This window comes from Vibrio sp. SNU_ST1, from assembly GCF_030563405.1.
In the GTDB taxonomy this organism is placed as follows: domain Bacteria; phylum Pseudomonadota; class Gammaproteobacteria; order Enterobacterales; family Vibrionaceae; genus Vibrio.
Genome location: NZ_CP130748.1, coordinates 1384117 through 1441787, shown reverse-complemented (window position 1 = coordinate 1441787; position 57671 = coordinate 1384117). Strand labels below are relative to the sequence as shown.

The 57671-nt window shown below is 42.7% G+C and carries 42 protein-coding genes and 1 riboswitch (1 of these 43 running past the window's edge); of the genes, 31 read left to right on the top strand and 11 right to left on the bottom strand.

The window, feature by feature from the left end; translation table 11 throughout:
* The 19 genes from tssF to Q5H80_RS06170 form a co-directional block, all read left to right on the top strand.
* A protein-coding gene (tssF, locus tag Q5H80_RS06260) for a type VI secretion system baseplate subunit TssF (RefSeq protein WP_304569263.1) crosses the window boundary here: on the top strand, positions 1 to 602 show its final stretch. 1150 nt of this gene lie to the left of the window's left edge; 602 of the gene's 1752 nt are visible here — the last part of the coding sequence; its start codon lies off the left edge, out of view; it ends in the stop codon at positions 600 to 602.
* Positions 603 to 648: 46 nt separating this feature from the next.
* Entirely contained in the window at positions 649 to 1581 is a 933-nt protein-coding gene (locus tag Q5H80_RS06255; RefSeq protein WP_304569262.1) for a type VI secretion system baseplate subunit TssG, read from the top strand.
* Between the two features lie 46 nt (positions 1582 to 1627).
* Complete coding sequence (gene tssH, locus Q5H80_RS06250; RefSeq protein ID WP_304569261.1) at positions 1628 to 4240, top strand: type VI secretion system ATPase TssH; 2613 nt, start codon at positions 1628 to 1630, stop codon at positions 4238 to 4240.
* Positions 4241 to 4250: 10 nt separating this feature from the next.
* Entirely contained in the window at positions 4251 to 6857 is a 2607-nt protein-coding gene (locus Q5H80_RS06245; RefSeq protein ID WP_304569260.1) for an MFS transporter, read from the top strand.
* On the top strand, positions 6854 to 7852 hold the full coding sequence (locus Q5H80_RS06240) for an ABC transporter substrate-binding protein (protein ID WP_304569259.1): 999 nt from the start codon (positions 6854 to 6856) through the stop codon (positions 7850 to 7852). Before Q5H80_RS06245 ends, Q5H80_RS06240 begins: the two co-directional genes overlap by 4 nt.
* Positions 7839 to 8567 carry a transporter substrate-binding domain-containing protein gene (locus tag Q5H80_RS06235; protein ID WP_122047117.1) on the top strand — a complete coding sequence of 243 codons (729 nt, stop codon included), beginning with the start codon at positions 7839 to 7841 and terminating at the stop codon, positions 8565 to 8567. The genes Q5H80_RS06240 and Q5H80_RS06235 overlap by 14 nt, the downstream gene beginning before the upstream one ends.
* 3 nt (positions 8568 to 8570) lie before the next feature.
* Entirely contained in the window at positions 8571 to 9521 is a 951-nt protein-coding gene (locus Q5H80_RS06230; RefSeq protein WP_304569258.1) for a type VI secretion system-associated FHA domain protein, read from the top strand.
* Positions 9518 to 9997, top strand: coding sequence for a type VI secretion system lipoprotein TssJ (tssJ, locus tag Q5H80_RS06225; RefSeq protein ID WP_304569257.1), 480 nt, complete (start codon positions 9518 to 9520; stop codon positions 9995 to 9997). The genes Q5H80_RS06230 and tssJ overlap by 4 nt, the downstream gene beginning before the upstream one ends.
* A gap of 49 nt (positions 9998 to 10046) precedes the next feature.
* Complete coding sequence (tssK, locus tag Q5H80_RS06220) at positions 10047 to 11378, top strand: type VI secretion system baseplate subunit TssK (RefSeq protein ID WP_304569256.1); 1332 nt, start codon at positions 10047 to 10049, stop codon at positions 11376 to 11378.
* Positions 11378 to 12580: a type IVB secretion system protein IcmH/DotU gene (icmH, locus tag Q5H80_RS06215; RefSeq protein WP_304569255.1), complete on the top strand. Its 1203-nt coding sequence runs from the start codon at positions 11378 to 11380 to the stop codon at positions 12578 to 12580. Before tssK ends, icmH begins: the two co-directional genes overlap by 1 nt.
* A gap of 2 nt (positions 12581 to 12582) precedes the next feature.
* Complete coding sequence (gene tssM, locus Q5H80_RS06210; RefSeq protein WP_304569254.1) at positions 12583 to 15975, top strand: type VI secretion system membrane subunit TssM; 3393 nt, start codon at positions 12583 to 12585, stop codon at positions 15973 to 15975.
* Positions 15976 to 16089: 114 nt separating this feature from the next.
* Positions 16090 to 16776 carry an AarF/UbiB family protein gene (locus Q5H80_RS06205; RefSeq protein WP_369809709.1) on the top strand — a complete coding sequence of 229 codons (687 nt, stop codon included), beginning with the start codon at positions 16090 to 16092 and terminating at the stop codon, positions 16774 to 16776.
* A gap of 219 nt (positions 16777 to 16995) precedes the next feature.
* Positions 16996 to 18039 (top strand): two-component system response regulator, encoded by a 1044-nt coding sequence (locus Q5H80_RS06200; RefSeq protein ID WP_304569253.1) that lies wholly within the window; start codon positions 16996 to 16998, stop codon positions 18037 to 18039.
* Between the two features lie 32 nt (positions 18040 to 18071).
* On the top strand, positions 18072 to 21746 hold the full coding sequence (locus Q5H80_RS06195) for a response regulator (RefSeq protein WP_304569252.1): 3675 nt from the start codon (positions 18072 to 18074) through the stop codon (positions 21744 to 21746).
* Between the two features lie 292 nt (positions 21747 to 22038).
* Entirely contained in the window at positions 22039 to 23010 is a 972-nt protein-coding gene (locus tag Q5H80_RS06190; RefSeq protein WP_009846588.1) for a tripartite tricarboxylate transporter substrate binding protein, read from the top strand.
* Between the two features lie 246 nt (positions 23011 to 23256).
* Positions 23257 to 23757 carry a tripartite tricarboxylate transporter TctB family protein gene (locus tag Q5H80_RS06185; protein ID WP_304569251.1) on the top strand — a complete coding sequence of 167 codons (501 nt, stop codon included), beginning with the start codon at positions 23257 to 23259 and terminating at the stop codon, positions 23755 to 23757.
* A 10-nt stretch (positions 23758 to 23767) separates the two neighbouring features.
* On the top strand, positions 23768 to 25288 hold the full coding sequence (locus Q5H80_RS06180) for a tripartite tricarboxylate transporter permease (RefSeq protein ID WP_304569250.1): 1521 nt from the start codon (positions 23768 to 23770) through the stop codon (positions 25286 to 25288).
* A 191-nt stretch (positions 25289 to 25479) separates the two neighbouring features.
* Positions 25480 to 26238, top strand: a complete 759-nt coding sequence (locus tag Q5H80_RS06175) for a sulfite exporter TauE/SafE family protein (RefSeq protein ID WP_304569249.1) — start codon at positions 25480 to 25482, stop codon at positions 26236 to 26238.
* A 305-nt stretch (positions 26239 to 26543) separates the two neighbouring features.
* The gene (locus tag Q5H80_RS06170) at positions 26544 to 26735 is read left to right on the top strand and encodes a hypothetical protein (RefSeq protein WP_012603791.1); all 192 of its coding nucleotides are present in this window, start codon (positions 26544 to 26546) and stop codon (positions 26733 to 26735) included.
* A 134-nt stretch (positions 26736 to 26869) separates the two neighbouring features.
* Here Q5H80_RS06170 and Q5H80_RS06165 read toward each other — a convergent pair whose 3' ends face one another.
* A complete protein-coding gene (locus Q5H80_RS06165) occupies positions 26870 to 27283 on the bottom strand; it encodes a VF530 family DNA-binding protein (protein WP_192890569.1) in 414 nt (137 codons plus the stop codon).
* Between the two features lie 422 nt (positions 27284 to 27705).
* Here Q5H80_RS06165 and Q5H80_RS06160 point away from each other — a divergent pair, with 422 nt between their 5' ends.
* Positions 27706 to 28866, top strand: coding sequence for an HD-GYP domain-containing protein (locus Q5H80_RS06160; RefSeq protein WP_304569248.1), 1161 nt, complete (start codon positions 27706 to 27708; stop codon positions 28864 to 28866).
* Between the two features lie 126 nt (positions 28867 to 28992).
* On the opposite strand, the gene gnd is transcribed toward Q5H80_RS06160, so the two are convergent.
* The 5 genes from gnd to Q5H80_RS06135 all read right to left on the bottom strand — a co-directional run bounded on the left by gnd (position 28993) and on the right by Q5H80_RS06135 (position 35495).
* Positions 28993 to 30441 carry a decarboxylating NADP(+)-dependent phosphogluconate dehydrogenase gene (gnd, locus tag Q5H80_RS06155; RefSeq protein ID WP_004733587.1) on the bottom strand — a complete coding sequence of 483 codons (1449 nt, stop codon included), beginning with the start codon at positions 30439 to 30441 and terminating at the stop codon, positions 28993 to 28995.
* Between the two features lie 28 nt (positions 30442 to 30469).
* Entirely contained in the window at positions 30470 to 31186 is a 717-nt protein-coding gene (pgl, locus tag Q5H80_RS06150) for a 6-phosphogluconolactonase (protein WP_304569247.1), read from the bottom strand.
* Positions 31183 to 32685 carry a glucose-6-phosphate dehydrogenase gene (gene zwf, locus Q5H80_RS06145; RefSeq protein ID WP_304569246.1) on the bottom strand — a complete coding sequence of 501 codons (1503 nt, stop codon included), beginning with the start codon at positions 32683 to 32685 and terminating at the stop codon, positions 31183 to 31185. The genes pgl and zwf overlap by 4 nt, the downstream gene beginning before the upstream one ends.
* Positions 32686 to 33122: 437 nt before the next feature.
* On the bottom strand, positions 33123 to 33818 hold the full coding sequence (locus Q5H80_RS06140; RefSeq protein ID WP_304569245.1) for a response regulator: 696 nt from the start codon (positions 33816 to 33818) through the stop codon (positions 33123 to 33125).
* A gap of 69 nt (positions 33819 to 33887) precedes the next feature.
* Positions 33888 to 35495 (bottom strand): sensor histidine kinase, encoded by a 1608-nt coding sequence (locus Q5H80_RS06135; protein WP_304569387.1) that lies wholly within the window; start codon positions 35493 to 35495, stop codon positions 33888 to 33890.
* A 660-nt stretch (positions 35496 to 36155) separates the two neighbouring features.
* Here Q5H80_RS06135 and Q5H80_RS06130 point away from each other — a divergent pair.
* The 6 genes from Q5H80_RS06130 to Q5H80_RS06105 all read left to right on the top strand — a co-directional run bounded on the left by Q5H80_RS06130 (position 36156) and on the right by Q5H80_RS06105 (position 43647).
* Positions 36156 to 36383: a hypothetical protein gene (locus Q5H80_RS06130; RefSeq protein ID WP_304569244.1), complete on the top strand. Its 228-nt coding sequence runs from the start codon at positions 36156 to 36158 to the stop codon at positions 36381 to 36383.
* A gap of 214 nt (positions 36384 to 36597) precedes the next feature.
* Positions 36598 to 38052, top strand: a complete 1455-nt coding sequence (locus tag Q5H80_RS06125; protein ID WP_304569243.1) for a TolC family protein — start codon at positions 36598 to 36600, stop codon at positions 38050 to 38052.
* Positions 38053 to 38055: 3 nt separating this feature from the next.
* Positions 38056 to 39030, top strand: a complete 975-nt coding sequence (locus tag Q5H80_RS06120; protein WP_304569242.1) for an HlyD family secretion protein — start codon at positions 38056 to 38058, stop codon at positions 39028 to 39030.
* Between the two features lie 7 nt (positions 39031 to 39037).
* The gene (locus tag Q5H80_RS06115) at positions 39038 to 40396 is read left to right on the top strand and encodes an ABC transporter permease (protein ID WP_304569241.1); all 1359 of its coding nucleotides are present in this window, start codon (positions 39038 to 39040) and stop codon (positions 40394 to 40396) included.
* Positions 40393 to 41547 (top strand): ABC transporter permease, encoded by a 1155-nt coding sequence (locus Q5H80_RS06110; RefSeq protein ID WP_304569240.1) that lies wholly within the window; start codon positions 40393 to 40395, stop codon positions 41545 to 41547. Before Q5H80_RS06115 ends, Q5H80_RS06110 begins: the two co-directional genes overlap by 4 nt.
* A 558-nt stretch (positions 41548 to 42105) precedes the next feature.
* Positions 42106 to 43647: a sodium:alanine symporter family protein gene (locus Q5H80_RS06105; RefSeq protein ID WP_009846571.1), complete on the top strand. Its 1542-nt coding sequence runs from the start codon at positions 42106 to 42108 to the stop codon at positions 43645 to 43647.
* Between the two features lie 312 nt (positions 43648 to 43959).
* Here the strand turns inward: Q5H80_RS06105 and Q5H80_RS06100 are convergent, their stop codons facing one another.
* Positions 43960 to 44694: a chromosome partitioning protein ParA gene (locus Q5H80_RS06100; protein ID WP_304569239.1), complete on the bottom strand. Its 735-nt coding sequence runs from the start codon at positions 44692 to 44694 to the stop codon at positions 43960 to 43962.
* 634 nt (positions 44695 to 45328) lie between these two features.
* Positions 45329 to 45463: riboswitch (glycine riboswitch) on the top strand.
* A 128-nt stretch (positions 45464 to 45591) separates the two neighbouring features.
* Here Q5H80_RS06100 and Q5H80_RS06095 point away from each other — a divergent pair.
* From Q5H80_RS06095 to Q5H80_RS06080, 4 genes are all read left to right on the top strand, one after another.
* Positions 45592 to 46962: a sodium:alanine symporter family protein gene (locus Q5H80_RS06095; protein ID WP_304569238.1), complete on the top strand. Its 1371-nt coding sequence runs from the start codon at positions 45592 to 45594 to the stop codon at positions 46960 to 46962.
* 382 nt (positions 46963 to 47344) lie between these two features.
* Positions 47345 to 48151, top strand: a complete 807-nt coding sequence (locus Q5H80_RS06090; RefSeq protein WP_304569237.1) for a winged helix-turn-helix domain-containing protein — start codon at positions 47345 to 47347, stop codon at positions 48149 to 48151.
* A complete protein-coding gene (locus tag Q5H80_RS06085) occupies positions 48148 to 48609 on the top strand; it encodes a hypothetical protein (RefSeq protein ID WP_304569236.1) in 462 nt (153 codons plus the stop codon). The genes Q5H80_RS06090 and Q5H80_RS06085 overlap by 4 nt, the downstream gene beginning before the upstream one ends.
* Before the next feature lie 549 nt (positions 48610 to 49158).
* Positions 49159 to 50634, top strand: coding sequence for an aerolysin family beta-barrel pore-forming toxin (locus Q5H80_RS06080; protein ID WP_304569235.1), 1476 nt, complete (start codon positions 49159 to 49161; stop codon positions 50632 to 50634).
* Positions 50635 to 50738: 104 nt separating this feature from the next.
* Here Q5H80_RS06080 and Q5H80_RS06075 read toward each other — a convergent pair whose 3' ends face one another.
* Positions 50739 to 51374: a LysE family translocator gene (locus tag Q5H80_RS06075; protein WP_304569234.1), complete on the bottom strand. Its 636-nt coding sequence runs from the start codon at positions 51372 to 51374 to the stop codon at positions 50739 to 50741.
* 298 nt (positions 51375 to 51672) lie between these two features.
* On the opposite strand from Q5H80_RS06075, the gene Q5H80_RS06070 reads away from it, so the two are divergent.
* Entirely contained in the window at positions 51673 to 53145 is a 1473-nt protein-coding gene (locus tag Q5H80_RS06070; protein WP_304569233.1) for a carboxypeptidase M32, read from the top strand.
* 247 nt (positions 53146 to 53392) lie between these two features.
* Here the strand turns inward: Q5H80_RS06070 and Q5H80_RS06065 are convergent, their stop codons facing one another.
* From Q5H80_RS06065 to Q5H80_RS06055, 3 genes are all read right to left on the bottom strand, one after another.
* The gene (locus Q5H80_RS06065; RefSeq protein WP_017101948.1) at positions 53393 to 54052 is read right to left on the bottom strand and encodes a bifunctional 2-polyprenyl-6-hydroxyphenol methylase/3-demethylubiquinol 3-O-methyltransferase UbiG; all 660 of its coding nucleotides are present in this window, start codon (positions 54050 to 54052) and stop codon (positions 53393 to 53395) included.
* A gap of 574 nt (positions 54053 to 54626) precedes the next feature.
* Positions 54627 to 56243, bottom strand: a complete 1617-nt coding sequence (locus Q5H80_RS06060) for an endonuclease (RefSeq protein WP_304569232.1) — start codon at positions 56241 to 56243, stop codon at positions 54627 to 54629.
* A gap of 210 nt (positions 56244 to 56453) precedes the next feature.
* The gene (locus tag Q5H80_RS06055; protein WP_304569231.1) at positions 56454 to 57458 is read right to left on the bottom strand and encodes a metal-dependent hydrolase; all 1005 of its coding nucleotides are present in this window, start codon (positions 57456 to 57458) and stop codon (positions 56454 to 56456) included.
* Between the last annotated feature and the right edge of the window lie 213 nt (positions 57459 to 57671).

Genomic DNA, 57671 nt, shown 5'->3' with positions numbered 1-57671 from the left:
ACTTTGGTGAAGTAAGCATAGCGATTTCGTTATCGGACACGACAAATACAGAATTTAGCAAGCTACTTGGTACCAAGTTACTGTGTACTAATGGGAAGCAAGCTTGTGGTGTAATCGGCACTTTGGAATGCTTAGAGAGTATTGATTTACCCGGTGATTTCTCACCTATTTACCCGCCCTCTGCGCCGATTAAAAAAGAAATCGACCAAAACATCCACTGGGAATTTATTAGCTTATTGAACACCAACTTCACATCATTGGTGCAATCTAGCAACCCGGTAGCTGAACTCAAACATATGTTGAGTTTGTGCAGTCGCGACCAGGTATCAAGCACAGAAATTCAGATGATTCACTCAATTACATTCAATTCGCAAGTTTCTGCAATTCGTGTGTTGGGTAAGAACGTGTTCTCGCCCGGAACCGAGATTGAACTTACGCTTGATGCCACCTCACCTTATCTAGCATTTGCCGATGTGTTGAATCGCTTCTTCCAGCAATTTTGCAGTTTTGATAGATACATCCAACTTAAGATTCGTCTCTATGGGCGAGATGGTTTCATAAAAAAATACCCTAAGATTCACGGTAGTCAATTGTGCCTGTAACTCCACAAAATAAGCACAATTGGATCGATCGTTATAGGAAGCCGATATGAAGCATTTCATCGAAGATCTAACGACTCAACCCGAAAAGTACGACTTCTCGCAAGCAATGAGACTATTGGAACGACTCCAGTCTCACAGCTCTACTCAGCTACAAATCCAATTGAAGTCTGAGGCAATGCCAACCGGGAACCCTCAAGAAATTCAGTACTTTTCGCTAAAGGGAAACAAGGCAAAGCTGAGATTGGCAAAAGAAGCGCTTTCTGGTGTAAAAGGGGTAATTCCCAATTATATTTATGAAGAGTTGTTAAGCGCGATACACAACGACGATCATTCACTGCAAGACTTTCTGGATGTGTTTAATCAACGCCACTTTGAAATCACCTATCGAACTAATGTGCAACGTTGGTTACTCGTTGAAAACGAGCAGAATTCCAAAAAAACGGCGTTATTGAATCATTTTTCAGCACTTGGGAAAGAACACAAAGAATACCTGCAATACTCACTATTACTTAGCCAACAAAGCCGTAGCCTTACAACGCTAAAAAAGATACTCAATGATTTTTTTCCTTACTCAATCAATGTCGAATGTAAGGCATTTGAACGTCGCCTATTGCCTACAGATTCATTGACACGACTAGGTACAAATCGGGATTTCAATAGCCGTTTAGGCCAAGGTTTCTTAGTAGGAAAAACCTGCCTCGTTAATTTCAACAACTTGAGTATTTTTGTTACTCCAAAAAGCAGAAGTGAATTCCTAGAAATTCAGCAAGATGACCAATTGGCGAAATCCATGTGGTCTTTGACTCAGCATTACTTAAAAGACAACACGCCTGTTGCCATCTATTTGAACGTTAAGCGTTCATATTTAACCAAACCCCGTTTATCAAGCAACGTTTCTATTGCAGCTCGCCTAGGAGAGATTGATTATCTTGCCCCTCAGCATAGTCCTAATAAAAGTGTAAACATTTTGCTTTTATAGTTCGCAATATGGTTCGTGTAGATTATAGAAATATAAGGAATAAACAATGACACAAGTAACGCTCACTAACTTAGTAGGCAAGCTAGCACCTACCCTAAAGCAGGCGCTCGAAGCATCTGCTGGTTCAGCAATGAACCAAGGTGTTGGAGCTATAGAGGTTGAACACTGGGTTCTTCAACTTATCTCCCAGAAAGACCCAATGCTAATGACATTGTGTGAATCTCAAAAACTTTCAATAGATGCCTTAGTCAATGAATTGACAAAGAAAATATCTATGCTCCCAAAAGGCAATGAAGGTCAACCGACGTTAAGCCACGGGTTAACGGAATTAATCAAAGACGCTTGGATGATTGCATCAGTAAACTACGGGCATGGAGAGATCGTCAGCCTACACCTTATTCAAGCTCTAATGCAGCAAAACGTATTAGGTGTGACGACCTTACAACTTGAATCATTAAGCAATGTTTCACTTGAGTCTCTGCAAGGTCTTATCAAGAAAACCCCTATAGCACGTAACTCTTCAGCACCTTCAGCTAATGGCGCTGTCGATAGTACCCCCGCGGGTAACGACGCTCTAAGCAAATACACAGTAAACCTAACTCAGCAGGCTATTGATGGCAACATCGACCCAATTTCAGGCCGTAATGCAGAAGTAAGAAAAGCGATTGATATCTTGTGTCGTAAGCGCCAAAACAACCCGATTATGGTCGGTGAACCAGGCGTAGGTAAAACCGCTGTTGTTGAAGGATTAGCGTTAAGAATTGCAGCCGATGAAGTCCCTAGTGCTCTACAAGGCGTACAGATCCACTCTTTAGACCTTGGCTTACTGCAAGCCGGTGCTAGCGTTAAAGGTGAGTTTGAGAACCGCTTAAAAGACGTCATCAATGAAGTAAAAAGCTCAGAAGTACCCATCATTGTATTTATCGATGAAGCTCACACCCTTATCGGTGCGGGCGGCGCTGCTGGACAAAACGACGCGGCAAACCTTCTAAAACCAGCCTTGGCGCGTGGTGAGTTCAAAACCATCGCTGCGACAACATGGGCGGAATACAAAAAGTACTTCGAAAAAGATCCGGCTCTAACACGCCGATTCCAAGTTGTGACCATTGAAGAGCCTAACGCAGAAGATGCGATGCAAATGCTTCGTGGTGTGGCTGCTTCATTGCAAGCTCACCATGGCGCTTTTATTGCTGAATCCGCGATTGAAGCAGCGGTCAACTTATCGATCCGTTACCTTCCAAGTCGCCAACTGCCAGACAAAGCCATTAGCCTACTTGATACTGCCAGTGCACGAATCGCACTGACACAAGGCGCGAAGCCAGAAGTATTGGAAACACTAGAGCAGACGATTCGTTATCAAGAAAACGAAAAATCAGCATTAGAAAAAGAAGAGGCACTGTTCTCCAACAGCGCTGAGTTGATTAAAGAGCTCACACTATCGATAGAAGAGAACCAACAAACGTTGGCTGCGTATTACACGCGTTGGGAAAAAGAGATTGAATTAGTAGACCAAATTAAAGTGGTTCAGCAAGAGATAACTGAAGCACAAGAGCTAAATGCGGTTGACTCCAACAAGCAGCAGCGACTCGACGGCCTACGTATCGAGTTAGCAAACGTACAAGGTGAGGAGCCCCTCGTCTATGCCATGGTCGACGATAACACTATTGCTCAGGTGATTGCGAATTGGACTGGTATCCCGGTTGGTAACATGATGAGCGATGAAATCGCTAAGCTGCTGACCTTGGAAGATGAACTTAATACTCGAGTGATAGGACAAGATGTCGCAAAGAACGAACTAGCAAAAGCAATTCGTATTTCCCGAGCGGGTTTAACGGACAATCGTAAACCGATTGGTGTGTTCCTAATGTGTGGCCCAAGTGGTGTCGGTAAAACTGAAACTGCAATGGCACTTGCGGAGCAACTGTACGGAGGAAGCAACGATCTTACCGTTATTAACATGACCGAGTTTAAAGAGGAGCATAAAATTTCCATGCTACTCGGCTCACCAGCAGGTTACGTGGGCTTTGGTGAAGGTGGTGTATTGACGGAAGCGATTCGACGCAACCCTTATTCTGTATTGCTATTGGATGAGATGGAGAAGGCACACCCTGGCGTACATGATCTGTTCTATCAAATCTTCGATAAAGGTCATATCAAAGACAGCGAAGGTCGAACCGTCGATTTCAAGAACACCATCATTATTATGACGTCGAACGCTGCCGACCAAGCTATCTGTGATGTGTGTGCTCAGACTACCGATCGCATCGATAATGACAAGCTACTCGAATCAATACGTCCGGATCTGCAACAATACTTTAAACCTGCATTTTTAGGCCGAACTACCATTGTTCCCTACTACCCACTTAACGATGAAGAATTGGCGAAAATCACAGAAATATCGCTAAATCGAATCAAAAAGAAACTTGCAGAGCAATATAAAGCTTCATTCACTTGGGATACGAATTTCATTCAGTTCGTGGTCGACCGTAATACCGATCCAACCACTGGCGGTCGCGCTGTAGAACAAATTATTAACCGTTCACTGATGCCAAGATTAGCCGAAGAATGTATCGGGCGATTAAGCCGCAGCGAACCCATTACTCAAGTAACAGTTAGCGCAACGAACAACAGTGCTGACTTCGATTTATCTATTAAGTAGGCCTTAACCAATGAACAGCAAGACCAGCCAAACCTCCACCAATCCGACATCATTTAGCCTATCACTTAGGGTCAAATTGATGTTCGCCATCATGGCGGTTTTGCTGTTTTCCATCACGTTAAATGCAACACTAAACTATTTCAATTTCGAGAAAAGGCTGACGGAAACCTCCGACTCTACCTATCGAATCGTTTTAGAAGAAACACATAATGATATCAATCAAGCGATCAGTTTAGGTCTGCCGCTTCCAGCTATATCGAACATACAAGGTATACTGGATCGTAGGCTAAAGTTTGTTGATGGCATTACTGCATTAATGGTGGTGTCTACCTCTGGTGAACAACTATTTGGCACAGGTGTACACAACCAAGCAAACGATCGTCAGCTATCACTTGATATAACCAACTCTTTTGGTTTAGTTGAAGGCCAAATAAAGCTCTATTACTCTACGACACTATTAGACCAACAGAAAGCGTCCTTGCTAAAGGATCAATTCTTGTATTCAGCCTTATGGATAGTGCTGTCTTGTGCATTTGCCTTTATAGCCTTGAAATATCTGTTAGAAGGGATTGTAGACCGTGTTAAAGGTGCAACTGAGATAATTGAAACTTCTGATGGAGCTAGCGATTTACTTCCAACGTTAGCTCAAGCACATAAGGCACTGCAATCTCCCGATTCAATGTCCAAGTTCGAGAAATTGAAAACAAAACACTTTCCCGTGTTTATCATTTCTCTTGCTATCCTGTTAACGATTATTGCTAATTTAGGTGTTTCTTATCAATCTCTGGACAAGTTTTCGCAGATTTATGAAGTTAAGCTCGAGCAGAAATCAACCCTGATTGGTGACTCACTAAATCAGATGATTAAAGGGTTACTCAATAAAGGCGTTCCAGACAACAGACTGCATGGCTTAGAAGACGAATTTGCTTTCTTCGTTGATAACCACAGTGAGATTCTATCTATTACTTTTAACGGGAAGTCTGGTAGCTCTTATCACTATCCTGAGGGAAATGTTAAACACGCATCTATACGCGTATCAACGTTTACACCATTTAATAGCGACAATATCGACAACCACAATAACAGTAATAGCCTAAGTCACACAATGCAGCTGAAGGTGACTACCGACAACAACTTGATCATGAATATGCTGAAAGAAAGCGTCATGGATATGATCACCGTTTTGGTCGCCTCTTGCCTTGTCGTCGCCGAAATAATTCTATTCATGTGTAACTTCATGATTATTTCACCTTGGAACCAATTAAAGAAAGTATTCATGCTTGTGAACCGAGATATCGTCAATCACTTGGCAAAAACCTCTTCTCGAGACGAGTTTGGCAAACTGCTTCATCTAGCTAACCAAGCAATTATTAAGCTAAAGCCAGCTCAACCTTCACAAGATATTGATAAACAAGACTTTCGATTCATTCGCTTACCACTATTTTTATTGGTCCTCTCGGAAGCGTCTTCACTAGCCTTTTTTCCTAGGTTCGTGTCTTCACTGGACAACATAACGGGTTGGATTCCTGACAACCTAGTGACTAGTCTGCCAATTTCACTGTTCATGCTGTGTTGGGCGATCTCACTACCATTTTCGGGATACTGGTCAGACAAAGTAGGCAGAAGACATTCGTTAATGACAGGAGGGCTGATCACGAGCATAGGGTTAGTCGCTACTGCTTTCGTTCAATCCCTCGAATTCTTATTAATAGCGCGTGCATTCACGGCGGTTGGCTATGGTATCGTTTTTATTTCCGCACAGGGTTATGTGTCAGATACCACCAACGATTCTAATCGTACTAAAGGAATGGCGACTTTCTTGTCATCATTTTTCTCTGGCTCTCTATGTGGAGCCGCGATTGGTGGGATCCTTGCGGAGAAGCTTGGATACTCAGAGACGTTTATGCTCGCTGGATTGATCGCAACGCTCAGTGTCTTACTTGTCTATGTGTTTTTTGAGAAATCGAGCACAACTAACTCAAGTAAACCTCTCAATTTAAAAGATTTCAAACAACTGTTAAGTAACAAATATTTTGCATTAATCACGATATTCAGTGCGATACCAGCGAAGATCGTACTTACTGGTTTCCTTTACTATATTTGCCCGGTTTATCTACAATTCTTGGGCGAAAGTAGCTCTGTTTCTGGCCGCGTAATTATGGCTTACGGTCTTGCAATCATCGTCATTTCACCGTTGAGCGCAATTCTAGTCGACAAACTCAAAAACAAAATGGCTTTCATTTTTATCGGTGGGCTACTTTCTTCTCTTGCATTACTCAACTTTTACTTCTTCCAAGGTACATTGGGAGTGTTACTGATCGTTATCATTATCGGCATTGCGCATGGCATTTGTGTTTCGCCTCAAATACCACTGGTCATCGAACTACTCTCCGGCCAAGGCATTGAAAAAGGGAAAATTATCGGTATCTTCAGGCTCACCGAGCGCATCGGTAATATTGCAGGGCCTATGCTAGCAGGCGTATGTTTGAGCATTTTTGGTTACGATAATACCATCCTTATATTTGGGGTTTCATTACTCGTGAGTTCATTCAGTCTAATTCTATTCTTTTCATTATTTCTAGAATCCGATAAACAGAAATTAGGGGTTCAATCATGAGATTTTTAGTTTTCGTTATCACCTTTATTTTGATGACTCCCTTCACCTTTGCCAAAAGTGATGAAAAACACGTTGTCCTTTTATTGTGGCGTGGAGTAACTGATGCAGAGCAAGGTTTTATGGACTATTTATCACAACACGTTGATGTGCGATTCACGGTTCTCGATGCAAGCAGCGATAAGGCTCAACTTAAACAAAATATTAGAGATTTAAAATATAAGAAAGCTGATCTTATTTATTCATTCGGTACTACTATCACCCGTGAGTTACTAGGCACTTATAATGAACCAAGCGAATTTAGAAAGACTAACTCTACACCAGTAGTGTTCAGTATTGTCACCGACCCTGTGGGTTCTAAATTGGTAACTGATTTATCTTCTAAAGAAAGAAACTTTACTGGGGTATCTCATATCGTACCTCATGAAATACAATTTAAAGCGATTGAAAAGCTGACTAACGTTTCAAGTATTGGGGTGATATATAACCCCGAAGAAAATAATTCGATTATCACAGCAAATAAGATGCTTGAGTTATCGGAAATTCATAACAAGCGTGTTATCTTGTACCCTCTAAATATTGATAAAATCAGGTCAAACAGCAACCTAATTAGCCTCACAATTGATAATATGAAACAAGAAGGTATTGATATGGCATATTTGCCGCCTGATTCATATATCATTGCGCAAGGAGGCGAGGTAGTATCAAGGCTACATTCAAAAGGTATTCCCACATTCTCAGCAACCGAAAGCCCAATAAGAAACCATAAAGCCCTGTTTGGCATTGTTAGCCGTTACTACAATGTTGGCCAATTCGTCGGCTACAAAGCGAAAAACATATTAAAAGGAACCCAAAAAGCTTCGGACATTCCAATAGAATCACTAAGCCAATATTCATATATTGTTAATATCGAGGCTGCACATAAGCTCGATTATTACCCGCCAGTATCTATCTTGAAAATCTCTGAGCTAATAGGACACTCTAATGATGTTAACTAGAGCCTCTGCAAGTAAATTACCATTGGCAACTCTGCTCATTGCTACCTTTTGGTCAATGAATACTTTTGCTAAAGTTCAAATTGGACCATCTCGATTAATGCTCACGACGCAAGATTGGCCTCCCTACCAAACCTATGAAAATGCCGAGATGCAAGGAATTGCTTTAGACAAGGTTAAGTGTGCATTAGGTGTAATGGGCCAACCTTATCAGTTGACCATGACAACTTGGTCTGACGCACAACTACGTGTTCATGGGGGCGGACAACACGGTTTCTTCGTTGCGACCCAAACCTCCGAACGTGACGAGTATGCAACACTCTCAGAACCAATCGCGCAACAGACTTTAAATTGGTATTTTGGCCCAGGCGTAAAGCCTGATATTAATGAACTATCAAAATTAAATCTGAATTTTTCTGCAAAATTTGGCTCTAGTAAATGGTTTTGGCTCAAACGAAATGGATTTAACGTCGTAATGCAGCCACGAGATGCTAAAGTACTACTAAAGCTTTTAAAGCAAAGGGAAATTGATGTTGTTCTAGAAGATGGTTTAGTCTTTGAAAGAGAACTTGAGAAGGCTTCATTGCCACTCGATTACTTCAACTCGATGAACTTAGATACCAAAAATATGGGGGTCTACTTTTCAAATCGATTCCTTAAAACCTATTCCGGGTTTTTAGATAGTTTTAACTCAGCTATATCCAAGTGCAAGGAGTAACCATTGTCTATCAGTGTCCACATGATTTCTATACCTGCTGAAGAGGTCGTTACCTCTAGAGTCGTTTACCTGTCTGAAAATGGCGGAAGCTTAGGTCGTTCGCCATCATGTGATATTGCGCTACCTGACCAAACCAAATGGGTCTCAAGAACTCACTGCCAGATCTACCCGACTGAACGCGGATACACCATCAAAGACGTTAGTAATAATGGTGCCACGTTAAACGATAAATCATTGATAAAAGAGAAAGAATACATACTTTCCGATGGCGATATTATAAAATTAGGTCACTACACACTGTTAGTTAGCCTGTTAAGCGCACCTAAAGTGGACGCTACGAATAACACCAATCAGGATGATCTTTTTATAGAACCTTTCAACTTAAAGCTTGACGACAATGACACAGACTTTTTGGATACTACGCCTGAAGTCACGATAGTTAAGAAAGCCTCAAACTTCTCTTCAACGAATGTTCTGAGTGACGACCCATTCTCGTCAGACCCCTTTGAAGATTTAGATAGCGATAAAGTCGTTCCCAACATTGAAGTAGACGAAGTCGTTCACAACAGAGGTGGCTCCCTGCCCTCTGCTGAGTTGGAATATTTTCCTGTCAATACCGAGAACAACACACGAATTGAAGAGTCGATAGACAAACTCATCACACTGACGGAAAAAAACCAACAATACTTACAGAACCCACAGCTACAACAAAAAGCTCTTTTTGAGGCATTGGAACAAACGGTAGACCAGTTTCTAAACGAATTTGCACCTAAGCAACTTGAAAACCAGTTTAGCGAATACGTGAGTGACGGCATTTTTTCCAACAAGGATAAAAAATATTGGAAGATCTATCGAAAGCACTTCCAACACCGTCAAGACAATGGGGACTTCAGACGTCAGTTCAAAGCACTATTTATGGAAAATATGCAAAAGCAAAGTGAGAGGCAAGAATGAAACGTTTAATGCTATTGTCTCTTTGTTTAATGATAACGGCGTGCTCATCGTCAGACTCCGCCCCTGCTGTTACCCAATACTCACTGACAGTTAAAGCGGATACGACGGTCAACCAATACAATGATGCTCAAGCCAACCCTGTTGTAGTTAGGCTTTACCAACTCACAGATCAGCAACTGTTTAAACAATTGCCTTTTATTGATTTGTACAATAATGATCTACAGTTGTTGGCTGCAAACTTAGTATCAAAACAAGTATTACCTATTGTGCTGCCCAACTCAGAGCAACAACTGACGTTAGATATTAACAAGAACACTCAATATATTGCCGCATTGATTGAATTCGCCGATTACCAAAACAGCACAGCGAAAACTGTTTTAATGATGCCAGCAGATCCAGAGCAAACTTTAGAGTTAACGATTACTGGTAAGAAAGCGGAGTTAGCCGCAATACAGCCCGACTCCGGCTGGTGGTAAATCTTTAAATGCACAAGCCAATATATAAAATAATAGAAAAGGACATTACGTGGACGCTTTCAAAAAAGTAGTGTGGCAAGAAGGAATGTTTATAGCACCTCAGCACTTTCAGCAACAAGATCGCTATGTGCAGAACTACATTCGTCAGAATATAGAGACATTAGCTGGTTTCTCTCCTTTTTATGGCATCACCGAATTAGTACTTAATCACGATCTATTGAAGATTGGTAAACTGTCTATACCGAGCTGCTCCGGTGTATTTCCCGATGGAACTCAGTTCAACCTTAAGCAAGAAATCGTTGTCGATATACCTCAAGGCACCATAGAGACCATCGTTTACCTCGCATTACCGATTTCTTTACAAGGTAACAATGATTATTGTGAAGATGGGCAGGAACAAAGTCGCTATATCACCCAATCAATCAATGTATTTGACACATCAACATCTGAAAACTCTACCGTTGAAGTCGATGTCGCACAGCTAAATATCGGGCTAAAATTCGCCGGCGAAGACACATCTGGTTTTACTCTGATTCCTGTTGCTAAGATATTAGAAATCAGTGATTCAGACGAAGTGATCTATGACAGATCTTTTATTCCCGCATGTCTACATTACGGAGCTTCAACTCTGCTAGTCGAGCGAGTTAAAGAGATTCACGCACTCGTCAGTAACCGAGCTCAAAACCTTCTGAAACGTCTTGAAGCCGGACAAGATCAAAAAAGTCCACAATCTATGATGCAAGACTTTTTATGGCTTCAAACACTGAGTTCATGGTTACCGTGGTTCGAATTGACCATCAGCAACACCAAATACCCGACTCACGAATTATATTCTAAATTGAAGCAGTTTGAGGCTCAGGTCATGGCACTAACACCTGCTATTCCTGATGCATGCCCGCCCTTAAAGTATGACAAATTATACGACAACTTTAACCCGCTGTTTTCTAGTCTTAGAAACTTGCTAACATTGGTTCAACAAGACTCTGTTATTGAATTCAAATGGGATATATCACTGTTTGAAAAGCGTAGGTTACTGCGTACGTTGATCAAAGATCCTAGTAGCGTCTATAACCGACGTTTCGTTCTAAGCGTTAAATCTGATATCAGTAGCACTGAGCTCAATGAGCTATTTCCTATTTCCGCTAAGCTAAGCAGTAATAATAAAATTGTCGAATTAGTAAGAAGCTCTCTGTCAGGTATCTCTTTGAAACCCTTACCAATTGCGCCAAGTGAGCTCAAACCAATGCAAGGTGTAGCTTACTTTGAAGTCGATACCAAAGATAGAAACTGGTTAGATATGCTCGATACTCGTGATGCCATCGCGTTGCATGTCGATGCTCGTATACCAACCCTTGAAGTCGTTTTATATGCGTTGAGATAATGGTTATGGATTATTTAGATGAAGAAACACTCATCATCGACAAAGCGCCAAAAGGCTCTAAGGATACCGAAACTGATCAGGTAGCCTCTAAATTGATCGCTGTACATTCTACCAGCGCCCAAGAAGAGTTTCTGCGACACTTTGATAAGGCAGAGAATCAATTATTCAATATCAGTAGTGATTTACTAACCAAAACGCTCAAGCTCTCAACCTTATCTGAACCTGAAGATTTAACGATTTTTAGGGAACAGTTTATACAGGGTATAAACGACATAAAAGCTCAAGCAACCGAGCTTACTTACCCTATTGCTGTTATCGATAAACTCTGCTTTTTGTATGCAGTGGTCATTGATGAGTTCATCATCTACTCCGAGTGGGGAGAAAAAAACGGTTGGGAAAACAAAACACTGCTTAGCGAGCTCTTCGGCATGCGCAATGGTGGTGAGTTGTTTTTCTCTGTTGCAGAAAAAGCAGCACGACAGCCTCACAAACTGATTGACCTTCTAGAGATAATTTACCTCTTCATCAATATTGGATTCAAAGGCCAATATCGTGAAGGTAACGCTGACCAATTGAAAGCATTCACCTATCAGTTAGAACAAACTATCAGCCAATATCGCAATACTAGTGGCGTTTACTGCCGCATCAAGGTGAAGCTCCCAGAAGTAAGGAAGCCAACAAGGCGTAAACGTTACTTAATCACTAGCCTCTTCTTCTTTTGTTTAATCGCAACGAGCATTGGCTTAACCGATTTCTGGTATACGAACACCCACGCTCAACGAGCTCGTGACTTTACGTATTTGCCTAATTTCAGTCAGCGTTACATCGTATCCGGCGAAGTAAAAGATATTGTCTTTATAAGCGAAGATAAAGACTTAGCAACCCCTCCTCGTTACGCAAGTAAAGTTGATGCTGTAGAAGTGTTGCAAAGCAACAAGTTAACACCAAGTTCATCACATTGGTTGGTGCAACTTGCGACTTTCTCCAGCAAGCAAAGCGCTGACGATTTTATTGATAACCTGTCACCGTCAGTTTATCAGCCTATTTCTTCTCCTTATGAAAAATATTACCGAGTGATATTAAGAGCAAACACAAAAGAAGAAGCAAGAAGTACCAAAGAATGGTACGTAGAAAACGACCAAATAAACGCCATTATTGTTCGTACTTCTGCGCCTGACTTAAACAAGGAAGAATCAAACTGATTATGCCGAAAACTAAATCAAACAAATCGGGCAATACAAAAAAAACAGTAGGTATCTCGATCCTAGTAGCTTTTGCCCTTTTTACCGTCGTCTCTAGCATAATTCTACTAACACCTCTCAACGCATATTTGACGTGGGCTTTAGCTACTACCGCAATTATATCTACACTTGTAGGCTTAGTATGTTACTGGGTTCTTATCAACCGTAGTGAACCATCACAAAAAGAGTCATTCGACAAATCGCTGATTCAGAAAAGACAAAAGCAACTGGCATACCATTTCAAACGTATGGTCAGCAAGCAACGACCAAAAGCTCGCTTAACAAGTCGTTACGACCTGCCAATCTACCTACTATTGAGTCAAAATCCGAATAAAGACAAAAGTATCATCACTCAAATGGGTTATGAGTCATATAAGCTCGACCATTTTGGTAGTGATATTGAATTCCCAATTCTATTTTGGGTCAGCGAACATTCTATTTTAGTTTCGGTAAGCACTGGCGAAGATCAACAACCAGAATACCTAAAAACACTCTGTCAGTCCCTAACAGCATGGCGCCCGAGGCAGGCCGCGAATGGTTTATTGCTCACGACTGACGTAGCTTCATTGTTGGAAAATAATGAACAAATAACACAAAAAGCTGACGAACTAAAATCGACAATAAAAACGTTTAATCAGGCTTTTGGGGTCAGTTTACCTATTTATAACGTTATCTCTAACATGGGTAGCATCAGCGATTTTTGTCAGTTTTTCTCAGCATTTGACGAATCAAAAAGAGACGAAGTATTCGGTGCCACGGCTCCTTATTCTAAACACGGTGGTATCGACGCAGACTGGTTTAATGATGAATACGATCATTTAATCAGTGAGTTGATAGCCAACATGAGCAACGCCCTTGCAGGTCAACTCAACCAGGATTATCGAAACTCAATTGCTAGCGCCCCTTTCCAGTTTGGATTATTGAAACAAAACCTTTGGTTGTTCCTAAACCGCTTGTACCGTGGAGAGCAGCTTAGTGATGCTCTTCAATTCCGCGGATTTTACTTTACTCATGATGGTCAAAGTTCAGCTCAGTCTGACTTGTTGGCGAGCACTGTATCTTATTCGGTAGGTCATGAGCATTATCAACACAATGAGCAGATCCCGGTTAACCAGACCCTTTTTGCTCAATACCTTATGACACACGTGATTTTATCCGAACACGAACTGGTTGGGGTAAACAAGCGTAAAGAAAACGCATTGTTAGTTAACCAAGTGATTTTCACATTATCTTGGGCTAGCTTACTAACCGCCGTATTACTTGTGATTAAGTTTGACTTTGATTTCCAGAATCAACGAGAAACTGAAGCCGATGTAATGCTTGAGCGCTATAAAGAAGCGATATCAGCATCTCCTTACGACATCGAAAACATGGCTGAAAACATACCTAATCTGTTTTCATTACAGCGAATTTATAACCTCTATAATGAGCCTGAGCCATGGTATACGCTGCCATTTATGCCAAACTCTAGTATCAAAAGAGAGGTCGAAGAAGCATATTTTGCAGCGCTACAGAAAGTACTGATTCCTTCTATGGAAAATACCCTAGAGAAAGACCTATTTGTGTACGTTAATCTCGAAGATCAATCTCAGACTCTAGCTTTACTGAATAACTACCGTTTATTGTTTAGTAAAAATAGGACTAACCTTCATGAGCTTAAAAACTACTACATGCGTACATTCCAAGATCAAGGTGAAGCAGATAGTGTCAATATTGCTCAATTAGAGGTGCTACTGAATGACATCTTCGCGCGCAACCTAACACCAATGAAATCAAATCACGATTTAGAGAACCTAGCGAAGAAAGTCATCACTCAAACAGGTATCGGAACTCTATTGTATGAACACATTCAAAGTTCAGAAACCTACTCAAAGCGCGTCGATATTCGAAGTGATTTAGGCGATAATTGGGGTTCAGTTCTGCAATTCCCAACAAGTTATGTGGGCTACTTGGTTCCATATATCTATACACCAACGGGGTTTAATGAGCTCGATTTATCCGTCAACTCACCGACTCTAAAAGCAGCCTTACAATCATATGAAGGGGTTGCAGGGGCCTATCCGAGTGCACTCGAAATGCACAGAATCAGCCGTGAACTAAAGCAAACTTATCAAAATGACTACATAAATTATTGGCGAGATCTCATTAGCAATGTAAAAGTCAATGAAATAGCGGATCCTGAACAACTAAAAAAAGCATTCGCTAGCCTATCAAGTGCAGACAGTAACCCACTGGTCAGCCTGTACTCAACCGTCGCTAAGTACACCTATGTGGAACTCGAAATACCGGATAACGAGGGTAAATCGCAAGACCCTGCGACCATACCAATTCAAGACCAAGATAAAAAAGAATCTGCACGCCAGATAACTGTAAGCTTTCAAGCATACAAAAAACAGGTCTCTGCCAACGATCAAGGGAAGAAGCCAATAGACAATCTGCTGAATGCGGTTATTAACGCAAATAAATGGGCAGACAAGTTTTACGAAACCAAAGAACCTCAAAAGGTAGCCTTCGATACTTTGTCTGTGACTTTGCAAGCTGGTAACCCTATTGCATCATTATCGAACTTATCAAACGATCATTTAGCTGTAGCTGAAGAAGTGATAAGTAAGATTGTGCATCAAAGTAATGAAATGGTGATGTCGCTGGCTCATGACCACCTTAATACAGCATGGTCAAACGAAGTTTATCAACCATACCAACAACGATTAGCGTCTTTTTATCCATTCAACCGACAGTCCAAACTGGATGCGAGCGTTGCTGATCTCAAGGCCTTCTTCGTCACAAACGGTATAGTTGATAAGTTCTCTCAAAATCGCCTCAATGGATTCGTTAAAAACAACGAAGAAGCACCTTACTTACCTGGGCTGTTACCTGGTACTGCGCTATCTATCACGCCAGATGTATGGACAATGATGGACAAAGCTTCTGATATCAAAAACGCTCTTTTCCTAGCTGATCCATCAAACATTCAGATCGATTTCCAAGTAAAAGCTGTTGATATGACACCAAACATTACCGAGTTTTCAATCATTTCGGACAAACCGATCTTCACTTACCGTCACGGGCCGACCTTATGGAGTCAACAATCCTGGCAAGGAGACTCCGAGTTTATCGAGAAACTAGGAGTCCAGTTGAACACACAAGACTCCACAATTGGCCAAAGTACAGTCAAAGGTACATGGAGTTGGTTCCGCTTATTCGGTCCAAACGTGAGTTTTTCATCCGCTCAAGATACACAAGTTGAGTTTGTGTATGGTGACAGTAAAGTAAAACTGACCATCAAAACTCAGGGTCAGTCGAACCCGTTTGTTCCCGGCTTCTTCTCTGGATTCTCGTTACCAAGTGATATTTAGTAAAGTCCCCTTAAGCAGCTCGCTTTGTACATCGAGGCGAGCTCCATCTTATGACAAGAATTCTCTGTCAATAAGTTGCTCTTCCTTTAGTTTTAACACTCTGGCAAAGTTGCTTTGAAGGGAGAATTTTCGGACGACGCAAAGCTCAAGCAGGAGTTAACTAACCGTGGCTACACTAATCTTTTTCGTTTAAGTACACGTGCGTTTCAAGCCAAGCACCCTAACTGGGGCTTGGTTACTATAAAATATGCTCAAACATTAAAGCACCGTCACTTTCTAAAACAAGAAGCAGAATTTCTCTATTCCAATTCCAGTACTCTCTGGCCAGAATATTGCGATTATTTCTCTAACCAGCAGAGTGACTATCTAGTCCTTTCCCACATTTGTGGGATAACACTATTACAAATCAAAACCGAGCCTTCTAAGTCAAACAACTTCCCTGCCAACTGGATTACCTTGCTAGAGCGCTCGATTCATCAAGTCCACAAACTTGGTTTCGTTCATGGTGACATTAAACCATCTAACATCGTATTGACTCCTCAAGGGCAAGTGCATTTAATTGACTTCGGCTCTGTCATAAAGAACGGAACTATACGTTCCGAGCTACGTTTTGAAAGCTATACACCAAGGTATTCAACACCTAGTTCAGTCTTAGGCAAATTCGATGACTGGTTCGCTCTTGCAGTGATACTAGAAGAGTACTTTGACCAATTTGATAACAAAAGTAGCTCAAAACAGTCCTTCCAATACATAAGTCTACCTAGCAGGTATCACATGCTGTTAAGGAAATGTAGGAGCTAGAATAGTATGAGCCCGAGACTACACCATATATAAAGTTATTCTTTGTTATGCAATGGTTAATCATATAAGATATTCATTCATATTACATATGGAACCGCACTTTACATTCTAGATTTCAAGACCAAAAGTTCCCCCTCAGAACCATGCATTTCCAATAAAACTCACTACGCTTTAACTATGTGGTGTATCGCCATTGGCTTAACTCTTTTAGGGACAAAAATGAATCAAATTGCGACAGATAAACCTATTATTTTGGTTGTTGATGACATCCCGGATAATATCCACACCCTGTCAGGTATCCTCAATGAAGACTTTAAAATTAAAGCTGCGACATCAGGTCAAAAAGCGTTAAAGATTGCCTCTTCACATCCAAAACCACACCTGATCCTGCTCGATATAATGATGCCAGAAATGGATGGTTATGAAGTGTGTCGCCGACTTAAAAATGATCCAGTCACCGCCAATATCCCTGTAATTTTTGTTACCGCAAAAACCGATATGGTCGATGAACAAAGGGGCTTTGAGCTAGGTGCTGTTGATTACATCACTAAACCAGTTAGCCCGCCAATTGTGAAAGCTCGTGTTGTCACGCAAATCTCCCTCTACGACCAAAACTTGGCACTGTCTCGCAAGGTACGACAAAGAACAGAAGCGCTCGAAATGAGCCGGCTTGAGATCATTCGTAAGCTTGGCCGAGCCGCTGAATACAAAGACAATGAAACCGGAATGCACGTCGTTAGAATGAGTTACTACTCAAAGATACTTGCTCAGCAGTTAGACGTGGGTGAAGAATGGGTTGAACTGCTGTTCCAAGCAGCACCGATGCATGACATTGGAAAAATTGGCATCCCCGACCGCATATTAGGCAAACCCGGTAAGCTTGATGCAGATGAATGGGCAATCATGCAAACACACGTCACCATTGGCGGAGACATCATTGGAGACAACGACTCCAAATTACTGAAACTCGCTCAAGAGATAGCCCTATACCACCACGAGAAATGGGATGGCAGCGGCTACCCTCATAAATTGTCTGGCGAAGACATTCCTCTAAGTGCTCGTATTGTAGCAATTGCAGACGTATTCGACGCCCTAACTAGCGAGCGCCCGTACAAAGAAGCTTGGCCAATTGAAAAAGCGATTGAGCTAATACAAGAACAAGCTGGCCTTCACTTTGACCCTAACTTAGTTCCTATCTTCATTAGCAAGCTTGATGAGATGTTAACCATCAAGGTCTCTTTTACTGATGAACAAGACCACTAAGTTCGCTGGTACTTTTTAAATACAGGTACTTTATGAATACTGTTTCCAGATTCGCATCTGATTCTAAAAAAATACTCATCTCTTTTATTATTGCCACCATAGTGCTGTTCTCGGTGGCGGTTGCCGCATGGTTTAACCTAAACAATCGCTTCGTCGGCATTGAAGACTACGCGGTCAGTACTCAATTACTTACCTCCCTCGACAAGCTTCGCGTTCACGAACTCTCTTTTAGTAACGAGCGTATACCGCAATCTGCGCAACTCTTCTACAAAGAAGCAGAACAGTCAAAGGAGTTGGTCGAAGCCTTTGCTGCTCATAACCAAAACCCGCACGCTGAAATATCGCTCACTGGATATATAAATCAATTCATCAAATACGCTGACTTGATTGAGTTGAGCGAGAAAGCTCGTGATCGAATGAACCAAAAATCGCTAGCGGCCACTGATCTGCTTACGGAAATGCAAAGTGCTCACAAAGACACGATCAATGCGGTTAGCCAAGACGTTAAACAACTTAGAATATTAAGTGACGATCAAGCTGATAGAGTAATGAAAATTGGTGGGCTCACAACACTCAGTGCCAAAGTTCAAAACTTAGAAAAGGAATTTCTGCTGACTGGTTCGCCACAAACATATACGTTAACCAAGATTGAAATCCAGAAGATATCAGCATTAATTACTCAGCTGATAAACGAGGTCACAGACCCACAAGGCACGAAGTTACTACAAACTGTCCAACAAGCTCAGAACCGCTACTACACTAACCTAGTTCAGCTACAAGGCTTGTCTAGCTCTGCAGTACAACTCAAAATATCAATCACCAAGCAAGTATCTCGCAGCGGTATTGAGCTATCACGCGCTTCAACGATACTTAACTCACAGCAACAAGGTTTATTAACCGACCTCAACAAACAGATAGGGCATGCTCAATCTCGCCTTTCATCTCAGCTTTCAATCGGTGAAAATCTGCTGATTATTCAAACGCTGTTAAGCCAATCAGAGCAGCTCAATCGTGATTTTTCGTTAGCGAAATCTGCTGATCAATCGGTGATATCAGAACAAGTCTTTACTTTGATCGGTGAAATGCAGTCTGTGTCACTCGCAGCGGCTGACATTCTGACGTTATACTCACCTGAAATGAATATCACCGCGTTTGATCAACACGTGACATTTTATGAAGCCGAATTTTCTAACCTAGCCAGAGCTCAACTGCTTAGCCATCAAGTATTGAAAGAGATGAACGCTAATTTCACTCAACTGCATGACTTAGTTGTGAATGCTTATATGGCGGAAAGTGATAATGTAAAAGACTCTTCAAGCGTCTCATCACACCTTGCCATTGGTGGCTTAATATTCTTTTTGATCATTTTGTTGATGGGCCTGTTAGCCAACAAAGCGCATTCAGCCCTTGAGCACTTTGCAACAAACTTAGCCGTTGCACGTGACGAAGCTGATGCCGCCAATCATGCTAAATCCGATTTCTTAGCTAACATGAGCCATGAAATCAGAACACCGATGAACGCCATCATTGGTATGAGCTATTTGGCACTAAAAACCGATTTAACTAAGGCACAACGTAACTACATCCACAAAGTGAAACTCTCTTCAGACACCTTACTTGGGCTAATCAATGACATTCTCGACTTCTCTAAAATCGAAGCGGGTAAATTAGACATAGAAAACGTCGATTTCCATCTCGAGAACGTACTAGACAACATTACTAACTTGGTTGGCCTACGAGCTTCTGAGCGTGGCTTAGAGCTTCTAATCCAAGTAGACCGAGATGTGCCAACCAATCTTGTTGGTGATCCGCTAAGGCTTGGCCAGATCTTGATTAACCTCAGCAATAATGCCGTTAAATTCACAGAGAAAGGCGAAGTCAAAATTTCTATCTCTGTTCAAGAAAGAGATGGTGACGACATAAAACTGAATTTTGCTGTCTCTGATAGCGGAATAGGTATGACACAAGAGCAAGCCGCTAAACTGTTCAATAAGTTCACTCAAGCCGATAGCTCTACCACTCGGAAATATGGTGGTACGGGCTTGGGCTTAGCGATCAGTAAGGAGCTCAGCCAATTAATGGGTGGAGACATTCACGTTTCAACGGAACTTGGTAAAGGCTCAACCTTCTCATTTACGATCGCAACTCGCGTTAGTCACTCAATAACCCAAAACCGAGTGGTGGTTCCCGCTTCGATTAATCATTTGAAAGTATTGGTTGTTGATGACAACTCTAGTGCACGCTTGATCGTTGGCGATATTTTAGAATCTCTAAAACTCACTCCAACGTTAAGTGCTTCTGTTGATGAAGCGTTAGTGGAATTGCACACCGCAGATGCTAACAATAAACCCTTTGATCTGATTATATCGGATTGGAAAATGCCTAAACGCGACGGTGTTGATCTGTTAGAAGCACTCAATCTCGGCTTATCACTGAGCAAAGAGCCGAAAATAATGATGCTAACCGCTTATGGCCGAGAAGAATTAGCCGAAGCCATTACCAAAAGAGGATTTGAGGTCCCGAGTATTTTAGACAAGCCGATTACCTCTTCTCACCTCTTTGACTCCATCGTGTCTCTTTATGGGCTTGATTCAGATCGCGTCTCTCGTAGCGAATTGGAACAACAGAATCAGCTTGCGAATGTTCAACAACTGGCTGGTGCTAACATCTTGTTGGTTGAAGACAACGAGATAAACCAAGAGCTCGCGACAGAGCTGTTAGAAGGCCAACAGATTAAAGTCACCATTGCTGAAAATGGACAACAAGCCATCGATCTTTATCAACAAGCCATTGCTGATGATACCCCTTTCGATGGCATCTTGATGGACTGCCAAATGCCAATCATGGACGGATATGAAGCAACTGAGCATATCCGCAACGAGATAAAAGACACTCAAACCCCAATCATTGCGATGACAGCAAACGTAATGGAGCGAGATAAAGAGAAAGCACTCAACTGCGGGATGAGTGACATTATCGCAAAACCGATTGATGTCGGCTCTATGTTCGCGACCTTGGCAAATTGGGTTTCACCGTCTAGCCCCGTGCAGTTCAATGTTTCATTGCAAGAGTCCACCAATACTCTACAAGAAGAAAACAACGCAGAAAAAGAACCCGAGGCGTTGCCTGTCATTGGTGGTCTTGATACCAACATGGGATTGATGAGGGCAAGCAACAATCACCAGCTATACCTAAAACTACTAAAGCGATTTTTTGAAGCTTACTCTGACGAAGAAACTTTAGCCGCCGAACTATCAAGCAGTGCTCAGCAGCGTTACTTACACACACTCAAAGGTGTCGCTGGTAACTTGGGGGCTAGCGACTTGCATAGTCTATGTGAAAAGCTGGAATCCGAACTCACGGATACCGATTTAAAAGACAAGGTCATCAAAACCACGATTGAACTCAGCCAAGAGATAGCTAACGCAATCTTCCACACAACAACCGCAACCGAGAATACACGTGACCAGCAAGCAAAACCCGAGGATTCGCCTAATCAGCCAAGTACTGAACTATACGGCCAATTATTAGAGGCGGTATCCAATGATGACACCGAAGCACTCAACATTATTCTTAACATTGAGGACGGAGCCATAGTCGGGTTAACACCTTCTGAGTTTAAGAGGTTGGAAAGCTCGCTAGAAGAGTTTGACTTCGAGACTGCGACTGAAGTGCTAAAAAGCTCAACACTAGCCAGCTCATCATAAGCTTAGAATGCTAACTATGTCATAATTTACAAACTGTTAAAGAGAGCCCAAGTGGCTCTCTTTTTCATCTGTCTCTAACAATAACTGCACCCTCACCTTGCCGTGAACTTTATGAACAATATTAATCCAATGTTCTTTATTCTCAATATCTCCGCATTACAGACATTTCATTAACACACCGTTAACTTTAGCTTCATCTGCTAAGCAATATCCTACTCATCTGTTTAGTAGCTGGAAATAAACCATAAGTTTCTCTCCATTGAAGAGATCCCCTACATAAGGAACGTGAACCATGTTCAAGGCACTGAAACCTACTCTTGCGGCTTCTATTATCGCAGCAACCTTTTCTTTCAACACTTTTGCTGCTGACGTAGAAAAAATCCACTTCCTAATCCCTGGCGGCGCTGGCGGCGGTTGGGATATGACAGCTCGTGGTACGGGTGATGTATTGGTGAAATCAGACATCGTAGAAAATGTCTCTTTCCAAAACCTTTCTGGTGGTGGCGGCGGTAAAGCGATCGCTCACCTAATCGAGACGGCTCAACGCCAAGAAGACACGCTAATGGTGAACTCAACGCCTATCGTTGTTCGTTCACTAACGGGTATCTTCCCTCAATCTTTCCGAGATCTAACACCAGTTGCAGCAACTATTGCCGACTACGGCGCAATCGTCGCGTCTGCGGATTCTAAGTACAACACTTGGGAAGACGTCGTTAAAGAGTTCGAAAGTAACCCACGTAAAGTAAAAATTGCTGGCGGCTCAGCTCGTGGCAGCATGGACCACCTTGTAGTTGCTGCAGCGTTCAAAGGCGAAGGTTTTGATGCTAAAAAAGTACGTTACATTGCCTACGATGCTGGCGGTAAAGCGATGGCAGCACTGCTTTCAGGCGAAACACAGCTGCTTTCTACTGGCCTTGGTGAAGTGCTAGAAATGTCTAAATCTGGCCAAGTAAAAGTGCTTGCTGTGACGGCGCCAAAGCGTCTTGACGCTGCACCTAATATCCCAACACTGACTGAGTACGGCAACGAAACTGTATTTGCCAACTGGCGTGGTTTCTTCGCAGCTCCAGGCACTAGCCAAGCAAAAATCGACGAGTGGAATGTAGCGCTGGGCAAAATGTACAAGACCGATGAATGGCAAGTAGTTCGTGACCGTAACGGTTGGATTGATAACTACAAAGCAGACAAAGATTTTTACGCGTTCCTAGAAGACCAAGAAAAACAAATGGGCGACCTTATGCGTGAGCTTGGTTTCTTGAAATAACCAACAATGGCAGAGAGTATTCGTACCCTCTCACTCTTTCCTTGTTTCGCCGTACATGAGTTAACTTCAAACTCCTTTGTTTATTCGTAGACGTATTACTAACGCTTGCTGATTCGTTGTAGACGCAAGTGGCTGATAAACCAGCACCGTAATCCGCTTACCTTTGGTTAGTGATCCCAGACATTTCATTGACTCGCTCATGTACGGTTTTTTTACTTTTCTATACCACCCCAAATGGAGTTGGATATGTCGGACTTACCAACCAAATTTCTGAGTAAGGAATCCCTGCTTTCTAAAGATCGCCTCGGCGCAATGATCTTTATGTTGGCGTGCTTATGCTATGGCTACCAAACCACGCTGATTCCTTTGTTTCCCGGTGACGAGTATGAACCGTTTACCGCAAGAACCTTACCTACTCTGTTGACGTTTATCGGCATTGGCCTTTCGTTGATCCTGCTGATAACAGGACAACCAGATAAGAAAGTAACATGCGACACAACGCCCCTGAACTGGAAACTGCTGATTGGCTTCTTAGTGTTAATGGCACTGTACGGTGTTGGGCTGACTTATCTTGGCTTTGTTTTAGCAACCAGTTTCTTCTTACTTGCGGGCTTTTATCTACTGGGTGAGCGTCGTAAAGCTGTTTTATTTGGCGCGTCGTTTCCTTTTGTTATCGCGTTCTTTCTTTTATTAACTCAAGGCTTAGATATCTACCTAGAGCCTGGTTTAATTTTCACTCTTTGGTAGGGATAACATTATGTTAGACGGAATTTTACAAGGACTTTCGACCGCTGTGATGCCAATGAACATCATGATGGTAATTGTGGGCTGTTTCGTTGGCACCTTCATCGGTATGCTTCCGGGGTTAGGTCCAATTTCAGCAATCGCATTAATGATCCCTATTACATACGGCCTAGACCCTTCTTCAGGCTTAATCCTGATGGCTGGTGTGTACTACGGTGCAGTATTTGGTGGCTCTACATCATCAATCTTAATCAATGCTCCGGGTTGTTCTTCAACGGTAGTAACCGCATTCGATGGCTACCCAATGGCACAAAAAGGACAAGCTGGTAAAGCACTTGCTCTCGCGGCTTACTCTTCTTTCACTGGCGGTACACTTTCAGCAATCATGCTTTTAATTGCGGCTCCGGCTCTAGCAAGTGTGTCATTGAGTTTCCAGTCTTCAGACTACTTTGCATTAATGTTATTAGGTTTATCAGCTGTAGCGGCGTTTGCGGGCCCAGGTCAAGTAATCAAGGCGTGGATGATGACCATTCTTGGTTTGATGCTATCGACAGTAGGTATCGACAAAGGCGTTGGCGTTGAGCGTTTCACGTTTGGCCTAACGGATCTGATGGATGGCTTCAGCTTCCTATTATTAGCGATGGCAACGTTCGCTTTAGGTGAGACCTTGATGGGTATTCTTAAGCCAGAGCAAGACACCAGCACAGAAGAAAGCAAAAAGATGTCAGACATTGGTAGCATGAAGGTCACCAAAGAAGAGTTCAAAGAAGTCGCGCCAGTTTCTATTCGCTCCTCTATTCTAGGTTTCTTTACCGGTGTTTTACCGGGCGCAGGTGCCACTATTGCGGCATTCCTAAGCTACGGCATGGAACGTAGCCTTGCACCAAAAGACAAACAGAAAGAGTTCGGTAAAGGCAGTATTCGTGGTCTTGTTGCACCTGAATCAGCAAATAATGCGGCATCAAGTGGTTCATTCGTACCGCTACTGACGCTTGGTATTCCCGGTTCTGGTACAACAGCAATCATGTTAGGTGCATTGATTGCTTACGGTATCCAGCCGGGTCCTCGCCTGTTCGTTGAACATCCAGATGTATTTTGGTCGGTAATTATCTCTATGTACTTTGGCAACATCGTGCTGGTTATCTTAAACCTACCGTTGATCCCTTACATCTCTAAACTGCTAGCAGTACCAAGAACGGTACTACTGCCAATGATTATCTTCTTCTCAATCACAGGCGTGTACTTGGTATCTTTCAATACGATGGATGTCTTTGTAATGCTCATTGTTGCTATGGTTGCGATTGCGTTGAGGTTAGCTAACTTCCCACTTGCCCCATTATTGCTTGGCTTTATCTTAGGTGGCTTGATGGAAGAGAACCTACGACGTGCACTGATGATCAGCGATGGGGAGCTCAGCTTCCTATGGGAACGCCCAATCACGATGACGTTTACTATCTTGGCAGTATTGGTTCTTTCAAGCCCGATTCTAGTTAAGCTGTTCAAGAGCTTTAGAGCAAAGCCTGTAGAAGTGTAAAACTCTAGCAAATCAACTAACTCTCAACCAAAGGAGCCATTGGCTCCTTTTCTCAATTGGGTGCTCAATTTGAACAAACGGTTAAAGATGGTAGCAAACTCACAAACCTACCTTTACAACACACGTGACACTGATATTAGTAACGAAATCAAGTAAGGTAAACGATCATTTAACGCATTGGATTCTAAACTATGGATTGGTTGATTCTATTCTTATCGGGAGTAATTGGCGGTGTACTTAACTCCATTGCGGGTGGTGGTAGCTTCATCACCTTCCCTGCTCTTTTGTTCACTGGAGTTCCACCTATCGCAGCTAATGCGACCAATACCTTTGCTTCATGCGCAGGCTATATCAGCGGAGCCTACGCTCTACGCCACGAAATTCAATCTGGTACTAAGCAACTAAAACTGACCATTGGTTTGTGTGTAATTGGTGGTGGCATCGGAGCATTTCTACTGCTGCACACACCAGAAGCGCTATTTACTCAATCCGTACCTTGGCTACTGCTATTCGCTGCTTTGCTTTTCACGTTTGGTGGCACACTCAATAAATGGCTAAAGAAAGTAACCGCTAAACATAAGCACGCCACCAGCGCAGGCGCGTTCTTTTCAGCCGTATTACTTTTGATCGTGTGTGTTTATGGTGGTTATTTTAATGCAGGCTTAGGCATTGTGACATTGAGTTATTTGGCACTGGCTGGGTATACCAATATCAACGTGATGAATGGCATCAAATTGTTGGTATCGGCATGCGCATCACTCGCGGCAATCGTGTTCTTTGTTGTAAATGGTTCGATAGATTGGCTGTCAGGTATGGCCGTTTTGTTTGGGACATTGGTCGGAGGTTACTATTCAGCAAAAATCTCTCGCCGCATCCCTCAACAATATGTCCGTACCACAGTGATCATCGCGAGCTTTTTGATCACCGCTTACTTTTTCTATACCAACTAGGTTCTATGCTAAGTAGATTCCATACCAACTAGGCTCTATGCTATGTAGGTACTATACAAACTAAGTTTTATGCGAACTAAACATTCAGTGCAACAAGACTTGCAGCTGGAAATACCGACCGAAAATACTTTCCCTTTCGATGCCTATCTGGCTATTTTATTGCTTATAAAATAGCCAGAGCTAAATATGTGAGACGAGTCCTTAAATTAGCAAATTTGATAACAATTTAGACTATTTTTTAGCCTTTACTTTGCCAAAGGTGGGATAATTCTCCTGTCGAAAATGAGACTTCATTAGGAGGCGTTATGAACACTAAACTCGGTCATGTCATGTCATCAAGTCGACTCATTTGCTTTGTCGCTTTTCTTGCTGCCACATTCGCGTGGATTCTCAAAATGCCCGCTCTGTTTTCTGTGTCAGCGCTATTCTTACTGATCAGCGCCATTGTCTATGTCGTTGACCTTTGGAAGAATCAAAGAAAGAACCGCGAAGCTTAAGGCAAACGACTAAAGCGACACGCATTAAAAAAGGAGCGCTTAGGCTCCTTTTGCATTTTATGCTTATCGCTTTAGTTGATTAGGCTATTTCGACGGCTTTTCTAGCGACGCCTTTCTATTAACGACGCCCTTTACTAGCGACGAAAATTACGACCGTTGCCGCCGCGGCGCTCTTTAAATGCAGATGCAGCTTTAGCTTGTGAAGCGTGGATAGACTCTACCGTCAATTCCATTGGTTCACGAGGCTCTAATCCGTGACGGAATGTACGCGAACGCGGAGGCATCTGGTATTCGATGTCCGACGCTTTAGGCATACGCTTAAAACGGTAAAGGTAGAAGTTTTCAACCTTTTCACGAGCCCACTCTGTTTTTTTCAAATATTTAACGGCACTTGCAACGGTTGGCTTTGTGTTAAAGCAGTTCATGCGCATTGCTGCGTCCAAAATTTCCCAACCGTAATGATCCACTAATTCAGTGATCATGGTGTCTAGTTTTAAGCCATGCAGAGGGTTGTTTTGTTGCAGTTCGATTCTTTCTTCTTCAGTCATAATATTACCTTTTCCAAGGCAACTAAAGGCCTTGAATTTACTCTAGAACACCGTCATCACTGACCGCTTCTAGCTCAATCATTTGGGCATATCATCCATTGCCCTTATCTATGCCTTTATGATGGCATAAAGCATGCTCGTTATCCTATTTATCTTTCAATTTAATTTTAAAATGGTCACTTACCACCCTGATGTTGCGTCTAATACAGCCGCCCCTCCTAAAAGGGTCTCTCTTAAAGATCCACCAAACTCGCTTAAGTTAACAAAAACCATGATAGAAGAATGAAATATCCCTACTTTACCAATGAAATTTAAAATTATTAGAACGCAGTGTTGCTAATTGACAGTAAGGTGTTATGTTAGAAATGGTATAGAAACCTATAAATAACGATATTAAACAATGATATAACTATAAATAAAGGTTGGCTTTGACCATGTTTGACTACTCCCAAATCAGCAGAGTAGCCGCCCAAGATAAAGATATTATCGCCATCGTTGATGATCTTTTTCGGCTAGCTCGCGAACATTACCCCATATTATCTCGGCTTTCAGTCGTGCTGTGCAGTGAAAACAGAGCATCAAATTACTTTGTTTCGGACACGCTCTGCCAAGAAGCGCAACACCGCTATATCGAACAAGAACTTAAGCCAGAATCGGCTTTATCTCGAATGGCAGAATCTTTAGATACTCGAATCATCAACGACCTCACCACGATAAGCCCGACCAAACAAATATCTCACCTACTCGAACTCGGCCACCAAAGCAGTTACACAACGCCTATTCATCATCAAGAAAGTAATCTTGGGTTTGTGTTTATCAATGCTTCATCAACGGGATTTTTTGCGAACCAGCATATTCAATGTGATATCGCCTATCTCACTCAAGTAATCTCCAGTCTTTTCGTCCAATGGTTTGAACGCCAGCGTCACTTTCAATCCTCTTTAGCGATCGCTTTAAATATGGGTCATGCTCGAGATCCCGAAACCAAAGAACACCTGATTCGAATGGGTAAATACAGTGAACAAATTGCTCGCACTCTGTCGCACACCAGAAGGGAAATTACACACCAATTCATTCATCGAATTCGGCTGTACGCACCCTTTCACGACATAGGAAAATATCGAATTCCAGATAAGGTGTTATTCAGTAGCGCGCGCTTTAATGAAGAAGAAAGAGCCATCATGAACAATCACACTTTATACGGTGAAGAAATGATCAATGACGTGGTTGCTCTATCGTGCCATAGCTCTATGTGTTCTGACGAAATACAGTTCATAAAGAATATCGTGCGTCATCATCATGAACGGTTTGATGGCACAGGGTTACCCGATGCTTTGAGTAACACATCGATACCGCTCGAAGCACGCATCGTGACGTTAGCCGATGTGTTTGATGCACTGATGAGTAAAAGAGCCTACAAGCACGCGTGGACACTCGATGAAGTGATGGAATACATTGAAGCGCACAACGGTTCAATGTTCGACCCAGAATGTGTTGAGGCCCTTAAACAGAACCTAGACGACTTTATGGCAATTCGGGAGCAATACAACGACGATGCTCAACCACATGTAATGACGGCTTAAGATATAAACTCTTTGTTATCTAGATCGAATAGAGCGCAAACCAACAAAAAAGGATGCCCATTGGCATCCTTTTTTCTATTTACAGCTTACAGAACAAAAAGGTTCTTAACTGATTCTAACTAACGATTATACGTCGTAAGTTGTAGAAGCAGTGTCGCCGCCTGTACCAGTCCAGTTTGTATGGAAGAATTCACCACGTGGACGGTCAGTACGCTCATAAGTGTGAGCACCGAAGTAGTCACGTTGAGCTTGCAGAAGGTTCGCTGGAAGACGAGCTGTAGTGTAGCCATCTAGGAACGTTAGTGCAGAAGTCATACATGGCATTGGAATGCCTGATTCCATAGACTTAGCTGCAACTTTACGCCAAGCGCCCATGCAGTTGTCTAGAATGCCTTTGAAGTATGCATCTGAACCTAGGAATGCGATCTCTGGGTTCGCCTCGTAAGCATCACGAATGTTGCCTAGGAATGCAGAACGGATGATACAACCGCCACGCCACATAAGTGCAACGTTACCGTAGTTTAGATCCCAGCCGTTTTCGTTCGACGCTTCACGCATTAGCATGAAACCTTGAGCGTAAGAGATGATCTTAGAAGCAAGTAGAGCCTGACGGATTGCATCAACCCACTCTTGCTTGTCGCCTTCAACTGGAGCAACAGTCTTGCCGAACAGTTTCTCAGCTTCAACACGTTGATCTTTAAGTGCTGACAGGCAACGAGAGAATACAGATTCAGTGATTAGAGTCAGTGGGATACCCATGTCTAGTGCGTTGATACCTGTCCATTTGCCTGTACCTTTTTGGCCAGCAGTGTCTAGGATCTTCTCAACTAGCGCTTCACCGTCTTCATCTTTGTAGCCAAGGATGTCAGCCGTGATTTCTACTAGGTAGCTGTCTAGTTCAGTTTTGTTCCAGTCAGCAAATACAGCCTGCATTTCGTCGTGGTTCATACCTAGACCATCTTTCATGAACTGGTATGCTTCAGTGATAAGCTGCATGTCACCGTATTCAATGCCATTGTGAACCATCTTAACGAAGTGACCAGCACCGTCGTTACCAACCCAATCACAACAAGGCTCACCCGCGTCAGTTTTCGCAGAGATACCTTGGAAGATAGGCTTAACCGCTTCCCAAGCTTCAGGAGAACCGCCTGGCATGATAGAAGGACCGAAACGAGCGCCTTCTTCACCACCAGAAACACCCGTACCGATGAAGTGGATGCCTTTCTCACGAAGAGCAGCAACACGACGGTTAGTGTCTGGGAAGTTAGTGTTACCACCATCAATGATGATGTCGCCTTTGTCTAGAAGTGGTACAAGCTTGTCGATGAACGTGTCTACAACGTCACCAGCACGAACCATAAGCATCACTTTACGTGGTGCTTCTAGCTTCTCAACTAGCTCTTCTAGAGAGTAAGCACCAACAATGTTAGTACCCTTAGCTGGGCCTTCTAGGAACTCGTCTACTTTCGCAGCAGTACGGTTGTGAGCCACAACTTTGAAGCCGTGGTCGTTCATGTTTAGGATAAGGTTCTGACCCATTACTGCTAGGCCAATTACACCGATATCACCTTTCATTATTTTATCTCCTTGCGGCTATTCGCACTTATGCGATAGCACTTGCTGCATTTGAATCTAGGAACCACTCTGTTTCGCCAGTTTTAGACTGGATTTTCGCTGCCGGGTAAGGCAGTTCTGAAGCAGGAGTTGTATGAATTTCTTTAACGATCTCAACTTTACCTGCACCCAGTACTAGGTAGCTGATTCGTTTCGCTGCTTCCAAAACTTTCGCTGTTTTAGAAACACGGATCTGGCCCGACTCTGGGTGAGAAGCTAATACAGATAGGTTCTCATCTTGGTAGTCAGTTACACCCGGGAACAGTGAAGCTGTGTGGCCGTCTGCACCAACACCTAGCAGGATCCAATCGAATACAGGCGTGCCGTTTTCTGTTGGAATCACGTCTGCCATCTCTTTTGCAAAACGCTCTGCTTCTGCTTTAGGCTCATCTTCACCACGGATGCGGTGGATGTTCTCTGCAGGAAGGTTTACGTTTGAGAAAAGTAACGTATTCGCTTCACCGAAATTGCTTTCAGCGTCATCAGGTGCCACGCAACGTTCGTCGCCCCACCAGAAATGAAGGTTATTCCATTGAATACCTTCCGCGTATGGTGCCTCCGCTAAAAGCTTGAAAAGCATTTTTGGCGTGCTGCCACCCGACAATGAAATGTGCACAGGTTTGCCCTGCTCGCTGTATGCTTTCATTTCGTTTGCTAGGTTTTCAACGACCAGTTCAGGCGTTGCAAAGATCTTGTGATTGATCATAGTTCGCAGTAATCCGTGTCTGTTAGGTTTTTACATGGGAAACGCCATGCGCGGCCATCACGTTGCAGAAGCTCATCGGCTTCTTGCGGGCCCCAAGTACCACAAGCATAGCCAAACAGTGCTTGAGGGTCTTGTTTGAGATCTAAGATTGGTTGAACGTACTTCCAACATGCTTCTACTGCATCGGTACGTGCAAACAGAGTCGCATCACCGTTCAGTGCATCAAGAAGAAGACGCTCATAAGCCGTTAGCATTTGAGTTTCAGGTAAATCAGAGTAAGAGAAGTTCATTTTCACTTCTTTTGCTTTGAAACCTGCACCTGGCTCTTTCAAACCAAAGCTCATCTGAATACCTTCATCCGGTTGGATACGGATAATCAGTTTGTTCTCTGGTGCATCTTGACCAAATACTGGGTGAGGCGTGTTCTTAAAGTGAATCACGATTTCCGTTACGCGCGTTGGTAAGCGTTTACCCGTACGTACGTAGAAAGGAACCCCATTCCAACGCCAGTTGTTGATGTGTGCTTTAAGACCAATGTACGTTTCAGTACGAGAGTCATCTGCTACACCCGGCTCTTCACGGTAACCAGGCAAGTGCTGACCACGGACGTCTGATGCTGTGTATTGACCTAATACTAAATCTTTACGCAGGTCGTCTTCTTCCAATGGTTTCAGACACTGAAGTACTTTAACCACTTCGTCACGAATAGAATCTGCATTGATTTGAGCAGGTGGCTCCATACCAACCATTGCTAGCACTTGCAGCAAGTGGTTTTGGAACATGTCACGAACTGCGCCAGAACCATCGTAGTATCCACCACGCTCTTCAACACCAAGGAACTCAGCACCTGTGATTTCAACGTAGTCAATGAAGTTACGGTTCCACAGAGGTTCAAACATCGCGTTTGAGAAACGAAGCACTAGAAGGTTTTGTACCGTTTCTTTACCAAGGTAATGGTCGATACGGTAGATCTGGTGTTCTTGGAAGTGATGATGGATCTCTTCATCCAGCGCTTGAGCTGATGCTAGATCGTAACCAAATGGCTTCTCAATAATCAGACGACGCCAGCCGTTCGATTCATCGTTCAGGCCATGTGCAGCAAGGTTTGCTGGTATCACACCGTAGAGGCTTGGCGGGGTTGCCAAGTAGAACAATGTGTTATGATTTTCGAATTGGTAGTCTTGCTCAAGCTTATCCAGACGTTGTGCTAGACGAGCGTAATCGTCTACATCTGAAGTGTTGATCGCTTGGTAATGCAGATGTTCAATAAATGCATTCAGCGTCTCTGGCTCAGTTTTTTCCATTTCCTGAAGAGACTTCTTCAGCTTCTCACGGTAAGACTCGTCGCTGTACTCAGTACGGCTCACTCCAAGAATCGCAAAGGATTCTGGAAGTTGATTGCTAGCATACAGGTGGTACAAAGCAGGAATTAACTTGCGGTAAGTTAGATCTCCCGACGCACCAAAAATAACGATGCTGCTGTTTTCAGGTATTACCATCATCTTTCCTATAAAAACAAGGTTTTTAGTATTCGCCAAAGGTATCAGCGACATACGAAAATAGATAATAGGTCTTGGCTATTACATCAATAGCGAGTGCCTATTACACTTGAGAATGCGTTTGGTAAACGAGGGTGAAAGCTATCACCTCTATTCGGGACAGTATTGTCTATGAGTATTTGATTTACATCAACCACTGTGAAAGCAATCGATTAAATATTGACTGATTTCGAACAAATTATAATCGATAACTCAGCTGTTCTATCCGGAAGAAGAAGCAAATCGGCATTCTCAAACATTGTAGTCAAGAAAGAACGGTATCTGGTCGGTGGAGTGAGCAATAAGAAAGGGAGAAAAAACCAAAACCAGCTTACTCAACTGGCTTTATATTTATTTCATAGCATCGCGTTTATCTTTGTGACTTGTTGTCGCTAAATCTATCTTCTAGCTTTGTTGTAACAGCGTTCTGGGCGACCTACTGACCCGTAATTTAAGTCAGCCACTAACTCGCCAGTCGTGATAAGGAATTCCAAATAGCGTCGAGCGGTGGTTCGGCTCGCTCCAATACGTTCACCTGCCTCATCAGCTGTAATATCAGTAATGTCGGCTTGTTGGAAAATGGCTCTAATTTTATCAAGCGTTACGCCATCGATCCCTTTCGGTAACGTAGAAACCTTTCGAGAGTCGGCCTTAGCATTCGCTTGCAGCATCTTGTCGACCAAACCTTGGTTAAGATCCGACACACTTTCAAACTCTTGCTGCTGCGACTGATACTTTTTCAGTGCTGCTTCCAAGCGAGGAAACATCACAGGTTTGAGTAGATAGTCGACGACTCCACCACGCATTGCTTGTTGAAGGGTGTCGACGTCTCGAGCTGCGGTAATCAGAATCACATCACAGCCCTGATTGCTGCCGCGAACGTGGTTCAAAATATCAAGTCCGCATCCGTCAGGCAGATACACATCCAATAAAACCAAATCAGGCTTTAAGATATCTAACTGCATTAACGCTTCAGACTGTGTGGTCGCAATCCCGACCACATCAAAGCCTCCCATCTGTTCTAAATAACGATGGTGAAGCTCTGCAATCGCAATATCATCTTCAATGACCATGACTCTCGTGATTGCGTTCATTTATGTTCTTCCTTTAACCATGCTTTTTCCATCACGATGATCTTTACTCGATCACTTCGCGCTTAATTATTATTGTTCTTCTTTTGGCAAATAAACCGTCATTCGCGTACCAAAATCGTGGTTGTCGACCATTTCAAGCTGTCCTTGATATCGGTCAGCAAGCTGCTTAATAAGATACAAACCGACACCTCGGTTCTGCTTCGCTTTGCTCGATACGCCTTTTTCGGTGAGTGCATTGGTTGCCAAGTGTTTTGGCAGACCACACCCTTTGTCTTCAACCTCCACGATGATTTCATTGCCAAAATCACTGATCGACACATCGATCACACGGCGAGCTGGTGCAATTTTCCCTTCTTGTTTGATCGCCATCATCGTGGCATCAAAGGCGTTATCGATGAGGTTACCAAGAATCGTCACGACATCCTCAGCGTTTAACCAAGATGGTAATGCCTCAAGCCTTGATCCTTCTTCGACCTTAAGCTCTAAACCAATCTCTCGTGCTCGCTCTGTTTTGCCTAAAAGCATGCCTGCAATCAGTGGATCTTTCACTGTCTCTCTTAAGAACTCAATCAAGCTCTGGTAATGAGCGGTTTCTTGACCAATCAATTGTTGAACGGAGTCCAGCTCACCCATTTGAATCAAGCCACTTATCGTATTGAGCTTGTTTTGGTGTTCATGTGTTTGCGAACGAAGTAAGTCTGCATACTCTTTAGTTTGAGAAAGCTGATCGGTTAAATCGTTTATCTCATCTCGTAATCGGAAACTGGATACCGCCCCAACTACCTCACCTGCCACGACTATTGGGCTGCGGTTGGCAATGATTCGCTTATTGTTCAGGTACAGCTCAACATCGTGATCGGTATCGCCAGTCGATAGCAGCTGTTCTAAGTCACTGCCCGCTAATACATCAGAAAGGCGCTGTTGGTTGAGTGCTGACTCTCTGTCAATAGACAAGATATCGCAGGCACTTTTGTTTATTGATCGCAAAATACCGCTCTTATCGATACTTAAAATGCCCTCTTTCACAGTACTCATGGTCACATCAAGTTCTACGTATAAACGGCCAATCTCTTCAGGCTCAAAACCCAAAATAGCGCGTTGAAAACGACGAGATACATAGCTTGAAATCACAGCATTAACTGCAACCACCAGCAAGGCCATCACAATCAAAAAGGCTAAGTAAGGTTCAATTCGATCTTGTAAAGAATCCAAGAGGTAGCCAACCGACACTACACCAATCACATTGTCGTTTTGGTCTTTTACGGCAGATTTACCACGGACAGAGAAGCCAAGTGAACCTTTAGCCGTCGACACATAAGACTCGCCTAAGATCAGCGCTTTTTGGTTGTCACCACCACGCATAGGCTTTCCAAGCCTGTCATCATAAGGGTGAATCAAGCGAATACCATTTTCATCTCCCACAACGATGAACGCCGCGCCAATGAGCTGAGTAAGGTTGCGAAATTTGACTTGGGTTTCTTCAGACAGAACATAGGGAACACCAATAGGGTTTATCGTTCCGCTTTCTTGAATAATGCTGGTGACGAGTGGCGATTCAGATAGAAATTCAGCAACACCTAACGCTTTCAAACCCATCTCTTGCTCTTGAGATTGTTTGATGTAGTAAAAACCAGCCGCTGAAAGTATCAAAAGTTCAACGAGGCCAGTGACCGTCATGATAATCAGTAACCTTTTACGGAAACTGATACTGCTCCATTTCATATTCCACCATCCCTAATGTTAGACGAATGATGTTAACACCAAGTTAATCGCATGACCTATCTAGGTATGCGAATTTGTGACTGTTACTCAACTAAATAATTGAGCAGATTGTTAATTGATAATCCTTTACGTTGTTCATTCCAATTAATCGTTCATTTTTAGAACGCATTAGCTTAAAAAGCAAAATAAACGAATAAATATTGAGCTAGATCACTAAGCTTTTAGGTGTTTTTTAGGTTGTTTAAAACAAATACGATTATAATAGTTGCATATGAAGAAGTTCATTGTTGCCAAGCCATAAGTCATGATTTTCAGACTGGGCTTTAAATCGAAATTTCGATTAACAAAAAGGCAACAAACCTTCATTTACTGGACGTATCTATAACTAAAAGTTGCACGCTCGCCGCTACGGTTGTTGAACAAACAGGTTACCTACCTAACCTCATTCATACATCTCTATTTACGCGGCAGGCCAGTAGACAACTCAGAGGTGACTGATAAAACAGCGCCCAATAATAAAACATTGATGAGCAGGAAGTATCGATCAGTGGCAACGTCCAATAGAAACAGGATAAAAACATAACGTATAAACATTGTTGAAAAGGAAACCAGGCAATGAAACGCGATAACTTTGGAATCTGCCTTACTAAGGCTATGTTGTTCAAACACTTACAATCGACTTTTACTCACGTAAGAGCCTATGAGAAAGACGGAACCTCTCCTCTTGATCTCAAGGTATTGTTAGCGTTCCCGCAAATGTCAGGCAGAGATTTATTACAAACAATGCAAGGTTCAAGACAATTGGTGTGGCGCGCCGATCACCATTGTCCTAGCTTTAAATAAGCCACTTCATTTTGTAAGAACACTTCTATACTGAACTTAAAGAGCACGCTTTGTCGTGCTCTTTTCGTTTCAGTGATCTTTGCTGCCCGCATCACGTATCTTATTACATTAACTTAACGAGTTATGCGCGTTTCTGAACATATGAGACAATCAACTCAAGACAAATGACTATCACCCTGCTAACATTAGAGTCAATACTCTAATTTGGTATTTAATGCAGATGACCAAACCAAAATTCCGATACCTTGCGCTCGCCAGTATGCTTCTCGGCACATTTGCTTCGCCAGTTTTGTCCGCCCCGCTCACTTTTTCTGAAGCGTGGCAAATATTGCAAGAGAACAACAACTCACTTGCGGCTCAACAAGCCAACGTTGAACGTTATCAGCACCTTCAGAATTCAACAAGCAGCCTTAATCTACCTTCGATCACCTTGGGGGCTAACTATACGCACCTTGATAGTGATGTGACGATTAATGGTGAACAATTCAAAAATAGCTTAAGCGGCGTGCCAAATTTAGGTGCAGTTGGAGGTATTCTTCAACCTATATTAAGTGGGCTTGGCGGTGTTACCTCAACCATCACCGAGCAAGACATCTTCAGCTCTTCCATCCGTGCTATTTGGCCTATCTTTACTGGCGGACGAATTACCGCTGCGCAAAATGCTGCCGAAGGTAAAAGCGAAGAAGCGCAAAGCCAACTGCTGATGGAGAAACAGGCTCGTTACGAAGACTTAAGCAAATACTACTTCTCGGTGATCTTAGCGGAAGACGTAGTCAAAACACGTCAAGCCGTTGAAGCAGGCTTAACTCAACACCGTGATTTCGCTATCAAGCTTGAACAGCAAGGACAAATTGCTCGAGTAGAACGTCTGCAAGCAGATGCTTCCTTAGATAAGGCGGTTGTCGAGCGTACTAAAGCCCAGAACGATCTTAAGATTGCTCAATTAGCACTGACTCAGATCCTTGGTCAAAGTGAAAGTGTCGAACCCTCAGAGCAACTGTTTATCAATAAGAACCTCCCTCATATGGACGTATTCATTGACCAAACACTCATGACCTACCCTGGTCTCAAGATTCTTGATGCAAAAGAGAAACAAGCGAGCAGCTTAATTAAAGCAGAGAAAGGTAAATACTACCCAGAGGTTTACCTTTACGGTGATTACAGCTTGTATGAAGATGACTCGCTAGCCAGTGAAATGAAACCCGATTGGTTGGTCGGTATTGGGGTAAATGTACCGCTACTTAACACATCAGGTCGTTCCGACAAAGTCGCTGCCGCTCATAGCGCCGTGTCTCAAGTCCAGTTCCTTAAGTCGCAAGCCAAGCAAGACTTAACCGTTTTGGTACAAAAGACCTATCTTGAAGCGAACCAAGCAATTGAAGAAGTTCAAGGCCTCAACTCAAGTCTGTCTTTAGCTCAAGAAAACCTTTCACTTCGTAAAAAAGCCTTCACTCAAGGGTTATCTAATTCGTTAGAAGTGGTTGATGCTGAGCTTTATCTAGCAAGCATTAAAACACAGCAATCTGCTGCTCGATTCAAATACCTAATTTCTCTTAATAAGCTGTTAGCACTCACCAGTGAAATGAATGCTTATTCAAGTTACTTAACGTCTTCTGTCCTGTCTGACTTCGATTCAAAAGCAGACACCGCTAGCCAGTCAAAAGGATAATTCATGAAACCTATTAAACCACTTATTCTCTCTCTGGTTGGCATCTGCATTATTGGCTGGGTTGGGTACAGCTTTTACCAAGCGTACCAACCACAGCCTGTTAAGCTTCAAGGTCAAATAGATGCGCAGCAATACAGCATCTCATCGAAAGTACCCGGCAGAATTGATGAAATATTCGTGCGTAAAGGCGATTCAGTTGAAAAAGGCGAATTGATCTTCTCCCTACTTAGCCCAGAAATTGACGCTAAATTAGAGCAAGCAAAAGCCGGTCAAAAAGCCGCTGGTGCCTTAGCAAAACAAGCAGAGAATGGTGCTCGTACTCAGCAAATCCAAGCCGCTAAAGATCAGTGGTTGAAAGCGAAAGCGGCAGCCGATCTGATGGACAAAACTTACCAACGTGTAAACAACCTTTATAACGATGGTGTGGTTGCCGAGCAAAAGCGTGATGAAGCTAAAACTCAGTGGCAAGCGGCAAAGTACACCGAAAGCGCTGCGTTCCAAATGTATCAATTGGCGCAAGAAGGTGCTCGTGACGAAACCAAGGTAGCAGCAGCTCAAAAAGCGTTAATGGCAGCTGGCGCAGTAGCGGAAGTTGAAGCTTACGCTAAAGACACACAGATCCACAGCTGGTTTAATGGCGAAGTATCCCAGGTTCTATTGAGCAGCGGTGAACTCGCACCACAAGGCTTCCCTGTTGTCACTGTTATCGACACCAAAGATGCTTGGGCCGTGCTCAATGTACGTGAAGACATGCTTAAGCATTTTGAGAAAGGCAGCCAATTTGAAGCTTACCTTCCAGCTCTGGATAAGTCGTTAACCTTTCAGGTTGCTCATATTGCCGTAATGGGTGATTTCGCGACTTGGCGTTCAACGGATGCAGCACAAGGCTTCGACTTACGCACTTTTGAAGTAGAAGCGCACCCTGTCGATACCAACGAAACACTGCGTATGGGCATGAGCCTAGTGGTTGAGCTTTAGGTGACGTATGTCTGCTAACTTTCGATCTATAAGCTCGCCATCTACAGAATCGCAATATAGAAGCTCTCAATCTATGTGCTCGCAATCCCCTGAACATCATAGAGCGAAGAATGCCTTGCTTAGACAGTGGGCGATTGTCCGCAAAGACAAATGGCTGTTGTCTTGCCTAACTTGGATTCCGTTGCTTCTTGCTGCCAGTATCTGGCTGATTTTTTCACAAGGAATCGCTCGCGACTTACCGGTTGCAGTTGTCGACCTTGAGCACAGTCAAATCTCGCAACAGTTCACTCGTCTTGTTGATGCATCACCAACGCTGCAAGTCACTCAGAAATACAGCTCTGCGAGTGATGCGGCGAAAGCGATGATTGAACGCGATATCTATGGTTATGTTGTGATACCAAGGCACTTCGACCGAGACCTTCTGCTCGGGTTAAACCCACAAGTATCTGTTTTCTACAACAGCCAGTTTATCTTGATCGGTAAGCTGGTGAACTCTGCGTTGCTGCAGGCTCAAGGGACATTCAACGCGCAACTCGAAGTGATTAAACAGCTCTCGAACGGTGATACCACGGTACAATCTGCATTGGGGAAAGCGGTAACGGTACAAAGTCAGATTACGCCACTGTTTAACAAGAACACCAGCTATGCTCAGTTCTTGGTGTCTGCGGTTATTCCAGCACTGTGGCAGATCATGATTGTGGTGGGCACTATATTGATTTTGACGGCGAACGTTAGAGCTCGAGGCCTTCATGCTTGGTTATCCAACGCCCCTATGAAGTCACTCACATCAACATTAACGCCCTACCTTGTCTTGTTTTTGATGTTTGGTATCGCGTTTAGCTTCTGGTTCTATGTTCTCTTAGACTGGCCATTTAACGGCAGCTTTGTGGTATTAACCATTGCTCAACTGCTAACCGTCATCAGTTGTATCATCATGGGTTGTTTGTTTTTCTTCTTAACACTTGATCCAGCAAGGGCGATGAGTTTCGCTGGCGCCTTTACAGCACCAAGCTTTGCGTTCATGGGTATTACTTTTCCAGTAACCGACATGAACGCGGCAGCTCAAATTTGGAGAAGCTTATTGCCCGTGAGTCATTACATCGAAGTACAAACGGCACAGTCTAGTTATGGCGTGAGCGCAGCACAGTCACTTATCAGCCTCTCCTCAATGTTGTGGTACGCAGTTCCTGCTTTCGTGGTGATGTTATTAATTAAGAAACACTTGGCGCAGTCAGCTCTATCTGCACAAATGGCTTTATCTACACAAACGGCTCTATCAGCTAAATCAGCAGAAGCAGCTTTATCTGCAAAAACAACGCCGTCAACACAACCAGAAGCATCAGCACAACAAGGAGTAAAACGATGAACTTTACTCAATTGCTCAAACAAGAACTCTTAGCGGTGCTTCGCAACCCTGTCGTGCTCCTTACGGTATTCGGTGGTGTAGTCTTCTATTCATTCTTGTATCCGCTGCCTTACGCGCACCAAGTTCCTCAACAGCTTAAAGCCTCGGTAGTAAACTTGGACAAGAGTCAAAGCAGCTACCAATTAGAAAGAATGGTAGATGCCACGTCTCAAATTGACTTGGTACGCCGCGATTCCACCATCGCCGATGCTAAGCAAGCTGTTCTTAATCAAGAGATTGGTGGGTTCATCATCATCCCAGAGAACTTCTACAAAGACTTGCTCCTAGGTAAGAGCCCGACGCTTTCTTACGCCGGTGACGCATCTTACTTCTTGGTCTACGGAACCATTGTTGAAGGGCTTAGCAAGGCTGGTGGCACGTTAGCTGCTCAAGTTAAGGTCAGCCACTTGTTAGTAGAAGGAGTACCTTTAGAATCGGCAGCCAAAGACTACAGCGCATTCAGCTTAAACCTAAAGCCAACCTTCAATAGCCGAATGGGATACATCGATTACGTGGTTCCAGCCGTCTTTGTGTTGATCCTGCAACAAACCTTAGCCATGGCTTCTGGTTTAGTTGGGGCAACCCAAAACGCTCAATCAACGTTTGGCTACTGGAGTAAAACCTCTCCAGCGAAGTTGATTCTTGCTCGTTGTTGTACCTTAGTCGGTATCTATTACTTGTTGTCGATGTATTACTTCGGCGCTAGCTTTTCGATGTATGGAATAAGCTTGCTCGCCTCAACGACACAGATTTTGACTTTACTGCTGCCCTTCTTATTGGCCAGTTGTTTGATCGGGATTTTTATTGGTGAGTTAGTACCAAGAAGAGAACTGGTCACTGTGGTGGTGTTAATCAGTTCAATGCCACTGATTTTTTCCTCTGGGTTTATCTGGCCCGTTGAAATGATGCCTCAGTGGTTAGTCTTGTTGTCGCAGCTCTTCCCAAGCACACCTGCAATTCAAGGTTTCTTAGCTCTTAATCAGATGGGTGCATCTTGGCAAGAAGTGGCGTGTCAATGGACATTGCTATGGGGACAAGTCGCTTTATGGGGTTCGTTATTAGCACTTAAGCTTTACCACAAGTCGAGTAAACGTATCATTGGACCGGTTTAACTCTAGTCTCTATTCGTCAGGCACTAAACCTCACGCTCATTGAAACCATTAACAAAGCTCTGATAAAGGGCTTTTTTAATGTCTTTTAGCTTGATTACATCTTCAGCTATCAATTGTTTAAACACCTCCCAAAAACATATTGAACATTAAAAGTCGCCGACTTCCCTATGCACCTCTACTATCATTCACCTTAGTTCATGCTATAACAGCCACTGCATATGCTTTTTCTAACCTAAAAAACACCTGCTTATTCCTAAACAATGACAAAACCCGAACAATTGTAAATTTATTGTAAAAAAATCTTTGATGGTATTATTTTTGTGTATAGGATTATCAGTAGGACTTGGCAGGCCGAATGCCATAGTCTAATTGGTGCACATACCAAAAGGATATCCATATAAAGCAAGATCAGTACTCATATTTATTTCATTTTTCGACCTAGCTACAGCCGTTTATGTTGCCGTCGAATTGCAATAAATAAGTCGCTGAAATGTAAAAAATCAGATAGAAAAAACACAACAGCAACAAACATAATTTAATAAAAAGACAGGGAAAACCATGAAAAACATACGTGAATTATTTTTTGGGTTTATATTATTATTTAGTTCCAGTGCATTTGCAGAAGAAGGATCATTTAATCAAGCTATCAGTAACTTAAGTCAAAGTGTTGATGGTTTTTTCAACGAATATACAGGTTGGTTCGTTGGACTGATATTTAAAAGCGTACCGGTAGGTGAAGCAAACTTCCCAATTATTGTTGGCTGGTTACTGCTCGCTGCGATCATCTTTACTGTTTATTTTGGCTTTGTTCAATTTAAACGTGTCGGGATGGCCATAGACATTATTAAAGGTAAGTACACAGACCCTAACTCCAAACACGAAGGGGAAGTTTCTCACTTTCAAGCGTTAACAACCGCGCTTTCTGGAACTGTTGGGCTTGGTAATATTGCCGGTGTAGGTGCTGCACTCGCAATTGGTGGTCCTGGTGCGACATTCTGGATGATCTTGTGTGGTCTTCTGGGTATGGCATCTAAGTTTTGTGAGTGTACATTAGGTGTGAAATACCGAACTATCCTACCTTCAGGTGTCGTTTCGGGTGGTCCAATGTACTACCTAAGCCAAGGTCTTGGTGAAAGAGGTTTAGGTGGACTAGGTAAAGCCCTTGCTATTGGTTTTGCATTAATGTGTATTTTAGGCGCATTGGGTGGCGGTAACATGTTCCAAGCTAACCAAGCACATGCCATGTTAACTTACGCATTCGATGTACCAAGTGAATACGGAGTCATCACTGGCCTTGTACTCGCCGCTTTAGTTTTCTCTGTAATTGTTGGTGGTATGCCTTCTATCGCATCGGTGACAGAGAAAGTTGTTCCTTGGATGGCTGCTCTGTATATCGGTATGGCTCTGATTGTTATCGGTTCTAATCTTGATCAAGTGGGTCCTGCGTTCAGTGCAATCTTTACAGGTGCGTTCACTGGTGAAGGTGTGGTTGGTGGATTCATTGGTGCCTTAATCCAAGGTCTAAAACGTGCAACGTTCTCAAACGAAGCAGGTGTAGGTTCAGCAGCTATCGCTCACTCAGCGGTTAAAACAAAAGAGCCAATCACCGAAGGTCTAGTATCACTATTAGAACCGTTCGTTGATACCGTCATCATTTGTACAATGACGGCCTTGGTTATCACTATTGCAGGCCTAAATACTGGTCCATTCGATGGTTCAGGCTTAACGGGTGTAACGCTTACTGCTGCATCGTTTACTGAAACGGCAGAAGTGTTCAAATACACACTCGCTCTAGCGGTAATCATGTTCGCGTTTTCTACCATGATCTCTTGGTCGTACTACGGTCTTAAGGCGTGGACTTACCTATTTGGTGAAGGAAAAACAACGGAACTGATTTTTAAAGTGATGTTTTGTGTGTTTGTTGTTATCGGTGCGACGATTCAGTTTGGCGCGGTAATCGACTTCTCTGACGCAGCTATCTTTGCGATGTCTATCTTCAACATTCTAGGCCTGTACTTCCTAATGCCTGTTGTGAAGAAAGAACTGCAATCATTTGTTGCTCGCGTTAAATCAGGTGAAATCAAAACCTACGAAAAATAGTGACTCGTCAATAATTTATTGTCGAATAACACTGTTCTAAAAATTTTTGTAAGACCCTTTGCTTGAGAAAGCGAGAACAGTACTGCAACTTACAAAATCCCTATAAGCTGTGCTTGTAGGGATTTTTTATGCCTGAAGAGAAAATCAGCAGTACGCCTATAAACTTTGACAACTCAGCCTAATATCAGACCCGTTTTTATGTACTTACTCTCGAAAAACTGAGTACAACGAAAAACGCCCACATCACTTGTGTGATGTGGGCGTTTCAGTATTTACTGGCAAAACTAATGTTAGGTAGGTAAAGCCTTCGGCTTATAGACCCATCTCTTCAGTGAGAGTTTTGATCTGCTTGATATCCATGGTGTGAACTTCAATCATTTGTCTGATGTCACTCAAGCGCGAGTTAGCGTTATCCTGCTTCTCGCAAGCGTCAGATTTCGCATCCCATGACGTGCCGTCTAAGAAAACATCACACGCTTTCTTCAAAGAACCAAGATTCTGTTCAAGTTCATCTCTTTCTTTCTCGAGTTTTTCAAGCTCTTGAGATATCTGTAATTCTTTACGGAACAGCTCACGCGAACGTTCAAACAAAGTCGACTGCATATCAGCTTGACGGCTCAACTTTTGATTGTTTTGTTGAGTTTGTTCTAACGTTTGCTTCTGTTCGTTTAACTGCTGCTCTAACGAGTAGTTTGCTTTCTCTAAAACTGCAGATTGTTTCGCTAAATCTTGGAGTTCTTTTTGATGCTCTTCTGCCTGTTTCACTAGAGCAGCTTCTACTTTCGCATCAATTTCGGTATCAACTTTTGCCACTTTTTCTTCAACTGATGTCACCAGCTGAGTTTTACTATCACGCAGTTCTTGATAACGAATTTCGAGTACCTGATAAGTGGACTCCCACTTCGAAGCCGTGACTGTAGAACCGATTAAGCCGCCTAACGCTAAACCGATAACCGCAGCAATGCCGATATATAGCTGACTACGTTTATCACGTTCTTCAATAACAACCACTTCATCTTGTTCGCCTTGTCCAGATTGCTGGTTCACTAGCGGGTACTCCCAAAAATTTGCTTAACGTTACACGGTCACTGATACTGATACTGATACTGATACTGATACTGATACAGTAAGCTCAATTAAATCTATTGCCCAAGCCAGAAGCACTTGAGCTTTGCTAACACGTTCATCCCAACACTCAAAACTCAAAACTCAAAGATAGGTTTAACGAGTTAACTCCGAAATCATCAGGCTGGCAGTATACAAAAGGAAGCTACTAACGATAACTATCACTACCCCTTTTTGCAGTTTTTCGTTCGTCCGGTAACGAAACAGTACAAATGCCAAAGCCAATAAAAAAACAATCGCTATTAGTCGAGTCATAACTCCTCCTTGTTTCTCTATTTTATACCATTTAAATAAGCAAGTTACGTCAGAGACTCGTTGTTTGATCATTTAGTTGAACAACATTTAAGCAAACAGATATTTTGTAGCTGACATCACATTTTATATGATCTAGGATACGCCTACAGATTACCTAATTATTTAGGTAATTGTTCCGATGAAGACTGCAGGAGAGTGGTTTTTAACTAAATAATAACATTTAGTTAGATTGACCCGCCGAAGAAGTAAATCTTTCAGGTTCTTTATGCTGGAGAAATCCAGAAAAGTGAGGACTGTCGTTGGAGGAACCTCTGGAGAGAACCGTACTACTTTTTTTGTAGCAAGCGGTCGCCGAAGGAGCAAGCTTAGTGCCCGTTACTTATCTATAAGTGATTCGCTAAGTGAAACTCTCAGGCAAAAGGACAGAGGAGTGGAAAGCAACAGCCTTAATTAACAAAAGAATTCTATCTAGAAATCCGTATGTATTAAGTAGTGCTCCCGATCCCTGAGATCCGCACTGCCTTCCCTCTTCTCCTTAAATTTTATATTTATTAAGGGGAAACCATGAACCATCTACAAGCTACACTTCAAACTATCAACCAATTCGTTTGGGGACCACCACTGCTTATTCTGCTAGTGGGAACGGGGATCTACTTTACTTTTCGCTTAGGCTTACTCCAGTTTAGACACCTCCCAACCGCGCTAAAAATGGTGTTCAGCAAAGACAAATCCGGTACGGGTGACGTATCAAGCTTCGCCGCTTTGTGTACAGCGCTTTCTGCAACTATTGGTACAGGTAACATCGTTGGTGTAGCGACCGCAATCAAGATTGGTGGCCCTGGTGCCCTATTCTGGATGTGGCTTGCCGCTGTATTTGGTATGGCGACCAAATACGCAGAATGTCTACTTGCCGTTAAATACCGCAGAACCGATAGCAATGGCGAAATGGTTGGCGGCCCTATGTACTATCTTCAATACGGAGTGGGCTCACGAATCTTAGCGGTCATGTTCGCTGTTTTCGCGCTCGGTGTTGCTTGCTTCGGTATTGGTACCTTCCCACAAGTAAACGCTATCTTAGACGCAACTCAAATCTCATTTGGCGCTTCGCGTGAGATGTCAGCGGTTGTTCTCACAATATTAGTGGCGGTTGTAACCCTTGGCGGTATTCAAGCTATCGCTAAGGTGGCAGGGAAAGTCGTTCCTACTATGGCGGTTATGTACGTCGTCGCATGTTTAAGCGTTCTGGTTTCAAATGCAGACCAGCTATTGAATGCCATTACCCTTGTTGTTACCTCTGCGTTTACCAACACAGCAGCAACCGGTGGTTTCTTTGGCGCGAGCATCATGCTTGCTATCCAATCAGGTATCGCTCGTGGCGTGTTCTCGAACGAATCTGGCCTAGGTAGCGCACCAATGGCAGCAGCCGCGGCTAAAACAGACTCATGTGTGAAACAAGGGCTTGTCTCTATGACAGGCACCTTCTTCGATACCATCATCATCTGTACGATGACAGGTCTGGCGCTTATCTTAACGGGCGCTTGGCAAACTGACCTGTCTGGTGCTGCGATGACCACTCATGCATTCGCTGTTGGTTTGAATGCAGACACCCTTGGCCCTATGTTGGTTTCTGTTGGCTTAATCTTCTTTGCGTTTACCACAATTTTAGGTTGGAACTACTACGGTGAGCGCTGTGTTGTGTTCTTACTAGGTACCAAAGCAGTATTGCCTTACAAGATCATCTTCATCGCCTTGGTTGCTTCTGGTGCATTCTTAAAGCTCGACATGATCTGGATAATGGCGGATATCGTGAACGGCCTAATGGCAATTCCGAACCTAATTGGGCTTATCTTACTGCGACACGTTGTTATCGAAGAAACCAAGCTATTCTTCAAACCTTTAACTTCTTCAAATGATTGTGAAGCCGTTAAAGCTTAACCTGAATTGATTGAATACATAGCCCGTATTCAAATACGGGCTTTTTGATATTTATTCAAACATTAAACTGAAAAAAATCATGACTAGCACTTATACCCTTACATATAAAAAGATATTAATTAGGCCGCTGTGCGAATTAAAATACCTGATAGATATGCTAACAAAAAGGCCACTAATAAAACCAACACCTTAATTAGATATTACTTATATTTAACAGAGCATGTATAAATAACCGTTTTTTAGTCATAAACGAATAAACAGCATTTTGTTTCAACCACACAAAAAACACCAGAATAAAACATGTAACTTTAATTCATATAATAGTCAGTTTATAGTCATCTACATTGTTGAGAGAATTTTAATAAAAATAAACGTTGGCTATATGATCAGATTCGACCCAATTAAAAACCGTATTTATAACGACGAACGTTCTATTAAAATAGGATATCGTGAGACTCGCGTTTTAGAGTTATTACTTAAACACTCACCAGAGATTGTGAACAAACAAGATATCATTAGTTTCGCATGGGGAAGCGAATTCATTGGTGATACATCACTTGCGAAATGCATCAGTTTACTCCGCCAAGGATTCGTTAAGCTCGGCATTAAAGAGACGCCAATCGTGACGGTACCAAAGGTTGGTTACCGCCTTATCGATGATTGCGTCTTTATCGAATCGCAACCACAAAGCGGAATCACTATTCCTCTCACTCCAGTGAGCGATCAAGTTCCACTCGATAACAGCAGTATTGCGGCCTCTATTGCAAGTAGCCATGAATCTATACCTAAACCAGCTTCGCCTGCTCACCAGCAAATCAGATCATACAGAAATAGACTGTGTTACTTCACAACTGGTTGTTTGCTATTTGCATCGGCGCTATTGGCTTTTGCTAAGGTGCACGATAGGAGCCTTGCCGATATCAACTCAGTAAACCGACTCAATGAACAGTGGGTTGGTCAGGTTCAAGTGTTCCAAGAGTCTGAAATGGCGATGAGCCCAGAACTAGAGGCTATTCTCTACAAATACCAATGTGATTGCGTGGCATACATCAGCGATGAGCCCGGCTATTCAGAACTCTCCATACTCAACAAGACGACACGTCAGTCCATCAATATCTTTTACACAGCCACGCAATTAGATCGAGCGAGTGAAGAGATAGCATTATTCCTAAAGAGAGGCCAATTATGATGCCATTTGTAGCTCTGTTTTCCTCGTTAGCGTTATTGATTGGTATATGGAGTATTCCTTCTTCTCCACCCCAAGAAGAGCACCGTTATCAGCATAGCGTGGTAGATCTTGTGTTAGATGGAAATGTATTACGAACCGATGGACTCACCAAAATAAGTGATAACGAGGTTCTACACCTAATGTCTATCCAAGATGACAGCATGCCCGAGCCGATTGTTCTACGGTTTAGAGGTGAGGCGGGCTCTTCTCAATCCCTATTCTTTTCAATAGCTGGCACTATCGACTTACTCTCCGTGCAAAAAATAAATAAAGCGATGAATGATAGCTTATTGTCACCCTACCTGCTTATCAACAATGACCCTTTAACACTGAAGGTTGATATATTAAGCTCAAATGATCTGTTTGCTATCATTCGGACATGTAATAATGGAAGAACACAACTGTTGGCTAAACGATAATTTGTCGCCGTTTGGCCAACAGTTAAATTCACTTTATTTTAATTAACATCGTTCTGAATATTACACATAAGAAATGGATGGTTATATTTATTACTGCATCAATAAATTTCTCTCGATCTTTTAATATTCAATTAATCGAATGTTTAAAACAACGGATTAAATTTAAGCATCCAGTCTCATTTACCGCTTCACTGTTGATATTTACATCAAATAAAAACGATGTGAATAATATGTCTCCTATCATACTTAGTCATTAACCTTACATGTAATTAAACAACATCAAAATAATTTGACGTTAAAGTAGCGATAATAATGCCTCATTTTTCTAAAAACGGTTTGAGCCCCATCAAAAAATTCACTTCCAGTTGCATACAATTTCACCATAAAAACACTTCTAGCAACACAAGCCATTGAATTAATGAGGTAATTTAATTCAATCCTTTTCAGTATCTATCTATTTATCAACATGAAAAAGTGAACTGGTCTTGTTAACTGCACGGCGCACAAAACATTATCAAAATAGAGAAATTACAAACGAGGGAATTGTTAATGATTAGTATAAACAGAAGTCTCTTGGCAACCGCAGTGTTGTCTGTTCTATCTACCGGTGTAAACGCAAAGGTTTATCCAGACCAAATAGTGTTAGACCAACTTGGTGAAGATGTATGTCGCTCTGGCTATCGCCCTTTAGACCGCTATGAGGCTGAAGAACAAAAGAGTGCTTTGCTCGCTCGTATGGGTACTTGGCAGATCACAGGGCTGAAAGGAAACTGGGTAATCATGGGGCCTGGCTATCATGGTGAAATTAAACAATCAAACAGCGGGGCAACGTTCTGCTATCCAAACAATGACCAATCTGAAATTCCAAACTACTCTGCTAAAGCCGTTCCAGAAGGCAGCGAGATAGACGTTGAATATGACTTAGTGAACAACCGCAATGATTTTGTACGCCCTCTTAGCTACCTAGCTCATAACCTAGGTTATGCATGGGTTGGCGGTAACAACAGTCAGTATGTTGGTGAGGACATGACGATTAACCGCTCAGGTAACTCTTGGGTAATACAAGGCAACAACAGTGGTTCTTGTGATGGTTATCGCTGTAACGAAAAGACTAAGATCACAGTCGACAACTTCACCTACACCGTTAACGACAATAACTTTTGGCACGGCGATGTCGTCGAGTCCGATCGCGAACTGGTTAAGACCGTTTATGCAACGGCAAGAAACAGAAGTAACATCGCGCAACAAGTCGTTGTCGATCTCAAAGTCGATGAATCTACAAATTGGTCGAAAACGAATAGCTATGGATTCTCCGAAAGTGTTCAAACAGAGAATACATTCAAGTGGCCTTTGGTTGGCGAGACTAAGCTAACGATTAAGCTAGAAGCGAACCAGAGCTTTGCTGAAACCAACGGCAACTCCACTAGCGAACAAGTAACACTTCAAGCTCGTCCTATGGTTCCAGCTAATTCAGAGCTGCCGATTCGAGTTGAGCTATATCGTTCAACCATCTCTTATCCTTACCGATTCAACGCCGACATCAGTTACGATGTTGAATTTAACGGCTTCCTTCGTTGGGGTGGTAACGCATGGCACACCCACCCAGACAACCGCCCTTACAAAGCTCATACCTTCACAATAGGCCGTAGCAGCAACGAATCAGCCGATATTCGCTACCAATGGGATCACCGATACATCCCAGGAGAAACGAAATGGTGGGACTGGGGCTGGGCTATCAAAGAAGCCGGTTTATCAAGTATGCAGTACGCGACTGGGGGAAGCTTGCGCCCATTCCACTCATACGTATCTGGCGATTTTAACGCTGAATCTCAATTTGCAGGCACCATTGAGATTGGACAAGCAACGCCAATTACCAGCAGTGTTCGTAGCAAAAGAAGTGTTGATTCAGTCAACGAAACCACTGAGATCATTGGCGATATCGAAGTTACTACCAACTTTAATGCGGATGAGTTGAGTGACTTAGGTTTCGAAGGCGCTGAGATGAACATTAGCGTTGTTGAATAACACAGTGGCTCACATCTAACACTCGGTTTACCAGTAACAAAAAGCCCACGATACGTCGTGGGCTTTCATCTATTCATTTATTCATCTGCAACAGAAAAGGAAAACTACGCAGGCTCTTCCATTAGAAGCTTAACGCCAAGCCCCACCAGCACGATACCAGTCACGCCTTCCATCCACTTCATAAAGCTCGCGTTCTTAAGCAAATTTTTAGCCGAGTTAAGTGCCCCTGCCAAACCGCATTGCCACACCATCGCAATCATAAAGTGTACCGAAGCCATCAACATAGATTGCAATAAAGGCGAACCTTCAGGGTTTACAAATTGAGGTAAAAAGGCCAAATAGAAAACTGCCGTTTTTGGGTTAAGAACGTTAGACAAGAAGCCTTCACGCAAAGAACGCTTTGCACTGTATGCTTGCTGAGCTTGTTCACCAACCTTCAAACCGCCACCGTTTTTCATCAATGCTCGCAAACTGCTTAAGCCAAGCCAGATCAGGTAAACCGCACCCACCATCTTAACGGCTTGAAAGAGGTCAGCTGACTGGGCAAGGATTGCAGAAATACCCACAGCAGAGAAAAACGCGTGTACATACAAGCCACTACAAATACCAAAGCTCGTCATCACGCCGTCAGATAAGCCAGAACGGCTCGTGTTACGAATCACCAATGCCGTATCTAAACCCGGCGTTAGCGTTAAAATAGTAATGGCAATTAAAAATGCCTCAAAGTTCAAAATATCCATATCATTGTCATTCTTGTTCAGCGATCTATCATCAATACCGTGTATCTGAACAATTCGCAAGCAACAATTGCCACCAGCTATACAACTCACTGATTTTGTGCACAATAGAACAGTTTAATTTGTTAAGAAATAGTAAATTCAAGGCATCGTACCGCCTCATACTTTTCTCGCTATATCTTCGACTCCGAAGGTCAGCGTCTTTTAAAAGTAGAGCCATAATCAAAGTACATGAGAAATGAACCTTAACGCTGACGCTGTCCTAAGATTCATTTACAGAAACCAAATTAAGAGTAGTCAAATGAGCGCATTCAAAAAACTAGTCGAGCACTCTCAAAAATGTTCACGCTTTCAACACCTAGCCTCTATTTGTGGTTGGGACCAAGCTTCAATGATGCCAGCCGGTGGTAACCAAGCTCGTAGTGAAGCGATGGCCGAGCTTTCAGTTCATATCCACGGATTAATGACGCAACCACAGCTTGGAGATTGGATTGCAGACGCTGAAAACGAAGCTCTGAACAACGAACAACAATCGTCTCTGCGTGAAATTAAACGCCAATGGCAACAAGCTAACCTACTTCCAGAAAAACTGGTTGAAGCCAAATCTCTAGCAGGCTCAAAGTGTGAACATGCATGGCGTAGCCAACGTGGTAACAACGACTGGGTTGGATTCGAAAAGAACTGGCGAGAAGTGGTTGAACTGTCTCGCGAAGAAGCTCAGATCCGCGCCGATGCGGCGAACCTAACCCCTTATGATGCCATGCTTGATATCTATGAACCAGGCACCAGCTCTGCTTCACTTGATGTCTTGTTTTCAGATGTTAAAACATGGCTACCAAGCCTGATTGACGAAGTAATCGAAAAGCAGTCAAGTGAGCAGTTTAATACGCCATCTGGCATCTACTCGACCGAGAAGCAGAAAGCGCTTGGCTTAGAAGTCATGAAGCTGCTTCAGTTCGATTTTGAACACGGCCGATTGGATGAAAGTGTTCACCCATTCTGTGGCGGTGTACCTTCAGACGTGCGTATCACAACCCGATACGACGAAGCGGAATTCGTTCAAAGCTTGATGGGTATTGTGCATGAAACTGGACACGCTCGTTACGAGCAAGGCTTACCTAAACACCTAGCAGGCCAACCTGCGGGTGAAGCGCGCTCGATGGGTATCCATGAATCTCAATCTCTGTTCTTCGAAATGCAAGTTGGCCGCAGCGACCCGTTCATTGGACACTTAGCAAACTTAGCTGGTCAGCAATTTTCAGGCCCAGAATTTGAGAAAGATAACTTCCAGAAGATCTACACTCGTGTGAAGAAAGACTTCATCCGTGTCGATGCCGATGAGCTAACCTACCCTGCACACGTTATCTTACGTTACGAAATTGAGCGTGACTTGATTAACGGCAAAATCAAACACACCGATGTCCCTGAACTTTGGAACACTAAGATGCAGTCTTACCTTGGTTTAAGCACTCAAGGCAACTTCACTAACGGCTGTATGCAAGACATCCACTGGACAGACGGCGCATTCGGTTACTTCCCTTCTTACACACTAGGTGCGATGTACGCGGCTCAGTTCATGGCTTCAATGAAGAAAACGGTGGATGTGAACTCTGTGATTGAAAGTGGAGACCTATCACCTATCTTCACTTGGTTAGAGTCGAACATTTGGAGCAAGGGCAGCCTGCTGACCACCGACAATTTGGTGAAAGGCGCAACCGGTGAAACCTTGAATGCGCAATACTTCAAAGATCATTTGAGAAGTCGTTACCTTTAATGGAGTAAATCGATAGAGGCTGATCAGTTTATTGATTCAGCCTTTTTAATCACATTTTCAAAACATACTTAGGTTGATTTGAAGGCTTTATCCCTTCATCGAACTTAACAATCACGGAATATTCTGGTACCTACTAGCACGGAATTGGACAATTCCGAGTTGCGTCTTTTGCTAATATAGCAAAGCATGAATTATTGAAAGTATGGAAAAAGTCGCTTACGTGAGTGTCCAGTATCACTGGAGCAGATCATTTGTTATATTTTTTACCTGAGAACAATGCAACACACCCTATAACTTCCACTTTTACATCAGTAAAGTGTTCATTTAACGATGTCACCAATGAGTCTAAATCATCGTTGTTATTACTAAATATGCCTTTCTTATTGTATACACCCATCAATTTTTTAGCGAAAAAATTCAGTTTCGTACCCTTACCTAAAATTGTACTACCAAACAAAACCCCACCTTCGTTCATATGGCTTTTTAAATGCTTAAACATAATGCCTTTACCAATTAAATTTCCAGGCAAACAATGAAGTAAATAATTAACACTAATTGAGTCAAATTTTTCGATACTTAATTCAAGAGGCTCAAGTACATCCCCACAGTAAACTTCAGGTTGAAAATGACTAATTGCTTTTGAGGTTGTATCAAGACTATTTTCATTCAAATCTAGCAAAGCGATACGTTTTGTTGTTTGTGGTAGGTAATTCTTAAGGTAATAACCTGAGCCAACGCCAACATCTAAATGATTAGATGAAACTAACATTGAAAATTGCTCACTAATAAGTCTAGTTGGGCATTTCCAAAAATAGTTGTTTGATACTCCTAAAACCCAGAAATCGTATATTGATAGTACTTTCTTCGAGTAAACTGCTTGTCCAGCAATTGAGGCTTCTTGATTCATGTTAATTTCATATAGTTATAAATTATTAAAATGCAATTTATACTAAAAAGTGAAGATTGCAAATCATACCAGAGATAAAAATATAACATTTTAATAACGTGCCAGCACACATTGCTTCCGATTCAAGGCACGTTATCAATCAAAAACTTCCCTTTAGTTCTCTACTATTCAATAGCCGAGAAATAGTTGAACAACATATTCGTGCGTAACTGTGATTTAAGATCAGTCTGTTGTGGATTAGAAAATTTAGCTACATTGTTGGATCTCTAGGCATGAGGAAAAGTAAGGCAAGTTGCAGGGTTTAAAACTGAGTTCGATCCCTCTCTGGCTCACTTTTGGGCATAAATGATCTACAGCTTCCCCTAAATTAGCAATTCAGAGATAACTAAGTCGCTTAACGTAGCGTCCAGTATTGATGGTGTAGATCACTGACAAGTATACGGCTCTTCAGACAATATGCTTTTTCAAATATTTAAAATCATGCTCTCTAATGCCTCTCAATAAAAAAGCCCAAACAAAGGATTGGGCTCAATTCAATAATCATGAAGCAATTGTCATGGTGGTTATATTCCGATTAATTTCCCCAGATTTGGCTTACAAACTCTGGATGGTCAATAAACGGATTACGATTCCCTTGAAAATCATGTACTGCCTTATTTCGGTCGATTTCTTTTTGGCTTACTGGATCTTCAGAATGCCAACGCTTTAGCATAGTAAGTAGCCAAGGTTCAAAAACGGTTGTATTGGTTCCATCCAGAACGGCATCAGAGCTTGTAGAGTTCCCTTCCCAATTAGCGATTTCATTTTCATAGCGTGTTGCCATGTAGAAATATGCTCTTGCGAAATCACCTTTGAACTCATCAATTGGCTCAAACACCGTACCCACATAACCAAGAGAGTTCGCTGCACTGCCTAACTTAGAACCATTGCTTGATGTGTATGTCGCGCTACTCACCTCACCAAATGGCCAATTACTACGTTTCGAGTTAACGTAGCCGTCAGTGGCAAATAAATGGTGACCGTCAGAGTTCATTGGCTCGACTTTCCCACCAAACCAGCTTTTCGGGAATGAGTGCTCACGGTTGTAGCAATCACCTTCTTTGCTGTATTGGCCACATTGATCGGCCACCTTAGTAAATTGGATTGAATCTGAGCCTGAGGGTTTCTCCGAATACATATCGAGAATCGACCCATCGGTGTCATAGTATGCGTCTAGGTCAGCCTCAGACACCAACGTCCAAATAGCGGTGTAACCCTGACTACTATGATTATCAATAATTTGATATAAGGCCGTTTTTAACGCAAAGCCCACTTTGCCTTCAGCGTCTTTGTAATACTCACCTAAAACTGGTGGTTCAGTTGGTGGTGTAGTTGAACCACCAATCGTAAATTCTGTACTCTGACTTGCTTGGAAATCACCACCAGATGCCACAACGGTTCCGTTTACCGACAAACTGTATGAACCATTCCCCACACTGCAGCACATTCCATCTCCATAAGAGTCTGAGACTTCTAGGGTGTAGCTACCATCCGCTAAACACATTTCCACTTCATTGGTGGTATTATTTTGATAGTCTGAACCAGAATAAAGAGTTTGAGAAACTGAGTTTTTGAGAGACCAACTGGTTTCAGAACCATAGTTATCCGTCACTAGCGTGAGTGCGGCACTTGTGTCATTGCAGCTTTGTGTTGGTGGAGTTTCCGTCGGCTGAAAGTTATCTAAATACACCACTTCCGAACCATCAAAACCTGCATCATCATAAAATCGTACGCCCACAACGATATCTTTGGTGCTAGTAGCACTGTACGAGTGAGTCAATGCCTGCCACTGATTCGTTAAACCATTATTCGAGTAACCTAAATAGCCATCAACAAAAAGGCGAGCTTTCACGTTACCTTCCGTGTGGTAAACATCGACAGAGAAATCATAAGTTTTCCCTTGTTCAACACTTATCGTTTGCAGAAAATCGGTATTACTTTGAGTGCCTGTATTCACTGTTACTTGCGCAGAGAAACTGCCGTTATTAACAGGAACGTTAGAGGGTGAAACTGCAATGCCGGAGTCAATCACACTCCATCCAGATGGTACGTTTCCTTCCCAATTTTCGAAACTTCCATTTTGCATTTGCGCATGCGCACTCGCTGAACAAAGTAATGCAACGCCACTTAGTGTTATTATTCTATTTATCATATAACCTTCTGTTTAATTAGATAAAAAACCAACTAAGCTTAGAAAGTATTTAAAAGATGAATAGAGATGTACGTCACACTTATAAATGTAAGCACTGTCAGTTTTATTAATATATGTGATGTAAAGCAATACAACATCGACCTGTTAAATAAACGAATAAAAAATCTGAGCAGATTATCTGACTCAGCCTTTTTATTCTGCACAATTAGCTCACTTATCGCCAATGAGCATATCGAAGAGAATCTGTCTCGACTCTGGAGTGTTGTCTCGATGAGTTTCGTATTTTATATGCGAATTGGCATCAACAACTTTTGATAACTTGATACTCCAAAGTGCTTGTATTTGATTCGGAACAATTGAATATCGAACATCGATAATACGCAGCTCGTCTGTTGGATCTTGAGCAATATAACCATTAGAGAACCAGCGGAAGCGTTCAATATCTTTGGCTTGTTGAGAATCAGGATCAAGCCAAGGTAAATCACTGCTAACGTTCAGCTTAGCGATCGACTCTCCGGGATACGTGCTTACCGATGTACCAACCCGCACTGCGTCTACATGATAATGAGCCTCTGTTTCGTACACCACTTTCCAAACCAAGATATTAGCAAAGCTCGGTTTTGCCTCTAATCGAATCGGCGTATGTTGGCGTTCTTGTGTTAATTGCCACCCAATCGCCTCTGCCCTATCTCTTTGTATCATCCCTAATGTTGGATAAATTAGAGCCCAAGCAAACGCAACACGTGCTAGCCAAGGTGCTCGTTTCAACGTTGCAAACACAAGCAAAACTAAGATGGGCAGCGTATAAACAGGATCGATGATTGACATGGTATTCCAAGCAAAACGCGCATTAGTCAAAGGCCAAAGTAACTGCGTGCCATAAGTGGTACAAGCGTCTAACAGTGCATGAGTGCCATAACCCAAAGTACAAAACAGCCAGCTTTTCTTGAAAGTAAGCCCGCGCCTTTTTGCAATCAGGTGATGCAGAACCAAGGCACAGATCAAACTGCCAATGGGGATAAAGAAGAGTGAATGGGTAAATTGTCGATGAAATTCCAACGCCAACAAAGGGTCACTTTGAGACTTAATCAGTGCATCTAAATCTGGAGCCAATCCAGAGAGTAGCCCTAATACCCCAGCAACAACCACATGTTGTTTTTTGCTTACCGATTGTGACAAAGAAGCGCCTAACACGCCCTGCGTTAAAGGATCCATAAATCACTCACTGATAGCATTCCGTTGAATCAAACAAGTACATTTAGCTATAGCAGTGAATCCGGCTAAACAACAAGATTTTGTCAACATACTCATAGACATAATCGTATAAATGTAGACTGGCAAACAAAAAAGAGCAGCCTGATGACTGCTCTTTACTCGTTTATGGACACCTCATCAAGTGTTCATATTACGAACGGGGAAAGGTCGCTA

Bases quoted from the DNA above. Each gene is read 5' to 3' on its own strand.
- Q5H80_RS06195 (WP_304569252.1), top strand. From the start codon at position 18,072: ATGAATACTGTTTCCAGATTCGCATCTGATTCTAAAAAAATACTCATC.
- Q5H80_RS06125 (WP_304569243.1), top strand. From the start codon at position 36,598: ATGCAGATGACCAAACCAAAATTCCGATACCTTGCGCTCGCCAGTATG.
- gnd (WP_004733587.1), bottom strand. From the start codon at position 30,441: ATGAAAGGTGATATCGGTGTAATTGGCCTAGCAGTAATGGGTCAGAAC.
- Q5H80_RS06140 (WP_304569245.1), bottom strand. From the start codon at position 33,818: ATGAACGCAATCACGAGAGTCATGGTCATTGAAGATGATATTGCGATT.
- Q5H80_RS06115 (WP_304569241.1), top strand. From the start codon at position 39,038: ATGTCTGCTAACTTTCGATCTATAAGCTCGCCATCTACAGAATCGCAA.
- Q5H80_RS06180 (WP_304569250.1), top strand. From the start codon at position 23,768: ATGTTAGACGGAATTTTACAAGGACTTTCGACCGCTGTGATGCCAATG.
- icmH (WP_304569255.1), top strand. From the start codon at position 11,378: ATGGTTATGGATTATTTAGATGAAGAAACACTCATCATCGACAAAGCG.
- Q5H80_RS06080 (WP_304569235.1), top strand. From the start codon at position 49,159: ATGATTAGTATAAACAGAAGTCTCTTGGCAACCGCAGTGTTGTCTGTT.
- Q5H80_RS06105 (WP_009846571.1), top strand. From the start codon at position 42,106: ATGAAAAACATACGTGAATTATTTTTTGGGTTTATATTATTATTTAGT.
- tssJ (WP_304569257.1), top strand. From the start codon at position 9,518: ATGAAACGTTTAATGCTATTGTCTCTTTGTTTAATGATAACGGCGTGC.
- Q5H80_RS06065 (WP_017101948.1), bottom strand. From the start codon at position 54,052: ATGAATCAAGAAGCCTCAATTGCTGGACAAGCAGTTTACTCGAAGAAA.
- zwf (WP_304569246.1), bottom strand. From the start codon at position 32,685: ATGGTAATACCTGAAAACAGCAGCATCGTTATTTTTGGTGCGTCGGGA.
- Q5H80_RS06120 (WP_304569242.1), top strand. From the start codon at position 38,056: ATGAAACCTATTAAACCACTTATTCTCTCTCTGGTTGGCATCTGCATT.
- Q5H80_RS06075 (WP_304569234.1), bottom strand. From the start codon at position 51,374: ATGGATATTTTGAACTTTGAGGCATTTTTAATTGCCATTACTATTTTA.
- Q5H80_RS06110 (WP_304569240.1), top strand. From the start codon at position 40,393: ATGAACTTTACTCAATTGCTCAAACAAGAACTCTTAGCGGTGCTTCGC.
- Q5H80_RS06130 (WP_304569244.1), top strand. From the start codon at position 36,156: ATGAAACGCGATAACTTTGGAATCTGCCTTACTAAGGCTATGTTGTTC.
- tssH (WP_304569261.1), top strand. From the start codon at position 1,628: ATGACACAAGTAACGCTCACTAACTTAGTAGGCAAGCTAGCACCTACC.
- Q5H80_RS06240 (WP_304569259.1), top strand. From the start codon at position 6,854: ATGAGATTTTTAGTTTTCGTTATCACCTTTATTTTGATGACTCCCTTC.
- Q5H80_RS06255 (WP_304569262.1), top strand. From the start codon at position 649: ATGAAGCATTTCATCGAAGATCTAACGACTCAACCCGAAAAGTACGAC.
- Q5H80_RS06170 (WP_012603791.1), top strand. From the start codon at position 26,544: ATGAACACTAAACTCGGTCATGTCATGTCATCAAGTCGACTCATTTGC.
- Q5H80_RS06235 (WP_122047117.1), top strand. From the start codon at position 7,839: ATGATGTTAACTAGAGCCTCTGCAAGTAAATTACCATTGGCAACTCTG.
- Q5H80_RS06165 (WP_192890569.1), bottom strand. From the start codon at position 27,283: ATGACTGAAGAAGAAAGAATCGAACTGCAACAAAACAACCCTCTGCAT.
- Q5H80_RS06070 (WP_304569233.1), top strand. From the start codon at position 51,673: ATGAGCGCATTCAAAAAACTAGTCGAGCACTCTCAAAAATGTTCACGC.
- Q5H80_RS06200 (WP_304569253.1), top strand. From the start codon at position 16,996: ATGAATCAAATTGCGACAGATAAACCTATTATTTTGGTTGTTGATGAC.
- Q5H80_RS06245 (WP_304569260.1), top strand. From the start codon at position 4,251: ATGAACAGCAAGACCAGCCAAACCTCCACCAATCCGACATCATTTAGC.
- Q5H80_RS06135 (WP_304569387.1), bottom strand. From the start codon at position 35,495: ATGACGGTCACTGGCCTCGTTGAACTTTTGATACTTTCAGCGGCTGGT.
- Q5H80_RS06085 (WP_304569236.1), top strand. From the start codon at position 48,148: ATGATGCCATTTGTAGCTCTGTTTTCCTCGTTAGCGTTATTGATTGGT.
- Q5H80_RS06055 (WP_304569231.1), bottom strand. From the start codon at position 57,458: ATGGATCCTTTAACGCAGGGCGTGTTAGGCGCTTCTTTGTCACAATCG.
- Q5H80_RS06190 (WP_009846588.1), top strand. From the start codon at position 22,039: ATGTTCAAGGCACTGAAACCTACTCTTGCGGCTTCTATTATCGCAGCA.
- Q5H80_RS06090 (WP_304569237.1), top strand. From the start codon at position 47,345: ATGATCAGATTCGACCCAATTAAAAACCGTATTTATAACGACGAACGT.
- Q5H80_RS06095 (WP_304569238.1), top strand. From the start codon at position 45,592: ATGAACCATCTACAAGCTACACTTCAAACTATCAACCAATTCGTTTGG.
- Q5H80_RS06060 (WP_304569232.1), bottom strand. From the start codon at position 56,243: ATGATAAATAGAATAATAACACTAAGTGGCGTTGCATTACTTTGTTCA.
- Q5H80_RS06175 (WP_304569249.1), top strand. From the start codon at position 25,480: ATGGATTGGTTGATTCTATTCTTATCGGGAGTAATTGGCGGTGTACTT.
- tssM (WP_304569254.1), top strand. From the start codon at position 12,583: ATGCCGAAAACTAAATCAAACAAATCGGGCAATACAAAAAAAACAGTA.
- Q5H80_RS06185 (WP_304569251.1), top strand. From the start codon at position 23,257: ATGTCGGACTTACCAACCAAATTTCTGAGTAAGGAATCCCTGCTTTCT.
- pgl (WP_304569247.1), bottom strand. From the start codon at position 31,186: ATGATCAATCACAAGATCTTTGCAACGCCTGAACTGGTCGTTGAAAAC.